Source organism: Nostoc sp. NMS7 (genome assembly GCF_017115085.1).
Taxonomy (GTDB): Bacteria; Cyanobacteriota; Cyanobacteriia; order Cyanobacteriales; family Nostocaceae; genus Nostoc.
The window spans coordinates 1-57,671 of sequence record NZ_JABXKJ010000245.1 but is presented as its reverse complement, the minus strand read 5'-3'; the positions used below and the strand labels follow the sequence as shown (position 1 = coordinate 57,671).

The 57,671-nt window shown below is 42.0% G+C and carries 55 protein-coding genes (1 of these 55 running past the window's edge); 18 read left to right on the top strand and 37 right to left on the bottom strand.

Annotation, left to right across the window (positions count from 1 at the left end; genetic code table 11):
- The 4 genes from HWQ38_RS33470 to HWQ38_RS33455 all read left to right on the top strand — a co-directional run.
- Positions 1 to 236: the 3' portion of a 2Fe-2S iron-sulfur cluster-binding protein gene (locus tag HWQ38_RS33470; RefSeq protein ID WP_292802520.1), read on the top strand. 1 nt of this gene lie to the left of the window's left edge; only the last 236 of its 237 coding nucleotides appear in the window; only part of the start codon is in view: it crosses the left edge, with 2 bases visible at positions 1 to 2; it ends in the stop codon at positions 234 to 236.
- A gap of 25 nt (positions 237 to 261) precedes the next feature.
- Positions 262 to 573, top strand: a complete 312-nt coding sequence (locus HWQ38_RS33465; RefSeq protein ID WP_292802517.1) for a HigA family addiction module antitoxin — start codon at positions 262 to 264, stop codon at positions 571 to 573.
- 90 nt (positions 574 to 663) lie between these two features.
- Complete coding sequence (locus HWQ38_RS33460; protein WP_292802514.1) at positions 664 to 876, top strand: type II toxin-antitoxin system HicA family toxin; 213 nt, start codon at positions 664 to 666, stop codon at positions 874 to 876.
- Entirely contained in the window at positions 869 to 1,087 is a 219-nt protein-coding gene (locus tag HWQ38_RS33455; RefSeq protein ID WP_292802511.1) for a type II toxin-antitoxin system HicB family antitoxin, read from the top strand. The genes HWQ38_RS33460 and HWQ38_RS33455 overlap by 8 nt, the downstream gene beginning before the upstream one ends.
- Positions 1,088 to 1,230: 143 nt before the next feature.
- On the opposite strand, the gene HWQ38_RS33450 is transcribed toward HWQ38_RS33455, so the two are convergent.
- The 3 genes from HWQ38_RS33450 to HWQ38_RS33440 all read right to left on the bottom strand — a co-directional run bounded on the left by HWQ38_RS33450 (position 1,231) and on the right by HWQ38_RS33440 (position 3,653).
- Positions 1,231 to 1,674: an SRPBCC family protein gene (locus HWQ38_RS33450; RefSeq protein WP_292802550.1), complete on the bottom strand. Its 444-nt coding sequence runs from the start codon at positions 1,672 to 1,674 to the stop codon at positions 1,231 to 1,233.
- 86 nt (positions 1,675 to 1,760) lie between these two features.
- Positions 1,761 to 3,200 (bottom strand): 9,9'-di-cis-zeta-carotene desaturase, encoded by a 1,440-nt coding sequence (gene zds / locus HWQ38_RS33445; protein ID WP_292802508.1) that lies wholly within the window; start codon positions 3,198 to 3,200, stop codon positions 1,761 to 1,763.
- Between the two features lie 276 nt (positions 3,201 to 3,476).
- Positions 3,477 to 3,653, bottom strand: coding sequence for a CopG family transcriptional regulator (locus HWQ38_RS33440; protein ID WP_292802505.1), 177 nt, complete (start codon positions 3,651 to 3,653; stop codon positions 3,477 to 3,479).
- Positions 3,654 to 5,110: 1,457 nt separating this feature from the next.
- Here HWQ38_RS33440 and HWQ38_RS33435 point away from each other — a divergent pair.
- Positions 5,111 to 5,329 (top strand): hypothetical protein, encoded by a 219-nt coding sequence (locus HWQ38_RS33435; RefSeq protein WP_292802502.1) that lies wholly within the window; start codon positions 5,111 to 5,113, stop codon positions 5,327 to 5,329.
- Between the two features lie 137 nt (positions 5,330 to 5,466).
- Here HWQ38_RS33435 and HWQ38_RS33430 read toward each other — a convergent pair whose 3' ends face one another.
- Positions 5,467 to 7,074, bottom strand: coding sequence for a hypothetical protein (locus HWQ38_RS33430; protein ID WP_292802499.1), 1,608 nt, complete (start codon positions 7,072 to 7,074; stop codon positions 5,467 to 5,469).
- Between the two features lie 308 nt (positions 7,075 to 7,382).
- On the opposite strand from HWQ38_RS33430, the gene HWQ38_RS33425 reads away from it, so the two are divergent.
- The 4 genes from HWQ38_RS33425 to HWQ38_RS33410 all read left to right on the top strand — a co-directional run bounded on the left by HWQ38_RS33425 (position 7,383) and on the right by HWQ38_RS33410 (position 9,738).
- Positions 7,383 to 7,739: an iron-sulfur cluster assembly accessory protein gene (locus HWQ38_RS33425; protein ID WP_292802497.1), complete on the top strand. Its 357-nt coding sequence runs from the start codon at positions 7,383 to 7,385 to the stop codon at positions 7,737 to 7,739.
- A gap of 141 nt (positions 7,740 to 7,880) precedes the next feature.
- Positions 7,881 to 8,303 carry a hypothetical protein gene (locus HWQ38_RS33420; protein WP_292802494.1) on the top strand — a complete coding sequence of 141 codons (423 nt, stop codon included), beginning with the start codon at positions 7,881 to 7,883 and terminating at the stop codon, positions 8,301 to 8,303.
- A 132-nt stretch (positions 8,304 to 8,435) separates the two neighbouring features.
- Positions 8,436 to 8,681: a hypothetical protein gene (locus tag HWQ38_RS33415; RefSeq protein ID WP_292802492.1), complete on the top strand. Its 246-nt coding sequence runs from the start codon at positions 8,436 to 8,438 to the stop codon at positions 8,679 to 8,681.
- Between the two features lie 343 nt (positions 8,682 to 9,024).
- Positions 9,025 to 9,738, top strand: a complete 714-nt coding sequence (locus tag HWQ38_RS33410; protein WP_292802489.1) for a tetratricopeptide repeat protein — start codon at positions 9,025 to 9,027, stop codon at positions 9,736 to 9,738.
- Positions 9,739 to 10,081: 343 nt separating this feature from the next.
- Here the strand turns inward: HWQ38_RS33410 and HWQ38_RS33405 are convergent, their stop codons facing one another.
- Entirely contained in the window at positions 10,082 to 11,002 is a 921-nt protein-coding gene (locus HWQ38_RS33405) for a TIGR01777 family oxidoreductase (protein ID WP_292802487.1), read from the bottom strand.
- Positions 11,003 to 11,205: 203 nt separating this feature from the next.
- Here HWQ38_RS33405 and HWQ38_RS33400 point away from each other — a divergent pair, with 203 nt between their 5' ends.
- Complete coding sequence (locus HWQ38_RS33400; protein ID WP_292802484.1) at positions 11,206 to 11,553, top strand: hypothetical protein; 348 nt, start codon at positions 11,206 to 11,208, stop codon at positions 11,551 to 11,553.
- Positions 11,554 to 11,867: 314 nt separating this feature from the next.
- Here the strand turns inward: HWQ38_RS33400 and HWQ38_RS33395 are convergent, their stop codons facing one another.
- The 4 genes from HWQ38_RS33395 to HWQ38_RS33380 all read right to left on the bottom strand — a co-directional run bounded on the left by HWQ38_RS33395 (position 11,868) and on the right by HWQ38_RS33380 (position 18,065).
- Positions 11,868 to 12,308 (bottom strand): FHA domain-containing protein, encoded by a 441-nt coding sequence (locus tag HWQ38_RS33395; RefSeq protein WP_292802481.1) that lies wholly within the window; start codon positions 12,306 to 12,308, stop codon positions 11,868 to 11,870.
- A gap of 282 nt (positions 12,309 to 12,590) precedes the next feature.
- Complete coding sequence (locus HWQ38_RS33390) at positions 12,591 to 15,146, bottom strand: cation-translocating P-type ATPase (RefSeq protein WP_292802478.1); 2,556 nt, start codon at positions 15,144 to 15,146, stop codon at positions 12,591 to 12,593.
- Positions 15,147 to 15,575: 429 nt separating this feature from the next.
- Positions 15,576 to 15,851, bottom strand: coding sequence for an NINE protein (locus HWQ38_RS33385; RefSeq protein WP_292802475.1), 276 nt, complete (start codon positions 15,849 to 15,851; stop codon positions 15,576 to 15,578).
- A gap of 642 nt (positions 15,852 to 16,493) precedes the next feature.
- Complete coding sequence (locus HWQ38_RS33380; protein ID WP_292802472.1) at positions 16,494 to 18,065, bottom strand: CPBP family glutamic-type intramembrane protease; 1,572 nt, start codon at positions 18,063 to 18,065, stop codon at positions 16,494 to 16,496.
- Positions 18,066 to 18,257: 192 nt separating this feature from the next.
- Here HWQ38_RS33380 and HWQ38_RS33375 point away from each other — a divergent pair, with 192 nt between their 5' ends.
- Positions 18,258 to 18,956 (top strand): Uma2 family endonuclease, encoded by a 699-nt coding sequence (locus HWQ38_RS33375; protein ID WP_292802469.1) that lies wholly within the window; start codon positions 18,258 to 18,260, stop codon positions 18,954 to 18,956.
- Between the two features lie 103 nt (positions 18,957 to 19,059).
- Here the strand turns inward: HWQ38_RS33375 and HWQ38_RS33370 are convergent, their stop codons facing one another.
- The 9 genes from HWQ38_RS33370 to sufB all read right to left on the bottom strand — a co-directional run bounded on the left by HWQ38_RS33370 (position 19,060) and on the right by sufB (position 26,833).
- Complete coding sequence (locus HWQ38_RS33370; protein WP_292802466.1) at positions 19,060 to 19,314, bottom strand: hypothetical protein; 255 nt, start codon at positions 19,312 to 19,314, stop codon at positions 19,060 to 19,062.
- Positions 19,315 to 19,362: 48 nt separating this feature from the next.
- Entirely contained in the window at positions 19,363 to 19,533 is a 171-nt protein-coding gene (locus HWQ38_RS40665; protein ID WP_366933370.1) for a KilA-N domain-containing protein, read from the bottom strand.
- Positions 19,534 to 19,674: 141 nt separating this feature from the next.
- Positions 19,675 to 20,307, bottom strand: a complete 633-nt coding sequence (locus tag HWQ38_RS33365; RefSeq protein ID WP_292802463.1) for a Uma2 family endonuclease — start codon at positions 20,305 to 20,307, stop codon at positions 19,675 to 19,677.
- 58 nt (positions 20,308 to 20,365) lie between these two features.
- The gene (locus HWQ38_RS33360; protein WP_292802460.1) at positions 20,366 to 20,998 is read right to left on the bottom strand and encodes a Uma2 family endonuclease; all 633 of its coding nucleotides are present in this window, start codon (positions 20,996 to 20,998) and stop codon (positions 20,366 to 20,368) included.
- 1 nt (position 20,999) lies between these two features.
- Positions 21,000 to 21,608, bottom strand: coding sequence for a hypothetical protein (locus HWQ38_RS33355; RefSeq protein WP_292802456.1), 609 nt, complete (start codon positions 21,606 to 21,608; stop codon positions 21,000 to 21,002).
- 103 nt (positions 21,609 to 21,711) lie between these two features.
- Positions 21,712 to 22,974 carry a cysteine desulfurase gene (locus HWQ38_RS33350; RefSeq protein ID WP_292802453.1) on the bottom strand — a complete coding sequence of 421 codons (1,263 nt, stop codon included), beginning with the start codon at positions 22,972 to 22,974 and terminating at the stop codon, positions 21,712 to 21,714.
- Positions 22,975 to 23,094: 120 nt separating this feature from the next.
- Positions 23,095 to 24,468, bottom strand: a complete 1,374-nt coding sequence (gene sufD / locus HWQ38_RS33345) for a Fe-S cluster assembly protein SufD (protein WP_292802451.1) — start codon at positions 24,466 to 24,468, stop codon at positions 23,095 to 23,097.
- Positions 24,468 to 25,256 (bottom strand): Fe-S cluster assembly ATPase SufC, encoded by a 789-nt coding sequence (gene sufC / locus HWQ38_RS33340; protein ID WP_292802448.1) that lies wholly within the window; start codon positions 25,254 to 25,256, stop codon positions 24,468 to 24,470. Before sufC ends, sufD begins: the two co-directional genes overlap by 1 nt.
- Positions 25,257 to 25,393: 137 nt before the next feature.
- Positions 25,394 to 26,833, bottom strand: coding sequence for a Fe-S cluster assembly protein SufB (gene sufB, locus HWQ38_RS33335; RefSeq protein WP_292802445.1), 1,440 nt, complete (start codon positions 26,831 to 26,833; stop codon positions 25,394 to 25,396).
- Positions 26,834 to 27,079: 246 nt separating this feature from the next.
- On the opposite strand from sufB, the gene sufR reads away from it, so the two are divergent.
- The gene (gene sufR, locus HWQ38_RS33330) at positions 27,080 to 27,763 is read left to right on the top strand and encodes an iron-sulfur cluster biosynthesis transcriptional regulator SufR (RefSeq protein ID WP_292802442.1); all 684 of its coding nucleotides are present in this window, start codon (positions 27,080 to 27,082) and stop codon (positions 27,761 to 27,763) included.
- Positions 27,764 to 27,954: 191 nt separating this feature from the next.
- Entirely contained in the window at positions 27,955 to 28,215 is a 261-nt protein-coding gene (locus tag HWQ38_RS33325; RefSeq protein ID WP_292802439.1) for a hypothetical protein, read from the top strand.
- Between the two features lie 202 nt (positions 28,216 to 28,417).
- Here the strand turns inward: HWQ38_RS33325 and HWQ38_RS33320 are convergent, their stop codons facing one another.
- Entirely contained in the window at positions 28,418 to 29,050 is a 633-nt protein-coding gene (locus HWQ38_RS33320) for a hypothetical protein (RefSeq protein WP_292802436.1), read from the bottom strand.
- A gap of 336 nt (positions 29,051 to 29,386) precedes the next feature.
- On the bottom strand, positions 29,387 to 29,713 hold the full coding sequence (locus HWQ38_RS33315) for a YbjQ family protein (protein WP_292802432.1): 327 nt from the start codon (positions 29,711 to 29,713) through the stop codon (positions 29,387 to 29,389).
- Between the two features lie 477 nt (positions 29,714 to 30,190).
- On the opposite strand from HWQ38_RS33315, the gene HWQ38_RS33310 reads away from it, so the two are divergent.
- A complete protein-coding gene (locus HWQ38_RS33310) occupies positions 30,191 to 30,871 on the top strand; it encodes a tetratricopeptide repeat protein (RefSeq protein WP_292802429.1) in 681 nt (226 codons plus the stop codon).
- 158 nt (positions 30,872 to 31,029) lie between these two features.
- Here HWQ38_RS33310 and HWQ38_RS33305 read toward each other — a convergent pair whose 3' ends face one another.
- The 4 genes from HWQ38_RS33305 to HWQ38_RS33290 form a co-directional block, all read right to left on the bottom strand.
- On the bottom strand, positions 31,030 to 31,281 hold the full coding sequence (locus tag HWQ38_RS33305) for a hypothetical protein (protein ID WP_292802426.1): 252 nt from the start codon (positions 31,279 to 31,281) through the stop codon (positions 31,030 to 31,032).
- 2 nt (positions 31,282 to 31,283) lie between these two features.
- Positions 31,284 to 32,216: a hypothetical protein gene (locus HWQ38_RS33300; RefSeq protein WP_292802423.1), complete on the bottom strand. Its 933-nt coding sequence runs from the start codon at positions 32,214 to 32,216 to the stop codon at positions 31,284 to 31,286.
- Positions 32,217 to 32,381: 165 nt separating this feature from the next.
- Positions 32,382 to 33,158 (bottom strand): RNA polymerase sigma factor SigF, encoded by a 777-nt coding sequence (locus HWQ38_RS33295; protein ID WP_292802547.1) that lies wholly within the window; start codon positions 33,156 to 33,158, stop codon positions 32,382 to 32,384.
- 813 nt (positions 33,159 to 33,971) lie between these two features.
- Complete coding sequence (locus tag HWQ38_RS33290; RefSeq protein ID WP_292802420.1) at positions 33,972 to 34,808, bottom strand: photosystem II manganese-stabilizing polypeptide; 837 nt, start codon at positions 34,806 to 34,808, stop codon at positions 33,972 to 33,974.
- A gap of 808 nt (positions 34,809 to 35,616) precedes the next feature.
- Here HWQ38_RS33290 and HWQ38_RS33285 point away from each other — a divergent pair.
- Entirely contained in the window at positions 35,617 to 35,964 is a 348-nt protein-coding gene (locus HWQ38_RS33285; protein WP_292802417.1) for a hypothetical protein, read from the top strand.
- Between the two features lie 212 nt (positions 35,965 to 36,176).
- Here the strand turns inward: HWQ38_RS33285 and HWQ38_RS33280 are convergent, their stop codons facing one another.
- Positions 36,177 to 41,231: a hypothetical protein gene (locus HWQ38_RS33280; RefSeq protein ID WP_292802414.1), complete on the bottom strand. Its 5,055-nt coding sequence runs from the start codon at positions 41,229 to 41,231 to the stop codon at positions 36,177 to 36,179.
- 95 nt (positions 41,232 to 41,326) lie between these two features.
- Positions 41,327 to 42,658, bottom strand: a complete 1,332-nt coding sequence (locus HWQ38_RS33275) for a P-loop NTPase fold protein (protein WP_292802412.1) — start codon at positions 42,656 to 42,658, stop codon at positions 41,327 to 41,329.
- A 935-nt stretch (positions 42,659 to 43,593) separates the two neighbouring features.
- Here HWQ38_RS33275 and HWQ38_RS33270 point away from each other — a divergent pair.
- The 3 genes from HWQ38_RS33270 to ftsZ all read left to right on the top strand — a co-directional run bounded on the left by HWQ38_RS33270 (position 43,594) and on the right by ftsZ (position 46,303).
- Complete coding sequence (locus tag HWQ38_RS33270; protein WP_292802409.1) at positions 43,594 to 44,427, top strand: FtsQ-type POTRA domain-containing protein; 834 nt, start codon at positions 43,594 to 43,596, stop codon at positions 44,425 to 44,427.
- Positions 44,428 to 44,698: 271 nt separating this feature from the next.
- Positions 44,699 to 44,932, top strand: a complete 234-nt coding sequence (locus tag HWQ38_RS33265) for a hypothetical protein (protein WP_292802406.1) — start codon at positions 44,699 to 44,701, stop codon at positions 44,930 to 44,932.
- Positions 44,933 to 44,992: 60 nt separating this feature from the next.
- Positions 44,993 to 46,303 (top strand): cell division protein FtsZ, encoded by a 1,311-nt coding sequence (gene ftsZ, locus HWQ38_RS33260; RefSeq protein ID WP_292802403.1) that lies wholly within the window; start codon positions 44,993 to 44,995, stop codon positions 46,301 to 46,303.
- A gap of 735 nt (positions 46,304 to 47,038) precedes the next feature.
- On the opposite strand, the gene HWQ38_RS33255 is transcribed toward ftsZ, so the two are convergent.
- The 11 genes from HWQ38_RS33255 to HWQ38_RS33205 all read right to left on the bottom strand — a co-directional run bounded on the left by HWQ38_RS33255 (position 47,039) and on the right by HWQ38_RS33205 (position 57,506).
- Positions 47,039 to 47,683 (bottom strand): PEP-CTERM sorting domain-containing protein, encoded by a 645-nt coding sequence (locus HWQ38_RS33255; RefSeq protein ID WP_292802401.1) that lies wholly within the window; start codon positions 47,681 to 47,683, stop codon positions 47,039 to 47,041.
- A 59-nt stretch (positions 47,684 to 47,742) separates the two neighbouring features.
- Positions 47,743 to 48,735, bottom strand: coding sequence for a glutathione synthase (gene gshB, locus HWQ38_RS33250; RefSeq protein ID WP_292802399.1), 993 nt, complete (start codon positions 48,733 to 48,735; stop codon positions 47,743 to 47,745).
- Positions 48,736 to 48,972: 237 nt separating this feature from the next.
- Complete coding sequence (gene grxC, locus HWQ38_RS33245; RefSeq protein WP_292802391.1) at positions 48,973 to 49,245, bottom strand: glutaredoxin 3; 273 nt, start codon at positions 49,243 to 49,245, stop codon at positions 48,973 to 48,975.
- A 276-nt stretch (positions 49,246 to 49,521) separates the two neighbouring features.
- Positions 49,522 to 49,866 (bottom strand): hypothetical protein, encoded by a 345-nt coding sequence (locus HWQ38_RS33240; protein ID WP_292802397.1) that lies wholly within the window; start codon positions 49,864 to 49,866, stop codon positions 49,522 to 49,524.
- A 96-nt stretch (positions 49,867 to 49,962) separates the two neighbouring features.
- On the bottom strand, positions 49,963 to 50,484 hold the full coding sequence (locus HWQ38_RS33235; protein ID WP_292802394.1) for a general stress protein: 522 nt from the start codon (positions 50,482 to 50,484) through the stop codon (positions 49,963 to 49,965).
- Between the two features lie 785 nt (positions 50,485 to 51,269).
- Entirely contained in the window at positions 51,270 to 51,542 is a 273-nt protein-coding gene (gene grxC, locus HWQ38_RS33230; protein WP_292802391.1) for a glutaredoxin 3, read from the bottom strand.
- Between the two features lie 583 nt (positions 51,543 to 52,125).
- Positions 52,126 to 53,895 carry a GTPase HflX gene (gene hflX / locus HWQ38_RS33225; RefSeq protein ID WP_292802544.1) on the bottom strand — a complete coding sequence of 590 codons (1,770 nt, stop codon included), beginning with the start codon at positions 53,893 to 53,895 and terminating at the stop codon, positions 52,126 to 52,128.
- Between the two features lie 323 nt (positions 53,896 to 54,218).
- The gene (locus tag HWQ38_RS33220; RefSeq protein ID WP_292802541.1) at positions 54,219 to 54,473 is read right to left on the bottom strand and encodes a UPF0175 family protein; all 255 of its coding nucleotides are present in this window, start codon (positions 54,471 to 54,473) and stop codon (positions 54,219 to 54,221) included.
- 27 nt (positions 54,474 to 54,500) lie between these two features.
- Positions 54,501 to 54,779 (bottom strand): hypothetical protein, encoded by a 279-nt coding sequence (locus HWQ38_RS33215; protein WP_292802388.1) that lies wholly within the window; start codon positions 54,777 to 54,779, stop codon positions 54,501 to 54,503.
- Between the two features lie 109 nt (positions 54,780 to 54,888).
- The gene (locus HWQ38_RS33210) at positions 54,889 to 56,280 is read right to left on the bottom strand and encodes a tetratricopeptide repeat protein (protein WP_292802385.1); all 1,392 of its coding nucleotides are present in this window, start codon (positions 56,278 to 56,280) and stop codon (positions 54,889 to 54,891) included.
- On the bottom strand, positions 56,277 to 57,506 hold the full coding sequence (locus tag HWQ38_RS33205; RefSeq protein WP_292802382.1) for an AAA family ATPase: 1,230 nt from the start codon (positions 57,504 to 57,506) through the stop codon (positions 56,277 to 56,279). Before HWQ38_RS33205 ends, HWQ38_RS33210 begins: the two co-directional genes overlap by 4 nt.
- Positions 57,507 to 57,671: the final 165 nt, after the last annotated feature.

Genomic DNA, 57,671 nt, shown 5'->3' with positions numbered 1-57,671 from the left:
TGATTGTTCGTGTCCGCTTTTTACCAGATGATGTCACAGTAAATGCCGAAGTGGGAGAAGCCCTCTTAGATGTAGCAGACCGGGCGGGGGTATTTATTCCCACCGGTTGTCTTATGGGGTCTTGTCACGCTTGCACCGTCGAATTAGACGATGGAGAAATCATCCGCGCTTGTATCACCGCAGTACCGCCACGCGAAGAATTGACGATTAATTTGTTTAGCGACCCAACTTGGTAACGTCGCCCCTGTTAAGGAGAACAATATGTCACGTCCACCCATCCATCTTGGAAAAATTCTTGCTGATGAGCTTGATGAATTGCAGATGAGCGCAAGTGAGTTAGCACGTATCCTTCATGTCCCAACAAATCGGATTACTGAAATAATTAATGGTGAACGGGCAATTACTGCTGACACGGCATTACGGTTAGGGCAATGGTTTGGTACTGGTGCCGAGTTGTGGATGAATTTACAAAAGAATTATGAGCTTAGACTAGCTGAAGAAAAAATGGGTGAAGAAATTCAGGCAACTATTTCACCCCGGATATTACCTGAGTTAAAACAAGTCAAGGCATAAAAAAATCGAAGATTCGATTTTTCTGAATAGATAGCCAGAAAGTTTGACACATTGTTTTTATTGTGCTGATCGCATTTTTTCAGAAAATTAATGCCAAAGAAAATCCGGGAACTGAAGCAAATGCTTTCCCAAGCAGGTTTTACAGAACTCCTAGGAAAAGGCAGTCATACTAACTGGGTGCATCCCTTCTATAGCGGAAAAATCACGGTTTCAGGCAAAGATGGAGCAGATGCTAAACGCTACCAAGAGAAAGAAGTAAAACAGGCAATTGAGGAAGTAGAAGGGAAAAAAGAAGATGAATAAACTCAAGTACCAAATGCTTATCCAATGGTCTGAGGAAGATGATTGCTTCTTAGTAGGATTCCCTGATTTTCCCGGACAACGCTGGCGGACTCATGGGGATACTTACGAGTTGGCTGTGGTAAATGGAATTGAAGCCTTAGAGTCTCTAATTATTGCTTACGAATCTGTAGGTGATCCACTTCCAGAACCAACAGTAAATAGGGTTCATTAATGCAATTGAGTAGGTGGTAACTAATGCTGAACAATCTGTGCGATCGTTAGGTTATTTTCGTTTAAAGCTTAAAATCTTAGTTTTTTTCAGGTAGTAAGAATATTTTATACCTTATTTCCTACTGCCTGTTTTTGCTATCTATATCAATTAGCTTTAATATTCAGCGCGTATTCTTTAAACCTTTCCAAATCAGCTTGAATCGTCGATTCGACTACCCGTCCCAAAAATAAGTTATCCATAATTTTGCCAAGAATGCCGGGGATGGCGTAGGAAATGGTCATTTTGACAACGCTACTACCGTTGCGATCGTAAAAGCGAATCGCTCCCTGATTCGGCAAACCATCAATCGATTCCCATTGGATAATTTGGTTGGGAATAACTTTGAGAATTCGAGATTTCCAAGTAAATTCTAAACTGCCCGTCTTCAGTTTCCAAATAGATATATCTGGATTATCTGGCGGAACTTTCACCGAATCAATCCACTTCATCCACCGGGGCATTTGCTCCAAATCAGACCAGAGGCTCCATACTAAATCTATGGGAGCGTCTACTTCTACCTGCACAGTATGCTCTAACCAATCTGACATTCTCTCTTCCTTCTCTACGAGACGCTTTGCGATCGCATTCTTTGCGCCCTTTGCAGTAGCCTGCGGCAAGCCACTGCATGTCTACGTTATCTCTTCAAACTCTCCAATATCACTTTAGCCGCACGTCGTCCAGAAATAGTAGCACCTTCCATGCTATCAATGTAGTCTTGCTGAGTATAACTCCCTGCAAGGAAGAAATTATCTACTGGTGTTTTTTGGCTGGGACGGTACGCATCCATTCCTGGCGCTTCTCGGTAGAGAGACTGAGCAAGTTTTACTACACTGTACCAAGTCATATTTAGCTCCCGTGACGAGGGAAACAGTTCATGGACTTGCTTGAGGACATGCTGGGCGATCGCTTCATTAGTTTGGGCAATAAACGGATCTCCCGGTGTCAGCACTAGCTGTAACAAAGATCCCTGTCCTGGGCGATAATAATCAGCAGGGCTAGTCAACGCCAAATCCGCAAAACAAGAAAAGTCAGCATCAGCTGTGTAAAGTAAATTATCGATTCCCGCCGCATGATTTAGCTGTTTACGTTGCTCTCCATCATTCAGTTCCGTTACCCAACCATCGAAGCGTAACTGCACTGTAGCCACTGGCACTGTATCCAGTTTGTAAATATTGTCAAATTCTGACCACTTACGCCACTCATGGGGGAGGATGCGTTGAATTCCTGGAACATCACAGGCAAAGACGTAAGCATCAGCAGTGATAGTTTCTACGCTATCACCTTGGGCAACTACTATACCAGTGACGCGCGTTTGTTCGTCTGACTCAGTAAACTGAATTTCTCGCACTTGCCGACGCGTGTAAACTTTTGTGCCTCTAACTTCCAGATATTCCAGAATGGGCTTGTGTAAATACTCAGAGGGAGAACCTTCCAGCATTCGCAAAACTGAAGCTTCAGTTCTGACTGCAAATAACTGGAATATTGTTAACATACAACGGGCAGACATATTTTCGCAATCAATAAATCCCAATGCGTAGGCGATGGGGTTCCACAGGCGCTTGATGCTGCCATTACTCCCACCGTGACTGCGGAACCAGTCGGCAAAGCTAATTTTATCTAATTTACGGATGGTTTTCATCGCCCCCTTAAAGTCTACCAATCCGCGAACTATCGGACTAGTACCCAAAGCGATCGCATTTTGCAATTTATCCTGCAATGATAGTTGAGAAGTAGTAAAAAATGCCTTTAACCCATTGAAAGGCGCACCTGTAAGGAAGCGAAAATCTAAAGCACCAGTGCGCCCTCCTTTGTTAATAAAAGTGTGGGTATGTTCCTTAAGGCGTAAGTTTTCTAACACCCCGACTTTCTTCATCAAGTCAAATAGTTCGTAGTAGCACCCGAAAAATACATGCAACCCCATTTCTAGATGGTTGCCATCGCCATCAACCCAACTACTAACTTTACCACCCACAAACGGACGAGACTCAAAAATCTCTACTTCACAACCAGCATCAGCTAGATATACTGCCGTTGCTAGCCCAGCTAGTCCCGCACCTACGATTGCAACGCGCATTCCGTCGTCCCTTTTCAGCTTCTTTACAGATTGTAACTGCCTTGGTGTCGGAATTTGCTACTTCATATCAACTCCACCAGCATATTAAGCCATAGGAATGTCAATATTAAAACTTCTTTGATCACTTTTTTCGTCCCGGCAAATGATCAGACGCGAGAAAAACGCGTCTGTATCAGTTAGACAAACTTTTGTCCATTGCGGCGGACTCAAAAAAGTCTCATAGCTATTTTTTTGGTCGTAAAGCAGTTATCTGGATAAGTTGTGAAAGCATCTATCTTACCTATTTACATCTTTGCTGTCGTCGGAGACAGGCAAACTTCTAATCAATTCACGAATCACATCGGTTGCAGGTCTACCTGTTAGTTCGCAATATTTTTCTAGTTTTTCCGCTTCCTGTGTTGCGAGATTCACTGTTATACGTTTAACTGCCCATTTTTTATTGGTCATTGTCATGCTATTTGCTGTATATTTTAGATCATTGAAAGAATCTAACTAAATAGGAGGCCGATTACATTATCATGAGTTTGTCTCAGGAAACAAGTAATATTATTAAGATTAAAAATGTTCGTTTGGTCTAAGGATTCATCATTTTCTAAAAAAATCAAAAAATTATACTTTATTTGTTACTATTGTGACAGCCAAAATAGTACAGACTTGCTTATGAAGCTCATAACCCCGCTAACAGCATGAATCAAGGCTGAGAATGAAATTTGAGAAATTAATTTTAGACACCTACTGTTGACTCAATCAAGATTTATAAAATTATTCTCCATTGAAAGCATTTGACCTTCTCTCTTAACTAAGTTCGCCAAACCCGCTTGGAGAGAACATCTGGGACAACACCAGAGAATAAAGCTTCTAAATGATGATCATGCTGAAATGCTGACTTACAGGCGGGTTAGAGTAGTGTGTATAGCTCGTGAATAATCACTTAAAAAGTAGGTAAATAAGCGATCGCTCTCGAACAAACACTCATCTGCATCCATTACAGATATGATGTTAGTTGGCTGTTGCCGATGATCATATTTTAATTTGGTTTGATGCTTTTACATGAACTTTGCCTAAAGATACGATGAAATTTTATATATTTTTTGATCCCCACTCTAGCGATATAGTTTGCTTTTAACTCAGGGTTTTTTCGCCTTTGTTCGTATTCATCTATTTTGAGGCTATATAAATCGTTTTTAGCCATTTATATGGTGCTAAAAATCGGACAGGAAACCTGATGGTCAGATTTAAACTCAGAGATAAAATACTGGCAATAAACTTCTGAATTACAACTATTTATTATTTGTTAAATCTACCCATAAAAATAATTGTAGGTTTCAATCTTTTTCGGTAGTCTGTTCATTATAGCCATTATTTACGGACTTTAAATAATCTTCATTTAGACACTAAATAAGCTCATTTTGATTCTTTATAAAAAAATTACAGAGAAAAAGATATCACCTGAGCTTTTGCTTAATGATATCGATACATAACAAGATGCTGAACTCAAAAACTTGTTAAAAAAAAGATTCCAATATCTAATTGGTCAGCTAGGTTTGATTAAACCGAACCTTGTAGATAAATTTTTAGCGGATTGTAGTTATTTATACTGACAAATATCCAAATGAAATGACTGGAAAAATATGAGAATACAGGTACTTCATGAAATTGAGATAAAGTTAACTTCTAATCAGTCGTCGCCTATTAGTAAGCTGTTGCGTTTGAGGAACGTAGCTTTCCTCCCGCAGGCTAACCCAACATTATCAACCATTTTTTGGGTTTCGCTATTGCTCTACCCAACAAAGCTATTTTTCTTAACCCAAGCGTATTGATACATGAATATGCATTACAAAGTGCCACGCTCTGAGAGGTACGCAGATGAAGAGTACTGACTGAAAAGACCGCCTAGAAGGGGGTGGGGCATGTACAAATGCAAAAATAAAAATCCTGAGTACTTTTTACTTGACTCAGCACGGGCTAAACCCTGGCTATCCGCTAACAGTAATAAATCCAGTCAATATGCGAATCAAATACGCGATCGCCAGAATTCATGTAACTATTCCAATTTAAGCTGGGGCATCAGTTGGAGAGTGCCAATACCTAAATCTTTAGGTGAAAGCGATGCCTACGGTGGTCACTGAGCCAAGTCGAAGTGTGGTCACTGAGCCAAGTCGAAGTGTGGTCACTGAGCCAAGTCGAAGTGTGGTCACTGAGCCAAGTCGAAGTGTGGTCACTGAGCCAAGTCGAAGTGTGGTCACTGAGCCAAGTCGAAGTGTGGTCACTGAGCCAAGTCGAAGTGTGGACTTTGCCTACGCCCTTCAAACAAAGCCATCATATCTCCTAACTGAGGATTGCCACGGGAGGCTCCCGTTAGTCCTTTGGCAATGATTAAGCCACAGTAGCCCTTAGTATTTTTACATCGCTGATTCCATTTTTTTCGGGCTTCTATATGAATCGGATCTTCATCTAAAAATTCACCGAATAGGAACAATTCGCCATTTTGAGTTTGTAATAAACCCAGGTCGTAGCGATCGCCATCCAAGGAATCGGCACCTGGATTAAAGCAAATTGCTCTGAGTCCGCCTGCTGCTTCAATTCTTTCAATTACAATCTTAGCCTTGGGCCGGGAAGTTTGAATTAAAATCACCGGCAAACCGTCACCCACTTGCTTGATTTCACCAGCCTGATAGTTACTGGCCCTCTTCGGCAGGTATTCCAACATTTCCCAGGACACCACACCTAAGCTGAGGAAGGAATCTTCTGGGATCAAGTCATCTTGCAATGCTTGGAAAGACGGTGAATCAGCGTTGTCAATCTCCTGATCATCGACATCAAAGCCTGCAATTTCCTCTAATTCATCTGCTAACTGCGGCATGGTAGAGACTGTCACAGCCAAAGATTTAGTTGATTCTTCCGACTGCGGCAGAGAAATGCGATAGCGACGGCTAAGGGTAGGGAGGATGTCTTCATGAAGCTGGCGACGGTGATCGCGAATAAAGCGGCTCAAGCTTTCGATCGCAACGAACATTACCAGTGCTTCTTCCTCATACAAAACAGACCGTAGTCCTTCTAAGGGGTGGATATTGCCGAAGGTAGGGTCAATTTCTGATAATGGCAGATCCGCCAAATCATCTGCTTCATCCTCATCTTCATCGGTTTGATCAGCACTCTCAAAAGTGAGAAACAGGCAATCTTGCTTTAGGAACGCTTCTTCTAAATGCTCCGTTGATTCTTCATCTATTAAAACTGCGGCGCGAAACTGTTTTAAAGACTCTTCTGAGCGATAAAACAAAATCCCATACTCCATTCCCAGCATTCCCATGACTGAGGCGTAGAGTGTGCCAACATCCCAGTGATTAATCTCAATTGACAAAATTTGCTGTTCTTCCAAAAATTCCCAAGGTGCTGCTTGCCAAATTGCAAATGCTTTCTCTCGCAATATTTGGGCATATTGTGGGGGTAAGTCGGGGGTTTCACTATCGAGGAGGTCGGCAAATCCCCGAAAGAGTTCGTCAATCAAAGGTAGTTCTGGTGCGTAGTCAATGGCGATATCCAAATCTTGCAGCACTCCCCGCAGGTAAAATTGGATCTCGCGGTCTTTGACTACAATTCTTTGCGGTCTTGCGGGTCTTGCCGGACTCTGGGGATGCTCCATTGCTTGCATTAAGGTGCGAACTATTGCTTCTGGGCCGATATCTGAAGCTACGACGTCCATTCCTCGGACAACACCTTGAGAGTAATCTACCCAAAGAATGCATTCTCCCTTTGCCTCTGAGTCTGAGTGCTGGTTTGGTGATGACAACGGACGGCGATCGCCCTCCCATACAGAAGGAATTTGAGTTAATTTCTTCAACCGACGACTGGTAGAGCGATTAAAACTTGTCATAGAATAAGTTAATCAAAAGAAGCAATTTGGAAGTAGACTTTGAGGGATAGCTAGCCTCGGATTAAGTTTTGATAGCTGCACCTGAAGGGTAGTTGCTTCTCAGGCTGCCGCAAGGCTTGAACTTCAAAAAATACCGAATGTATAAATACACTAAGTCTCTCAATTCTAGAATAAAAATCTTTGGCTGCTTTTGACAGACTGTTTAGAATTATGGCATCTAGCGATATCTAAGCCGCTAGAATGAATATAAAAATACTCAATGACAATATAAAGTAACACTTAGACTAATTAAGGAGTTGAAAAAGCAGATGACACAAGCAATTCAGGCTCAAGAACGCGGAATTCTGTTGAGCGAAGCCGCATTGCACCAAGTAAAATCTCTCCGGGACAGGCAAGGCACAGACTTCTGCTTACGGGTAGGAGTACGTCAGGGTGGCTGTTCTGGGATGTCTTACATGATGGACTTTGAAGACAGTAGCAAGATCACCCCGCAGGATGAAGTTTTTGACTATGATGGCTTCAAAATTGTCAGCGATCGCAAGAGTCTATTATATCTCTACGGTTTAATGCTCGATTATAGCGATGCCATGATTGGCGGTGGCTTTCAATTCACCAACCCCAATGCCAACCAAACTTGCGGTTGCGGCAAGTCATTTGGGGTGTAATATAGTCTTTTGTCATTTGTCCCTTGTCATTGGACGAAAGACAAATGACTAATGACCCTTCGGGTTCACCAGTTGCTCATGGGGGAAACCCCCAAGACCGCACTGGCTCACCAATGACTAATGACCAATGACCAATGACCAATGACTAATACAGTTGACTCCCTATTTGATACAGGTTTAGAACGCTATAAAGCCGGAGAAACAGTAGATTCTTTAATACCTGTGTTTAAAGAAGTGTGCGATCGCTCTCCAAAAACTAGTGCTGCTTGGGTTTGTTTAGCGTGGTTATATCTACTCGATAACAAATCTAACTTGGCTTACAAAGCTGCACAGAAAGCAGTCAAATTAAACCCACAAGATCCCCAGGCGAGAGTCAATCTCGCCTTAGCAATGCTGGAAACAGGTCAAAAAGGTTTGCGGGAACACATTGACATAGCACAACAGTTAATTTATGTGAATGAAGAATGGAGTGATGAAATAAAAAATAGTATTGAAGACGGTTTAAGTAGAAAACCAGATTGGCAGAGTTTGACAAAAGTCAAAAATTGGCTATTTGAAGAATGAGGATGGGGAGAGACGCGATTAATCGCGTCTGTACAAGTTAGGAGTTAAATTTAAGCCTGCAATCCTCACTTCTAACTTACCCATCACTCGGTTACTAGTCCTAAAATTTTGTGCGATTAGATCAAACGATAGATGAAAGAGAAATTGTTAAATTGGCTAAACATGGTTTTAGTCGCAGATGTTTTTTTAGTTTTGTTTGGCTTTGGCTGGTTAGCTGTTGCTGCGATCGGAGATGCTGCGGGAGTAAACCTGGGTTTGGATTTATGGCATAAACTGTGGCAACCCTTGTTTAACCCAGCGATCGGCATCCTCATGGGCGGTGCCATTCTGAGTGGTATTATCAGTTGGGTTTCCAGAAAATTTCCCTCTAGTCAATAGCGCAGCAGAAGAGCAATAATTTGTACCGCTCTTTCTAGAGCAGAAAGTGATTGCTCATGTTGAGATTCTACACGTAACAAAGCATACACAAGTTTACTTATCAGAATTCTGCTGATGAGAATTGCAGTTCTGATAAGTAGTGTGGGAATAGGCAATGGAACACGGGAGATGCGGTGACAGCCGCCGTCGTTAAGCCAGCTACACGCCCACCACGCTCACAAGGTAAACAGCATTTGCAGTGTAGAGACTGCGGTAAAAACTGGCTAAATTAAAAATCACGACGCTGTTAGATACATTCTCACTATGGGTACTCTATGTTTAAGTAGACATAAGAGAGCCACTTATGCGAGAAATATTTGATTTAATTTTGGGGGCTGCATCTGCAAAACAAGGGGATCGCAAATTGCATCGGGATGATTTTGCAGCAGCAATTCAGGCGTATAACCAAGCTTTATCTATAAATCCAAATGATGCTATATCTTATGGGCATAGAGGTGCAGCATTTGCTGGTCTAGGAGATCATAAGAGAGCAGTAGAAGACTATAATCAGGCTCTGCGCTTATCTCCAGATAAAGCCTCATTACACAGCAACAGAGGTATTTCCCGTGAGGCTATTGGAGACATAAAAGGTGCTGTTGAAGATTATAAAAGAGTCGTAATTCTAGATTCTTCAGTACCTCAAGGTCACTTTCAGCTTGGTCTTGTATATATAAAAATAAATAATTATCAATATGCAGTCAAAGTTTTAAATCGCGCAATCTTACATAATCCTAATTATATTTCGGCTTATGCTTTCAGAGGTTTTGCCTATACAAATTTGAAAAAGTATGAGGAAGCACTTAAAGATTATAATCAAGCAATTAATCTCTATCCAGATTATGCAAATGCTTATAAATTCCGAGGGCTGATGCATCTGGAAACGGGAAACAAATTAGGTGCTATAGAAGATTTGCATAAAGCTGCTGGGCTTTTCTACAATCAAGGGCAACTTCTAGAACATAAAGAAATATTAGCTTTAATTCAACAAAATCCTACTGAAATAAACAACCCCAGATAACGAAGTGATATTCATTTTCTGGGGTGTCATGTGTTGTAGGCGATTATGGCGGGGTAGGGGGTGCGTAGCTTGCCGCCTTTAGCATCGCCTCCTTCCCTCATACCCTTGTCCCCAAAACCTTTTTTTATTTTGGGAGCGCGGCAGGAACCCAATTAGATGAGGTGATTTTATTCGCGGTCAGAAATTGAAATTCAAAAAGTTACGCCAATTTTCCTAATATTAAAACTGGAGTTGGTGAGTTGCTGAGTTGGTGGGATCGCACTTGCAGATAAAATTTAAAGAGAGTAACAAACTACTCTTGTTATTTTGTGCTGGAATCATTTCCCCGACTCCCCACTCCCTTTTAATTAAGAATTTGCGTTAACGCTGATTTTAAATTAGGATATTTGTACTCAAAGCCTGTTTCCACGGTGCGTTTTGGGATGACTTGCTGACCTTCTAAAACTACTATAGCCCCGTCTCCTAAAAGAGCTTCGATCGCAAAACCAGGAACGGGCAACCAAGAAGGGCGATTCATCACTCCTCCTAAAGTTTGGCTTAAATCTGCCATTCGGACTGGGTTAGGGGCAGTGGCATTATATACACCTTCTATTTCCGGTTCAGTTAAAGCTTGCAGAATCAAGTTAACTAAATCGTCTACGTGAATCCATGAGAACCACTGGCGACCACTGCCAATAGGACCACCAGCGAAGAGTTTGAAAGCCGGAATCATTTTACCTAAGGCACCACCATTACCTAGAACAATCCCAAAACGCAGAATTACCAATCGGACACCAGCATCTTTTACCTTTTTCGCTTCTGCTTCCCAGGCTTGGCAGACTTGGGCGAGAAAATCGTTACCAGATAGACTTGCTTCATCAAAGCTAGTCGTTTCACTGGTGCCGTAGTAGCCAATAGCCGAAGCGTTAATTAATACGCTAGGCTTGGGGTTAGCGTTGGCTATTGCTTCAACTATTTTTTGTGTACCTAACTTTCGGCTATTGAGGATTTCTTGTTTGCGTTCTGGTGTCCAGCGTCCTTCACCAATTGGTTCTCCTGCCAAATTAACTACGCCATCACAACTAGCAATGAGACTTTGCCAAGAACCAGATGTATTTGGTGTATAGGCAACAATTTCTAGATTAGAGAAAGCCTCAGATGGAAAAACCTTTTGAGCAAAGGCGGTGTTCCGAGTTAATACTACTATTTTATGACCTTCACCGTGGAGTCGTTGTACTAAAATACTACCGACAAATCCTGTTGCTCCAGTAATTGCGACTTTCATTTCTTACCTCAGCCAAAGCTTTATTGTAAAGTTTTTGATCAAACTTTCAGCTTACGGCAATTTCCTTATGGATAGAACAGATGTGACTGTATATTTTGGTAATGCTTGATCTCAAAAGTCAAAACTTTGCTTTTTTAATGACTTTCCATTTATATACTTCGGTATTATAGGATGGACGGAGTGTTGCAAGGCTTGGGGCTATTATGGCTCGCTATACCTGTTCATTTATTGTTTCTGTTCCTAGTGACCATCTCCAGCCGTTACTTGTAGAACTTCTACAGGACTCTCAGTTGGATATTCAATACCATACGGGTGAGTATATTATCGCTCGTGAGGTTCCTGGCAATGTTCCTTTTCCTAAGTTGGTAACAATAGAAGTACTGATTGATAAATCAAAATCTACTGAAACAGAAACCCGGATGAGTATTGTGATTAAAAATGAAGAACTACCACTTAAACTAGATAATTACTGCCGACAAATGTTTGAATTTATCAAGCAGGCTATTGAAAGTAGCCGTCATTGGCATTTGATTGAAAGTCTTGCAGGATAATAGCTTTAATGAGTGATTTAATTGACAATCCCACAGTTTCATCTGGTGGAATTCTCTGGGTGTTGTCGTAAATTAAAGGGTTTAAGAACCCTACGTTTACACGTAGTATCAGTTTCTAGTTGGGGTTTAAATGGACGGCTTTAAGTTTTGTGGCAGGGTCTAAATCCCCGTGTTTCGACTTCGCTCAACACAAGTTACAAAACTGTACCCAACTCTTAGAGACGCTGCGCGTAGCTTGCTTCCACGAAGTGGTACGGCGTAGCTCAGGGCATCGCTTCCGACTTGCGACTTTCGACTTCCGACTTCTTTAAAATTCAGTCACCTATATCCTCTAAATCCTCGGTCATACCGGGGTTTATTAGTGTAATGTCGTATTCGCTGGAATCCGTTTGTCCCAAACGCTGAGTATCTCTTAAAAGGTAATAAATGGCACGTACTTGAGGACCAAAAACAATCTCGTCTTCATTTCTGAGATCGTGGGCTGGTATCTTACGTCCATTAATCATCAAACCATTAGAACTAGGCTTACCTTTAGCATCGCCATCTACAATCCGGTAATAGTAGCTATGACTATTATGCCCTCGTGCCAATCTCACTAATGTGGCATGGCGGCGTGAGACAAACTGCGACATCAAACGGATATCACAATCGCGGTCTCTACCAATAGAGTAGACGGGCTGATCCAGAGAAAATTCTTTGCGACCTTGATCGTCTTCAATAATCAGTAGATGGTTTTCATTGGGTTCTGCTGCCATTGACAAATCGGTGCAACTGTGATAAATCAAGATTTGTTTAGTATTGTATCCTGCGATTCTGGCGCACCATAAGTCTGTGGTGCTGATCTAAATAAGCTTTAAAGTTGCATAATACCTTGAAAGAGTAGAACATGGCCGTTCTACTCCAGTAGCTATGAGAGCTTTGGTAGGTGTTTCAAGAGGTTTTGTGGGCTGCGTAAAAACTGACGGGGTGACTCAGTTCAACTTTATATGGGAATAACCAAGATTTGTGCTGGGAAATTTTACATGCAAAACAGCATTTTACGGGTGATGAGCTAATCGCCGTAATAATATTGAGTTTGTGACGACGCTAACAGAGCTAAAAGCCATTAATGCAGCAGCACCAGATGGGTTAAGGACAAAACCTAGACTAGGGAACAAAACACCAGCTGCTAAAGGAATGCCAATTGTATTATATGCAAAAGCCCAGAATAAATTTTGGCGGATTTTGTTGAAGGTGGCGCGGCTAAGCTGAATAGATTCGACAACATCGGTTAAGCGATCGCGCATTAGGATAATTTCAGCCGTTTCCATCGCTACATCTGTCCCGGAGTGTAAAGCAATTCCGACATCTGCTTGGGATAAAGCTGGAGCATCGTTGATTCCATCTCCTACCATTGCAACTACTGAGTGGGGAGTGGGCTTGCCGTGAGCGTAGCCGAATGGGAGTGCTGAGTTAACAGTTTTCTTTGTCGCCTTGCCTCCTTGTCCTCCTTGTCGCCTTGTTCCTTCTAACTGGAGGGCTTGTATTGCCGCCGCTTTTTTCGCTGGGGGGACACCTGCGATTACATCAGCGCTATCTAATCCTAGTTGTTTGGCGATCGCGCTAGCTGCTTCTGGGCGATCGCCACTGAGCAACATTACCCGTAAGCCCATCTGACGCAACTTGTCTACAGTGGATTGGGCATCTGGTCTGAGGGTATCAGAAACAGCAATCAGTCCGGCTAAAGTTCCCCCAACTGCTACGCAAACGACTGTTTTACCATCTGTTGCTAAATCTTGTGCTATTTGTTGTGCAGTTTCACTAATGGCAATGCCGTGCCAATTCAACCAGTCCCAGTTACCTAACAATACAACTGTCCCCTCTACCACAGCAGATACTCCTAGTCCTGGTTTGGTGTGAAAGTCCACAGCCTCTGGAATAGATAACTCCTGCCGTTGTGCTTCTTGCAGAATCGCTCTTGCTAGGGGGTGATGAGTACCGCTTTCTACAGCTGCTGCTAGTTGTATTAGGGAGTAGGGAGTAGTGAGTGGTGAGTGGGGTTCTCTACTCCCTACTCCCCACTCACCACTCCCCATTTCCTCAATTAACAGACAGTCTGTAACTATGGGATTACCTGTGGTCAAAGTACCTGTTTTATCAAAAACTACGGTGTCTAACTGGTGTACTTTTTCTAAAACGTCGCCGCCTTTGATTAACAGACCCCGTTCTGCACCCATCGCAGTGCCGACAAGAATCGCTGTTGGTGTGGCAAGTCCTAAAGCACAGGGACAGGCGACTACCATAACTGCGATCGCTAGTTTTAAGCTGATTAATAGGGGGGAGTGGGGAGTGGGTACAGACGCGATTAATCGCGTCTGTACGGAGTGGTCAACGTGGCTGATCATTTCCATACCACCAGACATGGTGATATCAGTCCAGATGTGAGTGCCGAAAAAGTACCAAAAGACAAATGTTAATACAGATGCTGTTAGCACCCCGTATGTAAAGTAACCAGCAACTGTATCTGCTAATTTCTGTACTGGGGCTTTCCGAGTTTGGGCGGCTTCTACTAAAGCGACGATTTGAGCTAGAGTTGTATCACTTCCAATACGGGTTGCCTGAATAGCGATCGCTCCTGACTGGTTTAGCGTCCCCCCTGTCACCATATCTCCTGGTTGCTTGATTACTGGCACGGCTTCCCCAGTCAGCATTGACTCATCCACCGTTGTCTGACCAACTACCACTTCACCATCGACAGGGATTTTATCACCTGGCAGCACTTGTAACCATTCACCAACACGCACCTGTTCAGCAGGAATCTCTACACTAGAAGATCCCACTCCTGCTTTCTCTGGGTTGGCAATCAATCGCGCTAAGAGTGGCTGGAGTGCTAGCAATTTCCTAAATGCGGCGGCGGCGCGACCTCTAGCTTGTTGCTCTAATGTCCTTCCCAAAAGAATAAAGCCCAGCATCATTACTGGTTCATCAAAGAAGCACTCCCAACCCATTTGGGGAAAAAGCAGCGCTACTAAACTAGCAATGTAAGCTGTCAGGGTTCCCAATCCCACTAGGGTGTTCATATTGGGCGCATTTCGCCGCCAGCCTAGCCAGCCATCTACTAAAATGGGACGACCGGGAATTAATAACGCCACTGTCGCCAATCCACAGTGAAACCAGATGTTATTTAGCACTGGCAGCACTGAGCTACCAAGATTACCAAAATGTCCACTTCCTGACAATACCAGCAACATCGCAGCGATCGCTAACTGCCTCAGTGAAGAGCGCATTTCTCGGCGTTGTCGTTCTGCTGGGTCTGGTAAGGTAGATATCTCGCCTGCGACTGTGCCACTAGCTTTTCTCTGTTGAGTCGGGAATCCAACGGCTGTTAATCGCTCTGCCAGTGCATCTGCATCTACTGCACCAGTTTCTGACTCTACAACTGCTACCTCTGTGGCCAGGTTCACACAGGCACTCTTGACTCCTGGATGTTGGGTTAGCTGTCGCTCTACTGCGTTCACACACCCAGCGCACTTCATGCCCCCAACATCTAGAATAATTTTCTCTAGGATTGGGTCAAGTTCTGGGGCTAGCTTAGTTTTTGGGAGAAGTTGCATGGCAAGTGTTTAGATTCGCTACAGAAATTCAACGCCTGACTAAAAGCGTCTCTAATTTGAGCGTAGGCGAAATATCGGACTACGACTCAATGTCAACCATATTAAAATTATTAATTTATCGTACTTCCTTGAGTGTCAACGTCGGCTCCAGCGTAGGTAAGTTACATAAATAATAGCTACCACCTGCATTGGCATGATCACAATGAAGCTTTTTAAGAAGTAGTTGATTTCCAAATGAGACATAACACTGAAATATCCTATGCCCAGCAAGAAGAACATCACCCAGTTAAGCTGTTTAGATTTAATAATGAGCATATCAATAGAAATAAATATAATAATCTGTCAAGTTGAAATTTATGGGTAATCAAGGGTTTGTAGTAAGCACTTTAGGGCTTACTACAAACCCTTGATTACTAGCTTGACAAAGTTTTAGAACCAACCCTGCTTATTCACAAAGTAGGTATTTACAAATCCTTCAGGAGACTTATTCAAATAGATCATGCCTTCAATTAAACCTACAAGTTGCATAATTAACAAGGAAATGCCATAGGTGAAAGAACCCCCAACTACAGAAATTACCAACATAATAAAGCCTTCGGAAGAGTATCCTAGAATAAACTTATGAACCCCAAATGCTCCAAGGATAATGCCACAGTAACCAGCTAGAAGTTGTTTGGTAGGGTGACTAGGGTTAAAATTTGCCATCTGAGTGCTGCTCCTTAATAATTGAGTATAAAAATAAAGTCTTTATGGGAATTAAATTAAGTAAATATATTTACTTAATTAAGAGATTTTTAATTTTTTCAGTATGAGTCAGCCCGAAGACGAATAACCAAAATCAGCGTGCTTCTTTTCCAGATGGAACGCTAAGATGTCTTGCAGCATAGCCGGAAAATTTGGCATTCCTTAATGAACTTTGGTAGATTTGATGATTGCAAACCCTGGTGTGGCAGTTTTGCAGATTTTTAGGTAAGACATTTTTCCTGAGAAGAATGAACCTCAATAATCAGCAAAAGCTGCTACATACACCACTTTTTACAAGTCCATCAGTATTATTTCCGGATTTTTTTGCGTAAGCTTCCATCGGACGTGAAACGCGATCGCACCAATTACCAGACCAGTTGTGTGGCTAGTGGGAATTAGAAGCGCAAGATAAATCTTCTAATATCTCGAAAATGGCTAAAATCAAGATAGTTTTAACAGCATTCTTTGATTTGCTTTTGCCATTATCTTAATTTGGTTTTCAGCGAGTATTTATGCTTACAAGCAATTATCACTAGTAAATTGTTCCTACTTATGGAGATAAAATCAGATATTTTTGTTTTTGGCAACAGTAGTCTTTTAGTTTTAATTGCTACCTAAGGTGAACAAACTTAATAATGTACCACTATTCCAGAGGCTGTGGAGAAGCATCGGAGCGAGGAGGTTACGCGATCGTGTGTAAACTGCCCCTAAGACAATCCCTAATGCAGTCAGTGGGAGAATTTCCGACAAGCTGAGGTGAGCGATCGCAAACAACAAACTACTGACAAGAATCGATCCCCACACGGGTAAGTAGCGAGTTAGAGAGGGTAACAAAAAGCCGCGAAACAGAATTTCTTCAAAAAATGGCGCAGCGATCGCAGCTGTAAAGAAAAATATCCCAAGTGCTACACCATCTTGGCTTTCTAGGGCTAGTTGCAACAGAGGGTTACTACCACCCTGTCCTTGCCATAGCTGTTGATTAATCAAAGATACTACCACAACTATTGGTAAAGCTGTACAATAGCCTCCCAGTCCCCACAAAAACCATTTATCTTGAAAACGGAAGCGAAACCAAAATTCTGGTAGGGGAAAAAAACGCTTGAGAGAGAAATACAGCACTAATAACGCACCCGATGCTACCAGTAAGTAACTAACCAAGACAGAAAACGCTTGAAGTCTCACATCAGTCACGGGACGCTGTATGGGTAGCAGCAATATCAGAAAAGGCACAAAAATTTGCCCCATGAAGAAAAAGCCGACGACAAAAACCTGCAAAACCGTTTCACCATCCCAAGGCGTTGACCAAGGGACATCAGCATTTTGAGCTAGTAATGAGGCTTTTCCTTTCAACAAGCGTTGAGCAAATAACAAAATTAGCAGTATTAGACCAATTAAAGCTGCCAAGGTGGGAATAGTGCCAATAAGCGCTAATTTGATCACTGCTTGAGTAGCAGCTTCTTGTTGTGTAGCCTTAACTGCTGATAAAGCGTCTTGTCGTTGCTGGAGTTGGTATAGCTGAACCAAAGCAGTAGAGCGAAACCAACCTTCTAAATTCTTTTGAATCGGTTCTTGGGCATTTGGGAGGAGACGGGGAGGATTACTCCACAGTCCACTCAATACAGCAGCAGTTTGCCCAAATTCTGGATTAATATCTGAGCGTTGTTGTAATTCCCTCCAAGTCTTAAGGGCTGTATCCTTCTGTCCTTGCTGTGCTTGTAAAATTCCCAGGCGCAAGTCTAATTCAGCGAGTAATTTTTCTAATTGCTTGAGGGACTGCTGTAAGGGTTGCTGTCCTCCTCTAGAGGTTTTAATAGTGGGAGCAACCTCCGGCAGAGGTTTTGGAGGTGTGATTGTTTCAGGTTGAGAACGTAATTGTGCAAGTTTGTTGTTAACTTTGTCTAAATTAGCTTGAACTGATTGACGCGCCTCCTGATACTGCTTTGTGGCGCTTTCCAGGGGTTGCTCACCAAGTATAGCTTCCCGAATCGCCTGGAGATTGTCATCGTTGCTATCTTCTGATTGCCAAGCTTGGGCTTGTAGAGCAATATTGGTTTGATACAGTTCTAGGCGACTTTGGAACTGAGGTTCTTGCCAACTACCGAATAAAGCCGAAACTGCCAACAGAACTGCTATAGGCGTCAGTATAAAAATTAAAATCAACCGCTTGAGTGTCATCTATGCCTCTTTTACTAACCAGTGGGGAGCGCGTCCCCCTTGCGAATTATCGCAAGAAAAAGTCACGTCGCTTCGCTTCGAATTCAAAATTCAAAATTCAAAATTCAAAATTAATAATCTCATAAATAAATTTCGGGGCTTGTCAGAGGTGGATAGATATCATCAATATTATAAGTTTGCGTCGCACCCACCATGTTAAATTACAACCCATTGCACTGCTTACCCGGAGCCGAGGATCTGCCCGATTCTGACGATAAACCTGTGGATAATCAACTACAACATTTGATTCCTGGCTTGCTAGAAGCCATCTTAGCTTGGCTGTGGACAAGCCGGATGGATTGGTTTTTTGGCGTTGATATGGGGATATATTACGATCCCGAATTACCCCCAATTGTGCCTGATGGGTTTTTAAGTTTAGGAGTTGAGCGAGTTTTTGATGAGAACTTGCGTTTAAGTTATGTGTTGTGGGAAGAAAAGGTGATGCCGATTATGGCGCTTGAGGTGGTTTCTCACAGACGGCGTGGGGAATACACCAGCAAAAAGAAACTTTATGCGGATATGGAGATTTTGTTTTATGTTGTCTACAATCCCCAACGCCGAAGAAAACCACCTTTAGAAGTTTATCGGTTTGTAAATGGTGAATATGTATTGCAGCCAGGAAATCTAATTTGGTTATCAGAGATAGGTTTAGCAATTGGTTATGAACGGGGAACCTATCAGGGAATTACGCGGGATTGGTTGTATTGGTATGACAAACAAGGAGTCAAATATTTAACACCAGAAGAACGGGCGATCGCTGCCGAAGAACGCGCTACCACTGCGGAAGAACGCGCTCAAAGGTTGGCACAAGAATTGCGAAGGTTGGGGATAGATCCAGATTCTTTGAGTTGATTTTGTGGGGTGCGATTGCTTTGATCATACTGTTACTAATGACTTATTTAAGAACAGAAATCATAGATCGTTCAGGTGATTCTATGCGATATCATAAAAGCGTTTAAATATTCCTGCTCTGCCATTGTTTAGGATTATGTTTGACGTTAGGGTAGTGTTGACCATGAACTATCAATTGACCTACTCCGTGAATCCAATTTTTAACACTCTTGACTTCTATAATCTCCTTTTCAGTTAGAAGATCAATTGCTCCTGTGTTTGTTGGAACTTCTATTTCTCCACCAAGCTCTTTTTGTAGTCGCGTTTTAATCTCTTCTTCTCTTTGAAGCTTTCTTTCTTTTTTACACCATTCTGTCAAATGATGTCCTATTCTAGGATGACCAAAATAATAAGATTGTCCAGAAAATTATTCCTTTTTTAAAATAATTAATTCTTCTATAAGAATATTTGTTTCACTAGAAACGTTTTTCAAAAAGTCATTTGTTTGTTTATTCTCTTTATAATGATATATGTATTTTTTGTGCCTTTCACATATTTCAGTTAAGTTAATATATTCAACTTCGCTGCGACTTCTCATTTGCATGACCCTGTTTTAAGTAGTGCTAACATTATTTATTATGAATGATATCGCTTTTAAAAAGCTATTAATATATCATAATTCGTAGTAATTTATACTCTTATCTTAGTTAATTATCTAGAGTACAATTTACCTGATTAACTACCCTAACTTATCCCGCACCCAAGCACGAAAGGATTTCAGCAAGGCAATTTCCCCGCTTGTTTTACTCTGCTCAATAAATCTGCTTATCTCGCGCAGTGAAACTATAGGAAAGGCAATACTAAATTTACACTCGACATATTGCCCTTCTATCAACTGATAAAATTTTAAATTTTGTCCATCATATCTCCAAAGTTCAGTTACACCCAACGCTGAATAAATCCCCAATTTATTAACTGAACTGCTGGTAATGTCAATCTCTATTGCTAAGTCAGGCGGCGGATCATTTTCTAAATCTAAAGTTTCCTTACCTCTAATAGCTAGTTCATTCTGGATATAGTAGCAAGTATCTGGTTCTATTCCCCGCCTTGATATTTTCCGCTTTAATGTTGTTGAACCAGCACTTCTCACTTCAATTCCTAATTCTTCAGCTAAAGCAATAATAAAATTCCCAAAATTACTTTTGGGGTTTTCATGTTCAAAAAGTGGGGTCATAATTTCTAAAACACCGCAGTCATAAGCAAAGCGAGAACCTCTATCTTCACCTGTATCTCTCAGCAAGGCTTCAAAGGTTTCCCAGCTAACGTTGTGTAGGACTGTTCTTTGTTCAGCAGGCGTTGACTTAACAAGCATATTAAAATAATTCGTAATTCGTAATTCGTAATTCGTAATTCGTAATTAATTCCTGATTTTAAGCTATCTTTCCACGCACCCAAGCGCTGAAGGATTGCACCAAATCAATTTCATCCATAGTTTTACTTTTCTGGATAAATCTATTCATTTCACTAACAGAAATTAAAGGGAAAGCGATACTCGACTTAATTTCAATATATTCGCTTGCTACTAGTTGATAAAATTTTAAAACTTCACCGTTATATCTCCATAATTCTCCTACACCTAAAGCCGCATATATATTAAATTTATTAACAGAACTGCTAGTAATATCAATTTCAACTGCTAAATCCGGTGCTGGGTCTGTTCTTAAATCTAATTCTTGTTTACCTCTAATTAGTGGCTCATTTTGAATATAATAGCAACTATCGGGTTCTATTCCCCTTGTTATTGGTTGACGCTTTAATGTTGTAGAACCAGCACTTCTAATTTTAATTTTTAATTCCACTGCCAAAGCGAATATAAGTCGGTCAAACTGAATTTTAGGATTTTCGTGTTCAAAAAGTGGGGTCATAATTTCTAAAATACCGCAGTCGTAAGCAAACCGAGAACCTCTATGCTCACCTGTATCTCTCAGTAAGGCTTCAAAGGTTTCCCAGCTAACGTTGTGTAGGACTGTTCTTTGTTCAGCAGGCGTTGACTTGACAAGCATATTACAATACTTTTTCTGTCAGGATGTTAGATAAAATCCCGATAATTTTACCTATGTTATTAATATAATACTCGCTCAAGTCAATTTCAATCACTTGCCCAATAAGTTTCAAAAACTTCCAGTTAGTTCCCGTGGTAACAGTTCCATAAATTGTCTGAATGTTATTGCCCTCACGTTCATTAAACAATTTAGCTGCTAACATCTCTGCTACACACTGACCTAATCCGGCATTGATATTTTCTTTTTTAGCTTCTACAATTGTCACAACTGGTGCGCTCAGAATTAGTAACTCTGGTGAACGGCTAATAATAAAATCGCAATTTCCATTTAAACCTTGTGTTGAGTCAACGGTAAAATCGATACCAGAAAATAAACTTATTTGATTATTTAAATATTTCCTTACAGCAATTAAAATAGGTGCGATAATCATTTCTGAGCGAGATTTTTCCGTATTACTAGCAAGAGCTAAAGGTACATTTTCCCGCAAGACTTCTGCAAGCAATGGTGGACACTCTACTTCATGTACAGATGCAAATATATCAATTTTATCAGAAATAGTTAGACCAAAGGTTTTTCTAACTCTATCTAAAGTAAAATCACTGTATAGCACTTTAGTTTCTCTTGTAAATAATCAAGATAATTAAATTGTGCCAACTATTAGCAAGATATGTTGCTGATATTTGGCACAATCAGTATCTAAATATTTTCTAACTTTAAGCAAGGAAACCTGCAAAGAAGTCGAGAGTTTCTTTCAGTGCTTTGATGAAAATATCAATTTCCTCACGAGTGTTGTAGAAAGATAGACTTGCTCGTGCGGTTGCAGCAAGACCTAAATAACGGTGTAATGGTTGAGTGCAGTGGTGTCCAGAACGGATCGCAACGCCTTCTTGATCTAATAATGTAGATAAGTCGTTAGCATGGACTTCTCCGGCTGTGAATGACGCAAGAGCGGCTCTACCTTCACCTTTAGCATTCGGTTTGGGGCCGTAAATTCTAATTTGGGGAATTTGCTCTAATTGTTGGAACAAATAAGCTGTTAATTCTGCTTCGTAGGCGTGAATTTTATCCATGCCGATACTGCTAAGATAATCGATCGCAGCACCAAGTGCGATCGCTTCCCCAATTGCAGGCGTACCAGCTTCAAATTTATGCGGTAATTCTGCATAGGTAGAATGGTCTAAATGTACCTCTGCAATCATCTCACCACCACCAAAAAATGGCGGCATTGATTCTAACAATTCTAACTTGCCATAAAGAAATCCTATCCCAGTTGGGGCACACATTTTATGACCAGATGCTACCAACCAATCACAATCTATCTGCTGTACATCTATCGGGAAGTGTGGGACACTTTGACAAGCATCCATTAAAAATTTAGCACCATATTTGTGAGCGATCGCACCAATTTCTGTAACTGGATTAATACAACCCAAAGCATTAGAAATATGCACCACTGACACTAATTTAGTTTTGTCAGAAATCAGCTTTTTAAACTGTGATAAATCAAAAGTTTCTTCTGGTGTCAGTTCCACAAATTTCAGTACCGCACCCGTTTTTTGCGCCACGAATTGCCAAGGTACAATATTACTGTGGTGTTCCATCACCGACAGAATAATCTCATCTCCCGGCTGCAAATTGTTCATACCCCAACTGTAGGCTACTAGGTTAATTGCCTCAGTTGCGTTCCGGGTGTAGACTATTTCTTGACGCGATGCAGCATTGATGAATTTGGCAACTTTATCTCTAGCACCTTCATAAGCATCGGTAGCTTTAGCACTGAGGATATGGGCACCGCGATGCACGTTAGCATTATATTGCTCGTAATAATCCCGTAGGGTATTTAATACGAGCAAAGGCTTTTGTGATGTCGCAGCATTATCGAGATAAACCAGGGGTTTATCGTTGACTTCCTGATGTAAAATTGGGAAGTCAGCGCGAACTTGATCAGCAAGGCTTTTGGTAGTGATGAAAGTCATTGGTAGATTAGTTATTAGTCATTAGTCACTTGTACTGAGCGAACGCGAACAGCGTCTCGGAGAGAAGCCGTTGGCGTGGTCACTGAGCCTTGCCGAAGTGCAGCCTCTCGTAGAGAAGTATTAGTCATTAGTCAAAGACTTAAGATTATTGACTGTGTTTAAAAGGATTTCTCGCAGAGAGGTAACTGGTATTTGGTTGATAACTTCAGCAGCGAAGGCGTTAATTAACAACTTCCGAGCATCGTTTTCATCAATTCCCCGACTTTGGAGATAGAATATTTCATCATCTTCCAATTGGCTAACGGTAGCACCGTGAGCGCATTTTACGTTATCGGCAGTAATTTCTAATTGGGGTTTAGTATCAACCCTAGCTTTCGATGATAACAGCAAATTCCGATTCAACTGGACTGCATCTGTCAACTGCGCCGCTTTGGGAACCAAAACTTTACCATTGAACACTGCATGAGCGCGATCGCCTACAATACACTTATGCAATTGCTTACTCGTACTGTGAGGATAGTTAAGTGCGATCGCGCTGTGAGTATCCCCCAACTGCTTACCAGAAATTATCGTCAAACCATTGAGATTAGTTTCCGTCTGCTCACCAGTTTGCAAAATTTCTAAATTGTGCCGTGACAGCTTTGCACCTAAACTTATGGCATGACAAGTATATCGACTATCACGAGATTGTGCGATCGCAGTCTTCCCAATATGAAAAGCCTCTGCACCTTCCCGCTCAATCCTAGTGTGACTCACTTGGGCATTGTCACCCACCCAAACTTCCGTAACCGCATTAGTAAGATAAACTCCCCCTTCTTGTGGGGTAGGCATCTTGCCTGCCACATACTCCTCAACCAACATCACCTGCGAACCACTTTCCGCCACCACCAAACAACGCGGCTGTGAAATCGTCGCCGTCTCACCCGCAACCGAAATAAACACCAGATGAATTGGCGTTTCAACTACCACATTCTTCTTCACCCACACCACAGCTGCATCAGTTATCCCAGCCGTGTTGAGAGCCGTAAAAACTTCCTGCGCTCCCTCAGTTTGAGCTAAATATTGCTGTACACCCTCAAGCTCAACCACAGATAAGCCAGCCAAATTACTCACCACAATTCCAGGTGGTAAATCTGTAACTGCCGATAATTGCGGTGCAAAAACGCCATTAACAAATACTAAACGACTATTAGCCGCTTCTGGCAAAATATCAAATTCTAAAGACGCAAAATTTCCCGTCTCTACATTAAATTGCACCTTTTGCAGAGACGACAAATCAGTAAATCGCCATTCTTCCTCACGGGTGGTGGGGATAGTCGAGTGGCGTACCCAACTAGCGGCATCTTCACGTAAATCCTGCAACCACCCTTCTGTTTTTGGTGGGATTACCAGATTCAATAATTCAGTTAGATAGCTATCTTTCTCTAACAGAGTCGATGTCAAACTGACTACATTTGAGTTAGGAATTGGACTAGGAGATACTTGAATACTCATTACACAACCACCTCAGCTGCAAATTCTTCTAGCACCCAGTCATAACCACGAGACTCTAATTTTAGTGCCAGTTCCTTACCACCACTCGTAATAATCTGCCCTTGTGCCATCACATGCACAAAATCAGGCACAATATAATCAAGCAATCGTTGATAGTGAGTAATCAAAATTGTGGCATTTTCAGGACTTGCCAGTTGATTTACCCCATTCGCCACAATTCGGAGCGCGTCAATATCCAAACCCGAATCTGTCTCATCCAAAATTCCCAACTTTGGTTCCAGCAGTGCCATTTGCAGAATTTCATTCCGCTTTTTCTCACCACCAGAAAACCCTTCATTCAAACTCCGACTGAGAAAACTGGGATTCATCTTTACCACATCCAGCTTTTCCTCAATCAAATCGTCAAAATCAAAGGCGTCTATTTCCTCTAAACCTTGTGCCTTACGACGAGAATTGTACGCCACCCGCAAGAAATCTAAATTGCTCACACCCGGAATTTCTAACGGATACTGAAACGCCAAAAACACACCACTTCTGGCGCGTTCTTCCGGTTCCAATTCCAGTAAATTTTGCCCTTGAAAAATCACCTCACCCCCAGTCACCTGATATGCTGGATGCCCAGCCAACACCTTAGAAAAAGTACTCTTACCAGAACCATTCGGTCCCATAATCGCATGAATTTCACCCGATCGCACCTCAATATTTACACCCTTAAGAATCGGTGTCCCATCAACATTAGCCGTCAGATTCCTTACCGACAGCACAACTTCACTATTTTCAATAATCATCTTCTCTCTTCTCTCTCTTCTTTCTTAGTTCGTAGTAAGTGCTTTAGCGCTTTCCTCCAGCGCTAAAGCACTTACTACAAGCGTTCATTTTTTCGGTTCCTAGCGATTTCACACCACTAAACTGCTGACTACAAGCCCTATCCAACACTGCCTTCCAACTTCAAACTCAACAACTTATCAGCTTCCACAGCAAACTCCATCGGTAGCTGATTGAAAACATCCTTACAGAAGCCGCTAATCATCATCGAAATCGCATCTTCTGAAGAAATACCCCGTTGAGCGAAGTAAAATAACTGATCTTCCCCAATCTTAGAAGTAGAAGCTTCATGCTCCACTTTCGCAGCATTATTTTGCACCTGAATGTAGGGGAAAGTATTCGCATGGGCATTATCCCCAATCAGCATCGAGTCGCACTGAGAATAATTTCTCGCGCCAATAGCCGTCGGGTTAACTTTCACCAAACCCCGGTAGCTATTGCTAGATTTACCTGCGGAGATTCCTTTAGAAATAATTGTACTGCGGGTATTCTTACCGACGTGAATCATCTTACTGCCGGTATCAGCTTGCTGCATATGATTTGTCAGCGCCACCGAGTAAAACTCACCCACAGAGTTATCACCCACCAACACACAGCTAGGATATTTCCAAGTAATTGCCGAACCTGTTTCTACTTGAGTCCAGGAAATCTTGGAATTTACACCCTGACACAAACCGCGCTTGGTGACAAAGTTGTAAATACCACCTTTACCGTTGGCATCTCCAGCGTACCAATTTTGCACTGTGGAGTATTTAATTTCGGCATTGTCGAGGGCGACGAGTTCCACAACGGCGGCGTGCAGCTGGTTGCTGTCATACATCGGTGCCGTACAACCTTCGAGGTAAGAAACATAACTACCTTCTTCGGCGACAATCAAAGTCCGCTCAAATTGTCCCGTGTCACCAGAGTTGATGCGGAAGTAGGTAGATAGCTCCATTGGGCATTTTACGCCTTTAGGAATGTATACAAAGGAACCATCGCTAAATACGGCGGCGTTCAAGGCGGCAAAATAGTTGTCAGCTATGGGAACGACGCTACCCAGGTATTTTTTGATCAGTTCTGGGTGTTCTTGCAATGCTTCGGAAAACGAACAGAAAATAACCCCATCTTCCGCTAGCTTTTCTTTAAATGTAGTGGCGACAGAGACGCTATCGAAAATCGCATCGACGGCGACATTTGCCAGTCGTTTCTGTTCAGATAGAGAAATGCCCAACTTCTCGAAGGTTTCTAAAAGGGTTGGATCAACTTCATCCAAGCTGTTTAGTTTTTCTTTCTTGCGTTTCGGCGCTGAGTAGTAAATGATATCCTGATAATTAATTGGCGGATACTTGACATTCGGCCAAGTTGGTTCCGTCATTTTTTGCCACTGGCGATAAGCCCTGAGGCGAAAGTCCAACATGAACTGCGGCTCGTTCTTCTTAGAGGAGATCAAGCGAACAACGTCCTCATCTAGTCCACGCGGTATAGTGTCGGACTCAATATCGGTAATAAAGCCGTACTTGTAGGGTTGGTTGACTAAGGTTTTGACAGTGGCACTCATCAGTAATAATCTCTCGTGTTCAGAACTTGAATCTCTTTAAGGATGGGAGATGGACTTTTCTTTAGCCGATTCCCATATCACGTTACGGAATGGTTACACGGCTGCTAGAATAGTGGTGGAGAGTAAAACAACAGCTATGTTGTTTAAGTTATCTTCATTTTACGCTAAATTAACAACAACAATGTTGTTAAAGTCAAATTTTCAAAGAAATTTTTGGGACGTTCGTTGAGCGTCTGGCACCAGAAGATGGCGACTACTCACCAGTCCTCAACCAAGCAAGATATCCTAGAGTATCTGCACAAACATGAAAAAGCAACGGCTTTGGAGCTAGCTGAAGTTTTAGACGTTACCCCCCAAGCGATTCGTCGCCATCTCAAGGATTTGGAGACGGGGGAGCTAGTTTTGTATTCGTCAACAGTACAGGCGGCGGGAATGGGGCGTCCGCAGCACATTTATCAACTGAGTCGTCAGGGACGCGATCGCTTGCATCGAACAATGAGTGATCGCTTTGGTGATGGGCATGGTCATTTTGCAGTTTCGCTGCTAGACACCTTAGCCGAAACGATGGGACACGACCAATTTAAATCTATTTTAGAGAAACAGTGGCAGCGCAAAGCACTAGAATACCGCGATCGTGTGGGTAGCGGTTCACTGCGGGAACGTGTAGCTAACTTAGTAGAGTTCAGAAAAGCGGAAGGCTTCATGGCGGAATATCACCCGGTTGATGTGAATGACTGCTTTGAGAGCGATCGCTTTATCTTAATGGAGCATAACTGCGCTATTTCTAACGTTGCCGAGTCTTTCCCCAGCATTTGTGGTCACGAATTAGAAATGTTTGCTGCCGTCTTACCTGATTGTACCGTAGAACGCACCCACTGGATTATCAACGGCGAACATCGTTGTGGCTATTTAGTACAAGTTCGCAAGTAAAAGTTTCATAAATAAACTCGGTTTTACATCTAGGTTCGGTAATGGATAATAGTTGAATAGTAGATTCCTGCTCCCTCTCCGAACTCACGAAGAGGGCTGGGGTGAGGTTTTAAAGAGCTTTCTCCGAAAGTGAGATGCTCTCTTTAGCAACTACAGATTATCAATAATTAACTAAGTTTGAGATAGCGTTTATGGACGTACCAACACAGCAACCATCAGCACAATTTTTAACTCTGGAAGAGTCAGCAAAAGTAGATACGGCGTTGTTGTCTTCCCCAGAAAAATTTTTAACAAGATTGACAATTTCATCACTTAAGCTTTTGAAGCATATTGCCCAAGAGTACGGTGTTGCTATGGAAGATTTGACAGCGCAACAAGTAATTGCTTGGTTTGAAAAAGATAGTAAAATTCGACGTGAGCAGGGAATTGAAGGTTCATATCTGAAGTGGTGAACTAGGAATATAAGTAGCTGGATATAAACTAATATCCAGAACCCCGACTTCTAGTGAGAAGTCGGGGTTCTGTTTACTAAGCGTTTTATGACTATGGAAGAATTAATTCGATGCTACAAACGCCAACCTAAAATAATAAACAAAAAGCACCTGTAAAAAGGTGCTTTAAAAATTGATGACATTTCATTTGACCGACAATTTTTTAAGGATTGTAATTATTAGTCCGAACATTGCGAGCTCCAGTTACAGCCCCAACCATCGAGGCTATTAAACCCAATAAGGAACCAAGCACAAACCACCATAATCCCGAACGTATATTTGCTGCAATATCACGAGATTGTTGAGCGCTTACGTTTGTTCTCGGTACATTAATACCACCTTGCTGTTGTACCTGGTTTAAGACTTCCCCAGCGTTGGAAGCAGCAACACCAAAAGCACCCGATACTCCATTTGCCAATAGGAACGAACTAACTGCCAAAGTCGTAGCCCAAAGAATTGCGCCGTTAAGAAGAGCTGTATTGCGCTTCATCGGTCCACAAGCACGGGCTGTAATCCAACCACCAGTAAATAGAGAAATTAGTAAAGCAACAGTTGACCAAAGCCCCGCATTACCTGCAGCGTTAGGGGCAATTGATCTTGGTGCGCCTGAACTTTCAACTGCACCTGCTGCAAAAGCACCAATTATGGCGCTTAAAATTAATTGAGTCGCTAAAGAAACCAACAAACCAGAAATAATCGGTCCCCAGCGAACAAGGTCATGATATTCAGTTACTCGGCCTGCTACCACAGGCTCATTAGAAATAGCCTCATCACCTGCCCGATTTACGTATGACATTGCTTATCTTCTCCAGTGCTGTTTCAGCAAACTATATCTCAGTTATATTCATGTTTATTGTCATAATTAAACAACTAAATCATCTGTTTTACATCTATCAATATAAATATTTAATGAGTCTATCTTTAGTTATAAAAAACCAACGTCTTTAACAATTTTAACAATTTTTCATTAAATTCAATATTTATTGATTCTTTAATGATTATTTAGAACTTAAAATACAGTGATTAACTGCTATATATAATAATCCATCTGGAAAAAAAATTAGACTTAATCCAAAACTTTGTCAGCCTAATTATAAAATTTTCACAAAGTAATTAGACAGCTAAGAAAAGATCAACGCATCTTTACAGCAGTGCCTGTAGCAGTAATCAGCAAAAGAACTCCTGACTGGTCAAGATTGATTGTACCAGTATCAATTTCAATCCCGATCACAGCATTTGCTCCTAAACGTTGCGCCCGTTGTTCTAATTCTTCTAGTGCCTTGCGTTGACCCTGCTCAAATAGACGCTCATAACTAGCAGTGCGTCCACCGATAATATCTCGAATACTAGCCAAAAAGTCCCGCAAGAAATTGCTGCCGTAGACTACTTCTGCTGTGACAATACCTAAATATGACTCAATAACGGCTCCTTGAATTACATCAGTGGTAGTTATAATCATAAATTTGCCTCCAAAGTAGGATATATGTTGATATTTATTATTAAAATACTCGAAAAAATGTAAATTTATTTACCATATATAATTAGCCTGCGTTGAGATAACTTTTATAAACATATTCTCACACAATTTTAGATTGCGATCGCAGCCATCGGGTATTAAGTGCCATCGGCAGATCGCCTATTTAGGATTAAGTGAGATACCTGTTGGTTTTTGGGGAATTATAAGTATAATTACTGTCAAAGAAGAGTGTAAATCTGGTATTCTCCGAATTTATATGTAGAGTCAGCTCATTTGATTATTTATACCTTGCACTTCATCTTTTGTGTAAAAACTCTGTGATATTGCACTGATTGGAGAAGAAATCGAGAATGAACACATTAATATCTTAATCAATACGAAGAAATACAGTTTTCAAAACTCCATATTTTTGTTTTAATGTACAAGAAAAAAGTCCTCTAAAATTTCAGGAAATTTACTGTGTACAAGCCAACATCATTTGTGTTTGGTGTGATGTTACTAGGATGTTTTGCCTTCAGTATACCTTCAGTAGCTCAGGCTCAGGTATTAGTGGCACAAGGCAAAAACCCAGAGTTAAAGCAACTACTAGAAGAAGGACGGAGATTAGTTGATACCGGGGATTATGGTGGTGCGATCGCTGTTTATCAGCAAGCAGCTAGCTTAGATCCCAAGAATGCTAAAATTCACTCAGGTATTGGCTACTTATACGCTCAACAGGGAAATTACCAAGCGGCATTAACTGCTTATCGTCGGGCGATCGCTATCAACCCTAACAATAGTGATTTTTACTACGCCGTCGGTTACATCAAAGCGAATTTGGGCGACACACCTGGGGCAAAGGAAGGCTACCGTCGTGCCATCCAGCTGAACCGTAACAACGTTAACGCCTATTTAGGATTGGCTGTGACCCAATCTCGTATGGGAGACTATAGTGCAGCTACCTGGGCATACGGGCAAGCAATCAGCTTGGATAAGAACAATGCCCAGACTTATGAGTTGATGGGTTCGATGTATAAACAGCGACGACAAACTAAACAAGCGAACAGCTTGCTTCAGAAAGCCCGTGACTTGTACAAGCGGCGCAATGACTCAAATGGCGTAGAAAGGGTAGAAGCCATGCTGCGACAGTTAGGAGGATGAGGTTAATCTAACTGGCGTCCCGTTAATTCCACAAAAATATCTTCCATCGCCTAGTTTGGGGGTCTAGTTCGGCGTTGGTTCATCCAAATCATTCATGAACAACAAGATTGCCGACTTCTTTGGAAAATCGGGAATCTGAGGCTTCGATTTGAACGAAATCAAATAGGATTCATATAGCGATTTTGATAGTAAGCCAAAATTTGCTTAACTCGTTGCCGACTTTCTAAACCAGAGTTTGCTGTCCACGAGATAAACAAGCCACCAATTTGACTTTGATTATAATCAAACTCTGGGGATGACTGGGGAATTAAATCCACTTCTACCCCTTCGACTTGATGTAAATGAGCTGCTATCTCTCTATAGACTGCTAAAGGCAAACCAGCGAATTCAATTTTTTCCTTAGTCTCCATCTTTATGAAGCTCCAACATTAGAAGGATTTGAGGGGGGTGTTGTCACTGAAACAGGATTGCCGCTAGCAGGTGCAGCTGACGGCGTTGACTTGACAGCCCCTTCCCCTACCATTTTGGCAACTTCAATACCATATTGTTCCAGAATCACGATGGGGTTGTAGCCCTGATTCATTTCAATACGTTTAATCAGTACCCCATCTGCTAATCGCTGTCCCGCCTGCACATACCGACTCGTTGGCTCATCGGGTACTTTGATAATTGCCTGTGGTTCCTGACTAATTAGAACTACACCAGTCACAAGTACTGCCCTTGCTAACTCCGGTTGTGCTGGCAGTGGCAATACAGATACTAAAGTCGGGTTGGAGATAACTTGAGGCAAAACCTTAGGCAAGACTGAAGCCAAGGTAGGATTGACTTTTTTTGGTTTTGGTACAGAAGAAACGTTATTTTTCTTTGGATTTAAAGCTATGCTGCGTGTTGGAAGTTTTCGTGCTGGTAGTGATGCAGTCGGTAGCTTAGGCGACACGGGAACAGGTTTTAAAGCTATGCTACGTGTTGGAAGTTTTCGTGCTGGTAGTGATGCAGTCGGTAGCTTAGGCACCACAGGAACAGGTTTTCCAGAAGTTTGAGGCATTCCGGGAACCGTCTGTCCGAAAAGCTGTGCAAACGGGTCACTGCGATTTTTTGATAGCACAACTAGCCGTGACCGCTCTGTAGGATTAGTGGATTGAATCAAGTTAGCAGATGCGGGAGAAACTTGTAATTCCTGTTTGGCTATTACTGGATTGTTAAAGGATTGACCCGTCCCTGGCGACTTTGCTGCTATTTTGGGAATTGGAGCAGGATTGATGGCTTGTTGTGTATCTTCAGAAGCACATCCAGCGATCGCCAAAGTTAAAATAGCTGCAATTATAATTTTTGAATTTCTGCCCATGAGCTGTTCTCAAAAGCCATTAGAAAATTTAAAAGTGGAAATCAACCGGCCTAAAATTTGGATCAAAGGCAAAGTATCTTCCCTTTATAACCTAATTTTTGACATTTCAAGGTTATTTTTAGCACTGCCTACCCAGCATAACTGCAGGTTGGTGTTTATTTGCAGTCAATCTTCTGCTACACCCATAAGCTCTTTCATCGAATCCAGACCTTTCTTGACTCTACGGGAAACCGTTACTACACTGATCCCTAGATGTGCTGCAACTTGTTTTTGGGTCAAATCTTGCAAAAACACACATTCCAACACATCGCGGGTGCGTTTTTCTAGCTGAAGCAATGCTTGTTGTAAGCGAAGTTGGTCTTCTTGTGCTAGTTGAAAGCTGCGATAGTGAGGATCTGGAACCATTTCTCCCAAACAAGTAGAGCCTTCTTCTCCGTCTTGGATTGGCACATCGAGACTCAAGGGAGCGCGATTGATCCATGCTAATTTAATTTCTTGCCATTCATTTAGAGAAATTTCCAGTGCTGCTGCTAATTCCGAGTCGTTAGGTTGACGATGATGTTTTTCACGCCAAGTACGTGAAACTCCTATTGCTTGCTGTTGTAGGGCTAACCACTTCCGAGGAATTCGCACTGTCACACCTTTATCTCGGAGATAGTGTTGAATTTCACCCCGAATATAGGGAAGAGCATAGGAACTGAAGGCGTGTCCCTTGGAAAGTTCAAATTTTTCAATAGCTCTGATTAAACCCAAACATCCAACCTGGAGCAAATCATCGTAGGTTTCATGACATTGATTCGTCCAGTAGTGAGCTTCTTTTCTCAGAAGTCCAAAATTGAGTTCTACTAGTTGATTGCGGACTGTTTCTGACGGAGATTGCTGATATTCTCGCAACAACTGCCAAATTTCATGTTTTAGGTCGTTGGTGACTGTGGTAGGCATAGCACCCTGTTTATTGAGCAAAGAAAGATTTAATTGTTCGCTTTTAAATTCAGCTGCGATGGCGTACCCGCCCGCCGTAGGCATCGCACCACATCAAAGATAATATCGTGCTATATTTCCTAGCAAATACTATGGTAAATAACAAAGCTTTTCTATAAAAATCCTATAGGTCACTTCACAATCCAGCAAAATTTAAATGGGCAAAATCGGTATTTAGTTGGTTATTTATCTTTGGGATGACCTGGAGTTTTTTTAGAACTGGATATAAACAAAATATAAAATTAATTACTAAATATCAAACCGAGATTGTACTTAATTTGAATTAATTAATGATGAAGTTAATTTAGACAAACAAAACAAAATTACTCCGTATTTTGTGAGAGCCGCAAAAGTTGGATTTACAGTAAAATTACGTGTCTATTCAATTGGAATTTATCCAATCTTTAAAAATTACGAATAAAAATTAAAAAGTACTATGTATATTTATGCAAGCCAATAAAAAAGGGCGAGATGCCCTTTGTTATACTTACAGCGCTTTTCAAGTAATTTAACTACGCTACTTTTTACTTACCAATTCCCCATCTCAGTCGTCGTCTAAATCCCTGAAAACTGCTGTAAGTACATAGATAGTCTTTTAGTCAACCGCCCTACCCACTCTTGGGTTAGAGCTTGTATGTAACTTTTCCTTATCTTTGTAAAAAATTTATTTACCCTCGTGAAAAAAGAGGGTAAATAAGTTAACTTTTGTGATCAAGTCTGATACTTACAGAATTGTCGTTCTGAGTGCCAGTCAGTTGCGTTACTTCAGAGGATTTAGGCACGAGTTGGTTCAACCCGTCCATAAAATAGACCGCGAATCTTAACTTCTTTAGGTTCGCCAGCACCTAAATCTGTATCAGATGGCTGTTCGCTCTCGAAAGTACCAGCAATTTCACCACTAGAGTTATCTACTTTGGCGATTCGCAGAGAAATCTTGCCATTGAGATTTTCAGCACGCTTGACGTTAGTGCGGGTAAGTTCTTCATCATCTGCTTGGGCGGGGAGAGCCACGGCATTATCGTAGCCACTGACGACACCACGACCTTTGGGATCTAGGAAGGCAGCACCACGATAGGAAGGAACTTTGAAGGTGCCTTCAAAGTCCGTGGAGGTGTTAATACTGGTCAAACTAGGTTGACTTTGAGCAACCAAGTTTTTGATGGTGAACAGGAAAGGGACTCGCTCACCACCAGGAAGTTGCACAGTGATGGCTTGGAAGTCAAGACCATCAGTTTCCGCAAAGGTCAAGCTATTATCTGAGTTGATTTTTAGATTTCCTTGCACCTGGTCAATGGTGGAAGTGTATCTGGTCAACAATTTGCCAGCAACAAATTCTGCTTCTTGGCGTTTATTAGCAGGTTCTTCTTTGATGAAGAAGCTAGTTGGTTCCAAGCAAAGTTCTTTGATGGCATAAGACTGGCTAGAATCAATGGGAATGGAACCACGGCTTGTTTCTGTTAGTTGGGGACATTTGTTCGCCAAGCCAGTGCCGCGAATTTGATCGTAAGTGAGTACATCTCTACTGTTACTACTAGCAGGAGCATCACTACAAGCAGTTATTAGCCCCAGGCACAAAGCCAAGAATGCAACAATTAAAGCGCGATACCTCATGGTCAACCTCAATCTCAAAAATTAATAGATTTGTTGTAAAACTGCATCGAAGCTTTGATCTCTGATGAGAAGCCGCTACTCTGCGAAAAGCTATTTTTGATCGGACACGGCTTTGCTCTGATTAAGAGAGTTGAAGCAAGTGTCCGGGCGTCTAGGTTGTCAGCCGCAGCTCAAAATTTTCTGTTGCTAAACGTAATTAAACGTTTCGCTCTCTTGAGCTTGGGGTGTAAATCCCAGACGTAAGTAGCACACTGCATCCATTTTGGATGTGTGTCACTATGGAGCAAAAAACCAGCAGTTTGACTGGTGGTGGCATTTGTGAGAGTTGGGCGGGTAGATGAGTAAGCCCCACACTTTGAGGCATAAGTGTTTGCCTTAAAGAGCGCGAAGAGGGGTGTCTGCTTCGCACTTTGCTCTTGCATATAGCAAAAGCGGCGTTGCCCAAGTCTTTTTGTATTATGTATGTGATGCCACTACATACAGCCCATTGTTTGATGGGCAAATCAGCCAGATCATACGATTTTTTTTAACTCAAAATCAAAGTACTCTTAATCAAAAAAGTCTCGTCCTGATCACATCTAGCTGCTGTGGAGGCTATGTAAAGGTTACTACGCTCTTTTAGGAGGGATCGCAATTGCTTTTGATAAAGATACAAATCTAGTTATATTCACCCCTGGCTAGGGCTAATGAGGGAATGCGGGGACAGGGGGACAAGGCTGATTAGAGGAATTTAGACTGACAAGCTAGGGAAAATTAAAAATCTCCGGTAAATTTGAGTTGATCTCATTATTTATACGGAAAGGGTGGCATGAACAATAATAAAAATGTTGAATCAGGAAAGTTGTCTTGTAAAGAGCAAGCGATCGCCACTGTGGTGTATGATGCTGTTCAGGGTTGTGAAGGCGATACTGTAGCTCTTTTGGCTTTGCTGCGGCAATTGGAGCAGTTACACCGAGAGATCCGGGATGGAGTTTTTCAAGAGAGTTTGCCTGTTAACCGTCGGCAACTCTACTCACTACTGAAAGATATTGAGTCTGAGGGAGGTTGGCCTTACATTGAGCGGATGAGACTACAAAGATTTTTAGCGAATTTGTCACAAGAGGCTCCCGAAGAAAATAGCCATGAAGTGTTGGAGAGCGATCGCTCAGGCGGCTGATTATGTCGAAAATTATTTTCTAGCTCGAAATTAACAACTGTGCGTTCGCCTCATCAACCGCTAAACTAAGAGCGGTTGCTGATTCAGGCTTTAATATAATTCGTAATTCGTAATTCGTAATGACGCTCGTTCGCCCTTGGCGTCTCCCCTTGGGAGATGACTCGCTAACGCTTCTCTACCAGACGCTACGCGAACGCTAACGTAATTCATAGTTAAAAAGGGTTTGTACTGGTTATGCCTTCACAAAGAAGGCGATCGCCCTTCTCCAGATTGCGGTTGTGCTTGAGGTAATCGTCTACCCAGTCGCAACCACGAACAAGCAGATGATCAAGATTTAAATTCCACAGAATTATCGTCTTGTCATCACTAGCTGATGCTAATGTTTGACCATCTGGGCTAAAACTGATACTTAATACCGCAGCGCGATGCCCATTGAGACTTTTAATTAATTTGCCGTCACGACTCCAAAGTTTCACTGTACTATCCCAACTGGCGGCGGCGAGTAATTCACCGTTGGGGCTGAAAGTTACGGCATTGATGCTATCGCTGTACCCTTTTAATAAAGTTTTTAACAACGTCCCATCCCGTCGCCACAGTTTCACGGTGTTATCCCAACTAGCAGAAGCCAATAACTCGTCAGTGGGATTAAAGCTGACACCCATCACCCAGCTGTCATTGGGCGAAAAAGTTTTGAGCAAAGTACCATCCCGACGCCAAAGTTTAACAGTTCGGTCATCACTGGCAGAGGCTAAAACCTGACCATCATGGCTGAAGTTTACGCTATTTACCCAACCCTGATGCCCCACTAAGGTTTTGAGCAATATGCCCTGACGGTTCCAAAGTTTCACTGTTTTATCTTTGCTAGCTGATGCCAAAAGCTGACCATCAGGACTGAAATTCACGCTGGTCACACTATCGGTATGTCCGTAGAGAGTCATGATTAAAGTACCGTCCAGCCGCCAGAGTTTCACTGTTTTGTCAAAACTTCCTGAGGCCAATATTTCACCTTTTGGGTCAAAACTGATACTAGTAACTTGATTTGTATGCCCCACTAAAGTTTTGTAAAGTCGGGTTTTGACCTCGCCATTACTGGTGTATCGTTGCCAAAGTTTGATAGTGCGATCGCTACTACCAGAAGCTAGCATTTGACCGTCGGGACTCCAAGCAACGCTCAAAACTCGCTTGCGATGCCCTTGAAGAATAGACGGTGTTGGCGCATCTAAACTCCATAGTTTCACGCTTTTGTCAAAACTTCCTGAGGCCAGCAATTTATTATTTGGACTGAAAGCTACGCTGACAACAGCATCACTGTGTCCTTTGAAGGTTTTGAGTAAATTACCAGTGATACTCCAAAGGTTTATGGTTTTGTCTTCACTTGCGGAAGCTAACTTTTTACTATCGGAACTAAAGCTCAAACTCCACACTGTATTACTATGGTGTCGTAAAGTTTTGTAAGGACGAAAGTCAAAACCGTTTTTAGTGTTGTTACTTTCCCGCCGCCAAAGTTTCACTGTCTGATCTCTACCTGTTGAGGCCAAAAATTTACCGTCTGGGCTGAAAATAGCCACAGTTACACCCTGCTGATGTCCCTGTAAAGTTGTAACGAGGCTACCGTCCCGTCGCCAGATTTTCACTGTTTTGTCGTCGCTGGCTGAGGCGATGAATTGACCATCGGGACTGAAGTTTACCCAGTTAACCCACCCTCGATGTCCTCTGAGTATTTTTACTAAGCTGCCGTCTTTGCGCCAGAGTTTTACGGTTGTATCCTTACTACCAGTAGCTAACAACTCCCCATCAGGACTGAAATTAACGCTATAAACCCAATCCCCATCTCCTTTGAGGGTTTTATATGGCTTGGGGTCAAATTCACCTGTAACCGGGTTTTTATGCCAGATTTGCACTGTTTTGTCGAGGCTGGCGGAGGCTAGGGTTTGACCATCAGGGCTAAAACTTACACAGGTGACAGCATCAGTGTGACCTTTGAGGGTTTGGAGTAAGGTTCCGTCAGGACGCCAAAGTTTCACCGTCTGATCTCGGCTACCTGATGCTAGCAACCGACCATCTGGGCTGAAAGCTACTCCCCAGACAATATCCGTGTGCCCTTCCAGTCGGTTAACCTCTGTTACCCCATAAACTGCCTGTTGCAGGGCTGTCACCACTCGCATTCGGGTATCTGGTTCCACTCCATCTCCCTGTTTAAGTCCTCTCCAAGCCCGCAAACCTTCTAATAGGGCATCAAACTCTTTATTAGAGGCAAACAAAGCTTCGCTAGCAGCAGCGATCGCACTAATTTTAAAGTTGGTTTCACTGTGTTCAGCTCGTAGAGTTTGGCGAATTGCTGCTCTTTTTTGCAAGTCGGCTTGCCACCATAATGCTGCGATTGTTCCCCCCATGATTGCCAGGATTGCGCCTGCAATCCGTGCTTCCCGCAGTCGCCGTTGCAACACCAAATTGAGTTGGTGTTGACTAACTTTTTGGCCTACTTCAGCTCTATTTTTTTCAAGTTTGATTTTTTCTAATTCGGCGACCATACCATAATTGTTCTTTTGGCGAATTGGTTCAACTAAATAATCGTGAACCAACTGGTAGCGATCGCCTAACTTTTCTCTGGTTTGCAACACCAACCCTGAACCCACTAATATTTCTAAAATCAGTTCCCCAACGGTGTCAAAGCTTGATATTGTATCTATATGAGTATTATTAACTAATGCCGCCGCTAAATCAGCTTTAGTTTTTAACGGTCGCCTCCCCTTTTGATCAGTTAATTCAAATAATAATTTCCAACTTAACTCTTCGTTTTCCTGACCGCAGTCTTTAATAACTTCCCCAAGCCAGCGTTCCACCAATTTTGTCGAGCCACCGCAAAGTTTATACTGTGCGAGTGTGGTAATGTTTTCTGTTTGTAGTTGAGCACCGACTATTTGTAATTCAATTGGATGTACTTCGTCTTGTTCTCCTGTCAAATCCTGTACTAATCGGTTAATTAATTCCTCATTCAGTTTATAATGTGAACGTTGAGTGAGACTGTGAATTATGGCTTTAGCATCCTGGCTAGAGAAATTTCCTAAATAGTAGCGGATGTCCTTATCAAGAATATTTTTATTAATTATGCCTAAATCATATAATCTTGTACTATTTTTCTGGCTCAAACGTTCAAATTCTAATAAATAATGTAAATAATCTTCTCTTAATGAAATAATAATTTTGACAAATGAAATATTTAAACATTCACTAAAAAATTTGTAAAATTCTATTCTTTCTGTAGAAGGATTAGTAATGAAAAAAAATTCTTCAAACTGGTCTAATATAATAATTATTGTATAATTGCGCTCAGATGCTAACCGAATCTTTTCTAGCAGCATAGTAGCTGTAGAGCCAAGATTAACCGATATTCCTGTGTATACAAGCTCTTGATTTATACTGTTTATGAAGATTGTAATCCAATCAGTATAAACAGACAAAACAATAGGTATATGAGTGCGTTCACCGATAACTTTTCCCTTAAGTGCTGGAACTAAACCAGCTTTGAGAATTGAACTTTTACCTACACCTGATGGCCCATAAATTACTGTGAGTTTGTAGTCAGCCCGGGCAATTCTTTCAATTAAACGATTGACATCTTGTTGACGTCCAGAAGCAGATATTTCTTGGGCAATTTCTTCAGGAATAAACGGTGTTTTGTGAGATTCTAGTACTGGGTTAATTCTGGGGCGTTGCGGCTGCAATTGACTTGCCCCGATGAAGGCACGCAAGCCATACTGATGTTCTATTTTAATTTTTTCTTGCTTCAGCTTAAAGGCTTCTGTATAGTCATGACGCTCAAAAAAGTGAAGCGATCGCAGTTCCTCTAAAATCTCTAAGTAAAGTGATGGCTCATGTTGTAGCTCACAAACTACCCTCGCCCATTCCAGGTTATTGATAGCTTCCTCCCACTTACCCAGATGCTGCTGTGCACGTGCTAGCAAGAGAAGATACCAACTTTCTTGTCGTCGTTTTCGCCAAGCATCTCGCAGACAAACTTCTGTTGCTTCTTCAGAGATAGAAAGTGCTGTATTCGCTAATTCATGAGCCAGTACCCAATTCGACTCAGAAGCCGCCACATTTGCCAAAAAACCATAATCTTCAGCAATTTGTGCCGGAGTTCCATAAGTTTTATGTAGATGTAATGACTTTTGAGCTAATTCTTTTAAGTCACCCCAAGCTTGTAAACATTGCAGCATTTCACAAGCAGGTAAAATAAATTTAGCAACTAAGTCTTCTCTTTTTAGCTCTTCCAATAGCTCCAAGCATTGTTTAAACCACGAGAGAGCATTTTGGCAATAGCTACTATTAGTATTCTGATATAAGTGTGCCATTCGTTGATAACACAGCCCCAGGTGGAATACGACTATTGCTTTATTGAGTAAAGACGAGGAAGGGGTAGAATGAGGATATGAAAGGAGGAAAGAAGAATTATTCACCGACTCTGCTACTCTCCTTTCTTCCTGCTGCCATAACAGTAGGCTTCTTTGATAATTGGCTAAAGCGCCATTAATTTGATTCTTGGCGTATTTCTCTCGCCCTAACATAAATTCTAAACTAGCTTCTAATCTTAGTGTTAATTGAAGTCCGTACAGGCGCAGCAAATCATTACGGGCTGATTCTATTTCCTGGTAATGGTGTTGGGATTTGGGAACTAAATCTAGGAAAGTATTAGATAATAATGTTTCGGGATCTGCTTCTAAAACGTTGGCAAGTACAGATTCTGCCTTTTGACGGATCAAAGTAAATAAATCTGCTTTTGCCATTTCAAATTTAATAGTGGTTACAGCCCAGCTTTTGAAATCAGGGGCTAATCTTGAAAGTAATGATGCCACTTCATCTTCTAGCCAGAACACTACTGGAAATGGAAAAGTTGCGGCATAGATATCTCTTGCTTGGTTGATGCCTGTAATTAAGTTTTTCAGGTCAGTAGTTGACTCAATACCGAAAATCATCACAGCAGATGGCAAAGAGTCTGTAAGGACAGCAGGATTATCTAAAGATAGTTCTGATATTATTGTGCTGTGTAAAGAAGTAGTTGATGGCTTGAGAACGATTTCTCTGATATTAATGTCCTTGCTGATGGAGCGAATATTTTCTAACATTTGCTCACGTAATTGCCTATAGTTACATCGAATTAAAATCAGAGCAAACTGACCTTCAGAAAGCGCGATCGCTCTAATTAGTCTTTGCAAATTCTGCTGATTTTCTTTGGTATAGACACCTAGCTGCTTGTCATTCTTCATTGGTTATTGGGCATGGGGTATAGGGCATTAGGTATTGGGTATTGGTCATTCGGTTAATAACGAATGACTAATGACAATTGACTCACCCAGGACTGTTACTTGTTTTCTTGCCAAGTCAAAACTTTTCTTGTTTCTGCTAAGGCTGGACTGATGCCAAACCAACGCCCCAGAGAATCACGATATTCAAACAGATACATGCTTCTTAGTAAGCTCTGATAGTCAGACTCACCTTTAACTCTCTGCTGCTGCACTACTTCAAACAATAGTTCCCACTGCGATTCATCAATAGCTAATAGCAGATCGTCGCGGTAGTCCTTAATCACGGCTTCTAAGCACTCCTTAGAAAAAGGCGGATCTTGTCGTTGCAGGCAGCTATAGAGTAAACCCAATAAGTTACGAATGTGACCACCACTAACGCGACATAGACGATCCAAAGTTTGGGAATGATCGAATAATTCTGTAATTAATAAAAGCCTTTCATTCAAAGGAACTTCTGGAAAAGCTCTTGCTAGAACTAACTGGCGTACTAGTGACATCCCTGGTTCGTAGTCACTACCATCTCTTTGCCGCACTAATACCATCGGCAGTACTTTTGGCGCAATCCCTCCCCCCAGACGATTTTTCAGTGTCTCGTACTCATTGGAGAAAATTAACGTTAGGGGAATTGTGTAAACTAGGTGGCATTTGAGGCGGCGTAACTGTTCACCTCGGTCGATGAAAAGATATTCTGGTTGCGATCGCCCCGATGCTAAGGGACGCATATCCACTCGATCCAAATTATCTACAATCACTACCAGTCCTTTTTGACCCCGCAGCTTTAGCTGTTCAACAGCCTTTTCTAAAATTTCTTCGTTAATCGCTTGCAAAATACTATTGGTGCGTGGTTCCAGATATTGCCTCAGTTGATTACGCATCTGGGTGCTGTCTTTGGTTTTGGCAGTAATTTTGGCAATACCCAAGGATAACTCTGCTTGTCCAGAAAGCTCTATGGGGGTTTGCAAAAAATCGCCTACTTCTTTAAGCAAATTGGTAAAGTAACCAGCTTTGAGTTTGATGCTAATGCCTTCTAAACTGGCACTGACTTGACGCGCTACACTCAGCAAAATATCGCTGACATCAATATCCGCCATGTCTAAGTCTTGACTGGACTCAAAATAAACCACATGAAATCCTGCCACTTCCAGTTCTGTCTTCAGGCGCTGCAATTCCGTTGACTTACCGCAGCCAATATGGCCCGTAAATAACTGGCAGGTTGGCTCATCAGGAGAAATCCGAACAATAGTCCGTTGCAATTCTTCCACAATCTTGCAACCACGTACATCAGCAAAATCTATGTAATACTGCCGATCTAGGACGTTACTTGTATTTAGCGTGTAGCTGGGGTTACATGCTTTATAAAAACGTGATAAGTTTAATGTCGTTTTCATGTATTTAGATGTGTATGTAGATGCAGTTTAATTCGTATTTTTATACAACTAATCTCTGTCAGAGATGTAGGCATAGGATTAGCTTGCAAGTTGGTAGTGTCTTACAAAGGACAGCACCTGGCGCAGGATCACTGTCAGTAGTATCGTAGAGATTTAATTGAGCATAATAACGAATATCACTTACTTAAGCAAAAGTTGCTGCCCAGATCCCCGACTTCTTGAAGAAGTCGGGGATCTAAATCCAGCGATTTAGTAAGTGCCATTCAACTCTAATAGCCTTAAGCATATCTGTCCTGTTTTACACCTGATATTCAGGTTTTGACAATCTCTAGTTTTTGTTTGACCTGCCACAAACCTTTAAGCATTAGGAAATCAGTAAAAAAAGCTACAAGCTAACATGGTTCTCAGTTTGGATAACTGATGAGTAGGACTAGTATGAATTATAGCAAAGGACACAGAGATTTAGGAATGTTGGCATATCATCTTAGATTCTATTTGTCAAGAAAAGAAAATCCTAAACATCTAAATTAATATTTTGTAATCTTTAGAGAAAAAAGCTTCAAAAATAACTTGTCAAAAAGACTACAGTCAGTTAAAAATGGACACCGGAAACTTTAATCGGAACGATCGCTAGCGCCATAATGCTTGTGTAGTTAGTGTAAAGTGTTACTAAAAATAAAAAAGTCTTGAGGAGATCGGCTAACAGATGCCTACACGGTTTAGTGAAATTAACGAAAATCGGCGGGAATCTCATCCCAACATTCTTGGGTGTCTGGAATAGCCGCCCGCCTTTCCATTGTCATTAGTCATTAGTCATTGGTACTAATGACTAATGACTAATGACTTCGATTTACCCCCAGCTTGAAGCCGGGGGATGTGTTAATCATCATCTGATCGCGTCCAGGAATTTAGATTGCAACCAGAAAGGGGTTTGAATGGCTGGCATAATATCAGTTTCGCGCACGAATCTAGCCCAGCGTCGTCAGAAATTACGTCGTCGGCGGCGGATGAGAATTATTCAGGCTATTTGGCGAACCTTTGCGATTATTGGTTTGGCGAGTGGATTGCTATGGATAGTACTCCAGCCAGTGTGGATACTAAAAGCTCCTAAACAAATAGTGATGAAATCAGGCAATAAATTACTGTCGGATGAAACAGCTCAGTCGCTGCTGATGCTATCTTACCCTCAGTCTTTGTGGCGGATTGAACCGTCAGCGATCGCTAACTCTTTGAAGAAACAACCAACTATTGCCGAAGCGATCGTCAGACGCCGCCTGTTTCCTCCTGGGTTAACCATTGAAATCCAAGAACGAGTACCTGTAGCGGTAACTCAAACACTTAGCAACAAAAAAGTAATAATCGGCTTACTAGATGCAAGTGGGGTCTGGATGCCTTTAGAAAAATACACATTACTGAATCCCACGAGCAAATTACCTAATCTCAGAGTAATTGGATCGCCAAAACAATACTGCCTCTACTGGACTCAACTTCATCAAGCTGTCAGCCAAAGTCCGGTGGAAGTGATGGAAATTGATTGTCGAAATCCAACAAATTTAATTTTGAAAACAGAACTAGGAAATGTGCATCTCGGCGTTCCAAGCCCCCAGGTGTCGGAACAAATTAAGGTACTTGGCCAAATGCGCCATTTAGCAACAAAACTCGATTCCGGCCAAATAGAGTATATTGATCTGAAAAATCCCGAATTTCCTTTAGTACAAATGAACCAAAAAGACCAAAAATTAACTCCCAAAATCCCTAAAAACATCTAGTATGTTTAATGTATTGATAGCTCCTAGTAAATTAAGAAGCTTTATGCTGATAAATATATTTATTATTTTCAGTTTCCCGGTAAACTGCACGAAAATCGGCATTAACTTCTGAACAAGTTAATCAGGTATAGTCTGACAAGTAAATTATTGCTGAGTTTCAGCTTCAGGATAAGTAAGTAGAACGTAAGTTTTGTGTCTAAAGTTGCAATCATCCCCAATGGTGAAACCTATTAACAATATTATTATTGAGACAGAGAAGAGGCGCTATAGTATGTCTTTAGAAGTTATGCCCTCCGGCCAGAAGAATAAAGAGATTAATGTCTGGTTGAAGTTATACAGGTCACTTTTAGATAAATGTCGGTATACTTCTCTAGAATTGGCTGTGCGATCGGCTGTGTTAAAAGCTTATCCCATAGCAAATTTTCGCACTGCCAATTCTGTTAGGCTTGGCAGTAGTGAAAACAATAAAGAACAGTTCCATAGTATTGTGGCACTGTCAAACTAAAGTTGACTCTGAGGTGAATAACACCTGAAAAAGTCGTTTATCTACCCTTTCAGAAATCCAATGACACTTGATAATAACCAAGGACTTACCTATAAAAATTCCCAATCTGCGGGACAGCCGGGATTCTCTCTGGCAGTTAACTCGACTAATCCCTTTAATAACTCTGGGCTGAACTTCGGACAAAATCACGATAATAAGAAGATTTCTCCAGAAAATAGCCGAATTGGCGAGATTGTTCCTGGTCGGGTCGCCAACATCAAAGTGATTGGTGTCGGTGGTGGTGGTGGCAATGCTGTTAACCGGATGATCGATTCTGATGTCTCTGGGGTAGAGTTTTGGTCAATTAACACTGATGCCCAAGCTCTTACCTTAGCTGGCGCTCCAAGTCGATTGCAAATTGGACAGAAGCTAACGCGGGGTTTAGGAGCAGGTGGTAATCCTGCCATCGGTCAAAAGGCAGCTGAGGAATCACGGGATGAAATTGCTACAGCTTTAGAGGGTGCAGACCTAGTATTTATCACTGCTGGTATGGGCGGTGGTACTGGGACGGGTGCAGCCCCGATTGTGGCAGAAATAGCCAAAGAAATGGGCGCTCTTACTGTTGGTGTGGTCACACGTCCATTTGTATTTGAGGGACGCCGCCGCACCAGCCAAGCGGAACAAGGTATTGAAGGACTAAAAAGTAGGGTAGATACGCTGATCATTATCCCTAACAACAAACTGCTGGAAGTGATCCCCGAACAAACACCTGTACAAGAAGCTTTTCGCTATGCAGATGATGTGCTACGTCAAGGGGTGCAAGGTATTTCTGATATCATCACGATCCCCGGTTTGGTAAACGTTGACTTTGCTGATGTCCGAGCTGTGATGGCAGATGCGGGATCGGCGTTGATGGGAATTGGAGTGAGTTCTGGAAAATCTAGAGCCAGAGAAGCTGCGATCGCAGCTATTTCTTCACCATTACTAGAATCTTCTATTGAAGGTGCTAGAGGAGTTGTATTTAATATTACTGGTGGTACTGACCTCACTCTGCATGAAGTGAATGCTGCCGCAGAAGCAATCTATGAAGTAGTTGATCCCAATGCCAATATTATTTTTGGGGCCGTAATTGATGACAGGCTCCAAGGTGAGGTAAGAATTACTGTAATTGCCACTGGGTTTACAGGTGAAGCGCAAGCAGTAGTACAACAAAGCGTGGCTAACGTTCGGGTAGCACCTAATACTACAAAGCGACCAACAACACCGCAACCCGCAGTTAACTCCCCAACCCCAACTCCAACACCAACACCAACCCCAACTCCAGAACCAAAAGAAAAACCTGGATTGGATATACCTGATTTTCTGAAAAACCGACGTACACCAAGGAATTAAAAGATTTGAGATTTTAGATGAAATTAGGAGTCTCAGGTTAGGCTGAAGGCTGTATAAAATCTGTCAGTTCCACCAGGGTTTTACCAAAGGCAGGGGTAAGCAATGTGTTGCCATCCCCGATTTTGCTAATTGGTAAAAAATTCGTTAACGCTACTTTATAGAAGAAATTTGGGCAGGAGTCTGCTGGTTCGCATATCCAGCTATGCTTTTGTCACAAAAAAACAGGAAGACCTGCCCAATTACGATTGCTGTAACTACGCCCGTTGTAGATATCACTACATCTACCTTCGCTCAAAAACAGCGGAAATTTAGAAAAAACACCACTTGTATTCATTCCCAGTGTTGGTTAAGCTGTCTAACCAACACGACTTACGCACAAGTTAGAGAATAACGTAGACGCAAACGCGAGTGCGTCTCGTAGACAAGCGGCTTGCCGCAGGCTACCGCAGAGGACACAGAGAAATCAGAGTTTCAGAGATATTTTGCGTAAGTCCTAACAGTAAAAGGATAAATTAATCCTGACCGAAGATCGCCAGTTGAAATTTACAGCCCTGTTAAGACAGCATTGAGAAAATTAGTTTACGGCTTATGTGAGTTGGAGCCTGAAACAACACAGTCTCGTTCATAGGGCTAGAGCGGGTAATTAAAGGGAAAGCTAAAACCTTTGATATTGCTGGGTAATTTTTAACTCACATAAGACGTACTTTAGTAATGAAATACTGCTACGCTCAAAGATCAAACAGAAGTGGCTCTTTGTCCGTGTCGGCGCATCAACAGATAAACTCCCATCACACCTATACCCATTAGTGCTGTAACGGTTTTTGGTTCTGGAACTGTCTGGAATGAGCCATTTACCGTAAACCGACCTTTTAAGGCAACACCTACTTGTAAACTGAGTGGCTGGATTTGGGAAAAGGCTAATGTGCCAGTAGCACCCCTGAATATCCCCTCACCCCCAATAATATTGACAGTACCAGAAGACTTCACTGTAAGGGTTGCAAAGTCAATCAACCCAGTACCACTTGCGGCTCCAAATAACTTGTCACTGCTGCCGCTTCCTTGAAATGTGATATAGCCAGAAGGAAACCCCTGTAAGCCGAAAACTGTTGGTTCAGTATTGAAACTGTAGAAACCTGTAGCAAAATTAGTTTGGGAGTAGCTCAGGCTATTACTTTGGAGCAGTCCATATGGGGCATCAGTGCTTGAACCTGGAACAAATATCTGTTGTAAGTTTGGCGTGAGGTCTTTGGCGGTTGCCAATATATCGTAATTGGCGCTAAATGGATAAGTAGTTTGGGCTGTCGCTGGATCTGCACGCACCCCAAAAGCGGCTAACATCAAAGCGGCTGAAACCAGCCAGAAAGTGTGTAACTGAATCATACTCGGTATTCCTTTTCAAGTAGAATATATTGATTCTTACAAAAAGCAACTTACATGTCTCATGGATGATATTTTTTGTCAATGGGTAAGTAGTAGGTTTGTTCAATCCATTGAATAACTTGATGACCAAGGCGAGTACCATCTAGACGATCAATCTCACGAATTCCGGTAGGACTGGTGACGTTAACTTCAGTTAGGTAGCCACCGATAATGTCAATACCCACAAAAATTAAGCCGTCTTGACGTAAGCGTTCGCCCATTTGGGTACAGATTTCATACTCTCTTGGGGTAATTTCAGTTTGAGCAACTGTGCCGCCAGTTGCCATATTATTGCGAAAATCAGTTCCACTAGAGAGGCGATTGAGGGCACCAATCGGTTCGCCGTTGAGTAGGATAATTCGCTTATCTCCCTCTTTTGCCTGCTCTAAATAGGTTTGCACCATTACAGGCACTCGACCTTGGAGGGTACTGAGTTCGATAATAGAGTTAAAATTGCGATCGCCTGATTGCAAAAACAAAATTCCTTCCCCAGCTTTGTTACCCAGTGGTTTGAGAATCGCAGCTCCCTTTGCTTCGACAAATTGCCGGATAAACTGCTTATCAGCACTGACAATCGTTTCTGGAATCGCTTTGGTAAACTGGAGGGCGTACATTTTCTCATTTGCCCCTCGGATACCACTAGGACTGTTAATCACCAGGGTTTTATTTTGGTCAATGTAATCCAGAATGTAGGTGGCATAGAGATAGGAATCATTGACTGGTGGATCTGTCCGCATAAATACGGCGTCCATTGTCTCTAAAGAAGTTAAAGAGCGATCGCTCAACTTATACCAAGGATTCACCGCTACCCAGCGTCCCTCCACTAACTGCACTGGTACAAGTTCGACTTGCTGTAGGACAGCCCAAGCTTTGCTCTCCACCACACTCAGCAGATTTACCTGAGTTACCCAAATTTCGTGTCCTAAGCTTTGCGCTGCTTCGATCAGGGCAATGCTGGTATCATGACACGGGTCAAGCTGATGGATCGGATCAATGATAAAAGCTAGTTTCACCCTTTATACCTCAATCACCAAGAAATTAAATGGTTATTCGATTATTATCTCTTGATGCTCACCAATTGAGGTATATGTGTAGTGCTGAGTAGAACCTGGAGGGTAAAGTCTTGTGGAGAGATATCGCTTTTGTCGGATAAAAGCCCGTACACAAGGCAGCGCCTTGTTTTATCCATTGTAGCGACTGCCGTGTAATTTGCAGCGGCTTGTCGCTAGCGATCGCAAAACTTTCTGAACCTACACGCTATTGCTAGAAGTTAATAGCTCATCCAGCTTACCTTGACTATCTAAAGCGTGGATATCATCACAACCACCTATATGATGATCATTGATAAAAATTTGCGGTAAAGAGCGCCGTCCATTTGCCCTTTGAGCCATTTTATTTCTGGCTGCCTCATCTCCATCAATGCTGTATTCGATAAATTCAACTCCCTTGTTCTTCAGCAAACTTTTGGCACGAATGCAAAACGGGCAAGTCCTCCAAGTGTAAATTTCTACTTTTGCAGCCATAATTTCCTCAACTTGATTTAATACTTCTTAATTCTAGAACTTTGCCACTGCCTGTAGCGGCTCTATCTTGGCTAATAAATTACTCTACTTGATCAATACCTTCGCCAAAAATAGAGATAGTCTAGCTTTTGCCGAAATAGGCTAACACAATAGCCTGCAATACTCGTAAGCCAAAACTAAAACCCAAGTCCAGACGGACAGGACAGTATAAATTCCTGACACAAAATCCTCTATGGTTTGCTCTGACAAAATTGTTAAATTTTCCGGTACTCGTTTTCAGGAACGAATTAACATTGGATCATAAATTTGACACTCTTGAACCCCATAATTGCCCAGAATAGAGCTAACGTGATCAAGCTCATTGTCTGTGCCACTAACGATGAGTATGTAATTGCCTTGATCAATTTGCTCGTTGTAAAAGCGTGCCCACTCATCTGCTATTCCTAGCCTCATAGCGTCAAAGCGCTCACTTAAATTAACGCCTATTGACCCTTTGACTTGAGAAAAGTCTTTGCAAATTAAGGAAATCTGATTTACTGCAAAACCTGCGGCATACATATCGTTAATTGCCGCTTCAGCATTATCTATGTGATTAAAGTAACCAATAACATATTTAGGCAAAATCCCACTTTTATTAGGAATAGCAGTAGCAGAAGTTGTCGTGCTCAGATAATTTGTAGTTCTATACTCACTGTTGAAATGCTCGTAAATACCAAACTATTCAATACCCCAACGCTGTAGAATTGCTTCTACTTTAGCAATTTCAACAGATGTACAATCCACGATTATAAAATAGTGTCCATGCTCTACTCGCTCGTTATATGCTCTAGCTTGCTCTTCCGATATTCCCCAACCAACTAATGCACCAGCAAAAGTCCCAGTAGCAGCACCAATACTTGCCCCGACAAGTGTTGTAACTAAAGCAGTTGCGGCTGCGCCAGCCAGCATTATTGGCCCAACTCCAGGGATTGCTAAAGTACCAAGACCGACTAATAAACCAGTCAACCCACCAACAGCGCCCCCTGAAAGCCCTCCGACTGTTGCACCTTCGTCAGCTTTATCACCAGTGCGCTCTTTTATTTGCTCATCGGCAATCTGATGATTGCGGTCTGCATTCTGTACAACTACAGATACTTTCTCCATCGCCAAGCCAGAATCTTGCAACTCATGTAGTGCCTGTTCTGCATCTCGACGATGAGTAAATACGCCTACAGCACGTTGATATTGACTTAAAACCATTATTACTCCTTGGTTGTAGGGGAGAAATTAATTCCCCACAAATCTAGTTCTTCATTGCCTGTAATCTTAAATACAATTTTATTTAACCGAAAACCATCCTAAGCAATAAAATTCATTACAGACGGTGTAATCACTACCCCTCTAACTTACAAAAAGAGCGCCGAAGCACAAGGAAGGCACTTGGCTTGATTGCGTGGAGAAAGTGCCAACGGCGAACGCCAGTCGCTACAACGGATAGCGCCACAAAGAGCGAGTCAGACGCTACGCTTACGAGCGTCGGGAACCTCTGCAACGCGCTAGCTCATTTATTCGCTTTAAATATTATCCGTGATCCGGGCCTTTAATATATATTTTGATAACATCTGCTGAAACTTGTCCAGCAGTAGAGAGTACAGAGTTTGACTTCTTGCAGTCATGCTGGTCAGATGATCTTGCTTTACTAATTTAGGACTTACGCACTGTACAAATGCATCGTGATGTGAATTAACGATCTTGAGGAAGTTTTCAGGCTTTTCTTAATTATCCTGCGATGCCTACGGCGGTAAACTACGTAAATAGATCATGCTGTAGGGGCACAGCATTGCTGTGCCCTTACGAAAGATATGGTTTTTAACCTTGATTCATATTTGGTATTTCTTGTCAATGGGCTCGTCCTATAATTATTGAAATTAGGTCTTCTTAGATATCTAAAGAAGATAAATTGTAGTGCCAATTTATCATTTAACAGTGATTTAAGGTACTTAATATCTCCGTATTGATATCAGCGATCGCAAAACTTTCTGAACCTACACGCTATTGCTAGAAGTTAATAGCTCATCCAGCTTACCTTGACTATCTAAAGCGTGGATATCATCACAACCACCTATATGATGATCATTGATAAAAATTTGCGGTAAAGAGCGCCGTCCATTTGCCCTTTGAGCCATTTTATTTCTGGCTGCCTCATCTCCATCAATGCTGTATTCGATAAATTCAACTCCCTTGTTCTTCAGCAAACTTTTGGCACGAATGCAAAACGGGCAAGTCCTCCAAGTGTAAATTTCTACTTTTGCAGCCATAATTTCCTCAACTTGATTTAATACTTCTTAATTTTAGAACTTTGCCACTGACTCTAACTGCCTTATCCTGGTTTGTCTTCATCCTCAGAAGCCGCTAACTAGGTTTAATATCAAAAAAAATTAGCCAAGAGATAAAGTCTGGACTCTTGACTAAGGTATTATGTCTGTACCAATTTTCTTAAAAAACAGGATTGTGAGAATTGCTTATAATGCCTAACTCAATTGTCAGTTGGTACTCAAGTTCTCATTTAAGCTAAGATTAGAGACTTTTTCTTGGCAACTCTCAGCGCACCCACAGCAAATAAGCATTTTCAGTATTTACACTTAGAAAACTTGTTTGAGCTTCAATGATGTAGAATCACCCTGATTAAATAAGCTTCTATTTTTAAGTAATTTTCCTTAATCAATCAATTTGGATGAAAGATTGGTAATTCACTTCACGATAAAAGGTGATGGTTCTCCACACATACCATGAGATTTTATGAAGATGAAATCAAAACGGGAAGGCGATTTTGCCTTCCCTAAAGTTGAAAATTTAGGACACTAATATTAAGATGCTGACACTAAACTCGCTACTCAAGTTTTACCCGCAGTCAACTGCGTATTCAATTAGCTGGGCAAGGCGCTGACGTAGGGTTTCTAATCCCAAGCGCTGACTTGCAGAAATAAACACCGCTAAGGGAAACTCTTCCCTAGCTAAAGCCAGTGTCTCACTATCGGCTTGATCAATCTTGTTAAAAATAACCAGCGCCGGACCAGGAGTTATTGGCATTTGCGCCAGGATTTCTCTAACAGAGCGAATATGACGCAACCAAGCGGGGTGAGACAAATCCACCAAATGTAGTAGGGCATCGGCTTCTGTGACTTCCTCCAAGGTGGCGCGGAAGGCATCCATTAATGATGCAGGCAGTTCGTGTATAAACCCTACTGTATCTGTGATCAGAATTTCCTGATGTTCATCTGTTTGACCATGAGGAATCACCAGACGGCGCGTGGTGGGATCGAGAGTGGCAAATAGCTGGTCGGCTGTATAAACTTCTGCATTCGTGAGAGCATTCAGCAAAGTGGACTTGCCAGCGTTGGTATATCCAACCAAAGCGACTGAGGGAACTTCCCGATGCTGCCGTCGCTGCCGTAACCGCGAACGATGGGCTTGCAACTGGTTCACTTCTTTTTGCAGTCGGGATATGCGCTGCCCAATGGCACGGCGTTCAGTTTCCAGTTTGGTTTCACCAGGGCCACGAGTCCCAATACCACCACCCAATCGGGACATTGTGCGACCTCTACCAGCTAGTCGCGGTTGCATGTATTCTAACTGTGCTAGTTCTACTTGCAACTTACCAGCACGGGATTGAGCGCGTTGGGCAAAGATATCCAAAATAACTTCGGTGCGGTCAACCACCCGAATACCAATTTGCATTTCTAAGTTGCGGACTTGGGAGGGTGAGAGGTCGCGGTCAAAGACGACGAGATTGATTCCTAGTGTTTGGGCAGTTAGGGCAATTTCTTGCACCTTACCTTCGCCAACTACGGTTTGGGGATGAATGCGCGATCGCTTTTGTTGTATTGTTTGTAATACATCTCCCCCTGCGGTATCAACTAAACGTGCCAATTCCACTAAGGTATCTTGGAATTGTAGGGGAGTTATCTCACTGGTCATCAGTCCCACAATTAGCACGCGATCGTGGTCAGCATCTACTTCCTGGGCAATAAATTCGCGCTGGAATTCCGCTTCCAGATTTTCTACCAAGTCTATTAAATCCTGATCTGCCAGATCATCCAAGTCCAGAGGTGGCGATATATTCCAACTTGGGGATTGGATTTGTTTAGAGTGAGCGAAGCCGAATTGGCTTTCCTCTACTTTGACAGCAGCAGGACTAGGAATCAGGGTGCGAGAGTCTTGGGGTGTCAGATGAGCTAGATAAGCTTCTTTGACATACCCAGTCGCACCGCCTCCCCGTCGTGTAAATCCAGTTCCGGTAATGTTTAGCACAACTAGAGCATCTAAGCGTTGCAGTGCCATAGCCGTAAGTGCCGATTCATTGGGCGGTTCTGGCTTCAGATGTGTGGCAATACAACGAATACCACTGAGTCGTTCTGCACCGTAACGGGGCAATTCCAGTGGTGGTATTTGCGTTTGACGCGGTGTGCCTACGCCGACGCGAATCACTTGTCCGCGACGGTTGATGTAGGCGCACACAGGCTGATTGACTTCTGTGCTAATTGCTGCCAGACGCTGAGAAAAGTCAGGCGTGGTGATGCGATCGCCTGGTATGCGCTGGTGGTACAGTCGCTGTAGTTGCTTCAGCTGGCTGGACTTCAGACCTTGGAGATTTCCAAAAATAGTTTCTATAGGCGTTTATGACCAGTTAAATGGCCCCCCGAATCCTTATATATTTATTTTACAACAGGGTTTAGGCTCCTATCTCTCTCCTTTGAGGGATGCGTTGTCAATTAGTTCGCGGGGGGTATTTATTTAAGGCTATGGCGGTTCTTAGTTGAGTCCAATAGAGACCTAACCCCCAGCCCCTTCCCTACAAGGGAATGGGAGTAAGATTCAAATATATAGCTTTTGCTAATCAAATGAGGTACATCATAGCCCCCTCTCGAAGAGCGGGGAGGGGGTTGGGGGTGGGGTTCTTATACCTGACTCAACTGAGAACCGCTATATTATTTTCAAGCATTGGCTAAATCAGATATAAGTTCCTCTTCTGTTAAATCAATCATCGCTACACCATAACGGTGTAAATTAAGTAAAAAAGTTACCCTATCTATACCTGCTAATTGTGCAGCTAAACCAGAAGAAATAGGTTTCATTTCAAATAGTTTAACTGCGATCGCCATTTTTGCTTCTTGTTCAAACTGTTCTCGCGTTTGCTGTAAGGCATCTGGTAAAGTTTCTGGATAGTCAATTTTAAGTTGTGACATGATTTTTATCAGGATGCTCGCATTTAATTTTCAGTCGTCATAAAGTCCTTCGTCTTCTGGTGCGTAGCCGTTCAAAAAAGCGTCATGGTTGCGGGTGCTTTCGGGTTTTTCCACATGAATTATGTTGTCATTCTCAGTTTCCCAATCTTCACCATCTAAAACCGAGAATTCTGTTAATTCCGGGTCGTTCAAAAAATCTTCGGCTGTGGCGGCGATAAAAGGTTCTAGTATTTTGTAACGTTCTGCCAAAGATAGGCTAGCAACTTCTTGGAGAGATAGCTTTTTTTGCTCTTGGGCGTTTTCTGACATTTAATTTGTGTTCCTGAAGATAGGTTAACTTTCTAATTCGTTATTCATAGCTATCGCTTTTAATTGAAATTTTTATAAGTGAGATGGTAATGCGATCGCCACTCTTAAATCAACGCTTAAAACTAATCAGTTGCAGAAATCCTGTCACAGCCTGAGTTAATTTTTGCCATTTCAATTTTATGACGGTAATTTTCCTATTGTTCCAAGCTTGGTGGTCATCTGGTTTAATTTTCAGTGCTTGGTCGTAGGATGCGATCGCTTCTTCAAAGCGTCCTAATTTGCCTAGCGCAGTGCCCCGATTGTACCAAGCATCGTGGTCATCTGGTTTAATTTTCAGTGCTTGGTCGTAGGATGCGATCGTTTCTTCATTCCGTCCTAAATTAAATAGCGCATTGCCCCGATTGTACCAAGCATCGTGGTCATCTGGTTTAATTTTCAGTGCTTGGTCGTAGGATGCGATCGTTTCTTCATTCCGTCCTAAATTAAATAGCGCATTGCCCCGATTGTACCAAGCATCGTGGTCATCTGGTTTAATTTTCAGTGCTTGGTCGTAGGATGCGATCGTTTCTTCATTCCGTCCTAAATTAAATAGCGCATTGCCCCGATTGTACCAAGCATCGTGGTCATCTGGTTTAATTTTCAGTGCTTGGTCGTAGGATGCGATCGTTTCTTCATTCCGTCCTAATTTGCCTAGCGTATTGCCCCGATTGTTCCAAGCTTGGTGGTCATCTGATTTCAATTTCAGTGCTTGGTCGTAGGATGCGATTGCTCCTTCATCTTCCTTTGCAGCAAACAGTAAATTTCCCAGTTCAAATAGTAAACTTGCATAAAGATTCTCTGGCTGATGTTTTTCTATCAGCAAGTCTTGAATTTCTATAACTCTCTCAATTTTTTGTTCAGGAGTGAGTTTCAAATATTCCTCATAATCTCCCTCCAACAGCAGGCGAGTTGACTCTTGTTCTACTACTTTTGGCGTTGTCAGTAATTCAAAGACTCCAGAACGCCAATCAAAAAAATCTGGAGCGCGATTAATAAAATAGTTTATCAAAAATGAACGAAAGAGAAAAACAAAGATAATTGGAAAATCATCTCTAAAGCGTTCTCGCTGTTGGTTTAAGTGGCTTAAAATATGCGGAACATTAGTTAAACTGCTAAATTGAAATTTTCCTCCAGTAATTTCCCCCAAATTTCTTTTTTCATATTTATATAAAGTATATTCCAGACCTTTAATCAATAAAATATCAACTTGCTTGTCTTTAATAAACTCTGCCACTGGCTGATATAAATTATCAATCGCCTCAACCAAGCGCAAAACTGCAATCTTCTTCTGCGGAATCTCCTGGGGAAGTTTGATAATCAAATTGTCTGCTTCCCCAGGTGTACATTGTACAAAAAACAAACCAAATCCTGATTTTCGCTTCAGTGCGCGAAGCAAGTCTTGATAAGCTTCTTCTGGTTCTGGGGGTAAATCATCATCCCAATCACTTAAATTTGGGTTCATGAAAGTTTCGCTACGGCTTCTTTAAATTCTGGAATTCCTTGAATCAATGGATGAATATCATACCAACGCTGCATTTCTCCATCATCATCCAAATAGCGGTATTCTAAAAGACAACGGTTATACATCAAACTCCGATACAAGTCATCATTAATAATGCGCTTAGAACAAGACACTTCCGCTAACAGACACCATTGATGATTTTCCACAGCGCGGCGATAAGTATCTCTAGCTTGAGTAATTGCTCGTCGCACTGCCTTTTCTGAAACAGGTAATTCTTCAGTGCGTCCAATGGTATCTTGAGTTAACAATAGCAAATTCCTCACATGACCTCCACTCATCAAACAAAGTCTGTCTAAGGTTTGGGGACTATCAAAAATTTCTTTCTCTAGTGAGAGTTCGGGTGCAATTTGCCGGACTCGCTTGTTAATTACTTCCTTAACTTTCTTGAGTCCTGGCTGGTAAACTTCCCCCTGGAGAGTGTTTACCATAATCATCGGCAAAATTTGGGGGTCGCCGTAGATATCTCTGAGGTCAGTTGCCCTGGTAGAATAGACCATTGAAATAGGGACAGTGTAAATCAAATGGCAATCTAAAGCTTGGAGTTGTTCGCTACGGTCTAAAAAGACTTCCTCATAGTTAGTGCGGCCATCGCCGTCTTTAACTAACACCATCCGGTCTAAATTATCGACAATTACCGCCAGTTTATTGTCGCCATGAGGTAAGTTATGTTTTGCATCCACCAGAAACTCATTTAACACCTGAATTAAAGTGACGGTGTAAGGATCAATTTTCTGGCGAATCTTCTGGCGTAATTCAGGAACAGCTCTTAAATTTGCGGTCAACTTGGCGAATTGAGCAAGCTGCACTTCTATAGCCATCTTCTCAAACTCTATGGGAGTCAGCGCCAAATCTTTTAAATCTACCCAACGATCTTTCAACCAGTCGAGTATCGGACGAGGACTAGCAATTCCTTTTAAATCTTTGAGCAAACGGCGGGTACAGGCGAGGAGAATATCTGTATATTGGGCATCTTCAGAATCGATATCCTCTTCATCAGCCGCAAAATAGACCACATAAAATTTCCGATTTTCTAAATACTTCTTTAACCTGAGTAATTCTGTAGACTTCCCTGCACCCCGATGACCAGAATACAATTGACAAGTATTTGTATTTGCCAATTGCATCCGATTTCCCAACTCTTGCAAAATATCCGCATCTCCCCGCACATCCTGACAATCTACATATTTTGGATCACCTGCGGGTAAGGGTTCAAAAGGGTTAAAGGCGTTACAGAAATGTTGAATCCTAATACAAAACTTTACATATTTAATTACACTAACTCTAAAAAGCCTAAAATAGTCAACATGACATCATCTCCTCAAACCAATGAA

Excerpts from the sequence above, each read along its gene's own strand:
- ftsZ (WP_292802403.1), top strand. The coding sequence starts at position 44,993 with ATGACACTTGATAATAACCAAGGACTTACCTATAAAAATTCCCAATCT.
- HWQ38_RS33300 (WP_292802423.1), bottom strand. The coding sequence starts at position 32,216 with ATGGGCAGAAATTCAAAAATTATAATTGCAGCTATTTTAACTTTGGCG.
- HWQ38_RS33285 (WP_292802417.1), top strand. The coding sequence starts at position 35,617 with ATGAACAATAATAAAAATGTTGAATCAGGAAAGTTGTCTTGTAAAGAG.
- HWQ38_RS33405 (WP_292802487.1), bottom strand. The coding sequence starts at position 11,002 with ATGAAAGTCGCAATTACTGGAGCAACAGGATTTGTCGGTAGTATTTTA.
- HWQ38_RS33270 (WP_292802409.1), top strand. The coding sequence starts at position 43,594 with ATGGCTGGCATAATATCAGTTTCGCGCACGAATCTAGCCCAGCGTCGT.
- HWQ38_RS33455 (WP_292802511.1), top strand. The coding sequence starts at position 869 with ATGAATAAACTCAAGTACCAAATGCTTATCCAATGGTCTGAGGAAGAT.
- HWQ38_RS33415 (WP_292802492.1), top strand. The coding sequence starts at position 8,436 with ATGAAAGAGAAATTGTTAAATTGGCTAAACATGGTTTTAGTCGCAGAT.
- HWQ38_RS33315 (WP_292802432.1), bottom strand. The coding sequence starts at position 29,713 with ATGATTATAACTACCACTGATGTAATTCAAGGAGCCGTTATTGAGTCA.
- HWQ38_RS33275 (WP_292802412.1), bottom strand. The coding sequence starts at position 42,658 with ATGAAAACGACATTAAACTTATCACGTTTTTATAAAGCATGTAACCCC.
- HWQ38_RS33390 (WP_292802478.1), bottom strand. The coding sequence starts at position 15,146 with ATGCAACTTCTCCCAAAAACTAAGCTAGCCCCAGAACTTGACCCAATC.
- HWQ38_RS33410 (WP_292802489.1), top strand. The coding sequence starts at position 9,025 with ATGCGAGAAATATTTGATTTAATTTTGGGGGCTGCATCTGCAAAACAA.
- HWQ38_RS33430 (WP_292802499.1), bottom strand. The coding sequence starts at position 7,074 with ATGACAAGTTTTAATCGCTCTACCAGTCGTCGGTTGAAGAAATTAACT.
- sufR (WP_292802442.1), top strand. The coding sequence starts at position 27,080 with ATGGCGACTACTCACCAGTCCTCAACCAAGCAAGATATCCTAGAGTAT.
- HWQ38_RS33265 (WP_292802406.1), top strand. The coding sequence starts at position 44,699 with ATGTCTTTAGAAGTTATGCCCTCCGGCCAGAAGAATAAAGAGATTAAT.
- HWQ38_RS33385 (WP_292802475.1), bottom strand. The coding sequence starts at position 15,851 with ATGGCAAATTTTAACCCTAGTCACCCTACCAAACAACTTCTAGCTGGT.
- HWQ38_RS33325 (WP_292802439.1), top strand. The coding sequence starts at position 27,955 with ATGGACGTACCAACACAGCAACCATCAGCACAATTTTTAACTCTGGAA.
- grxC (WP_292802391.1), bottom strand. The coding sequence starts at position 51,542 with ATGGCTGCAAAAGTAGAAATTTACACTTGGAGGACTTGCCCGTTTTGC.
- HWQ38_RS33320 (WP_292802436.1), bottom strand. The coding sequence starts at position 29,050 with ATGTCATACGTAAATCGGGCAGGTGATGAGGCTATTTCTAATGAGCCT.
- sufD (WP_292802451.1), bottom strand. The coding sequence starts at position 24,468 with ATGAGTATTCAAGTATCTCCTAGTCCAATTCCTAACTCAAATGTAGTC.
- HWQ38_RS33280 (WP_292802414.1), bottom strand. The coding sequence starts at position 41,231 with ATGAAGAATGACAAGCAGCTAGGTGTCTATACCAAAGAAAATCAGCAG.
- HWQ38_RS33215 (WP_292802388.1), bottom strand. The coding sequence starts at position 54,779 with ATGTCAGAAAACGCCCAAGAGCAAAAAAAGCTATCTCTCCAAGAAGTT.
- HWQ38_RS33395 (WP_292802481.1), bottom strand. The coding sequence starts at position 12,308 with ATGGCAGCAGAACCCAATGAAAACCATCTACTGATTATTGAAGACGAT.
- HWQ38_RS33350 (WP_292802453.1), bottom strand. The coding sequence starts at position 22,974 with ATGACTTTCATCACTACCAAAAGCCTTGCTGATCAAGTTCGCGCTGAC.
- HWQ38_RS33465 (WP_292802517.1), top strand. The coding sequence starts at position 262 with ATGTCACGTCCACCCATCCATCTTGGAAAAATTCTTGCTGATGAGCTT.
- HWQ38_RS33400 (WP_292802484.1), top strand. The coding sequence starts at position 11,206 with ATGGCTCGCTATACCTGTTCATTTATTGTTTCTGTTCCTAGTGACCAT.
- HWQ38_RS33440 (WP_292802505.1), bottom strand. The coding sequence starts at position 3,653 with ATGACAATGACCAATAAAAAATGGGCAGTTAAACGTATAACAGTGAAT.
- HWQ38_RS33305 (WP_292802426.1), bottom strand. The coding sequence starts at position 31,281 with ATGGAGACTAAGGAAAAAATTGAATTCGCTGGTTTGCCTTTAGCAGTC.
- HWQ38_RS40665 (WP_366933370.1), bottom strand. The coding sequence starts at position 19,533 with ATGAGAAGTCGCAGCGAAGTTGAATATATTAACTTAACTGAAATATGT.
- grxC (WP_292802391.1), bottom strand. The coding sequence starts at position 49,245 with ATGGCTGCAAAAGTAGAAATTTACACTTGGAGGACTTGCCCGTTTTGC.
- HWQ38_RS33210 (WP_292802385.1), bottom strand. The coding sequence starts at position 56,280 with ATGAACCCAAATTTAAGTGATTGGGATGATGATTTACCCCCAGAACCA.
- HWQ38_RS33290 (WP_292802420.1), bottom strand. The coding sequence starts at position 34,808 with ATGAGGTATCGCGCTTTAATTGTTGCATTCTTGGCTTTGTGCCTGGGG.
- HWQ38_RS33380 (WP_292802472.1), bottom strand. The coding sequence starts at position 18,065 with ATGACACTCAAGCGGTTGATTTTAATTTTTATACTGACGCCTATAGCA.
- HWQ38_RS33425 (WP_292802497.1), top strand. The coding sequence starts at position 7,383 with ATGACACAAGCAATTCAGGCTCAAGAACGCGGAATTCTGTTGAGCGAA.
- HWQ38_RS33295 (WP_292802547.1), bottom strand. The coding sequence starts at position 33,158 with ATGCCTACCACAGTCACCAACGACCTAAAACATGAAATTTGGCAGTTG.
- HWQ38_RS33360 (WP_292802460.1), bottom strand. The coding sequence starts at position 20,998 with ATGCTTGTCAAGTCAACGCCTGCTGAACAAAGAACAGTCCTACACAAC.
- sufC (WP_292802448.1), bottom strand. The coding sequence starts at position 25,256 with ATGATTATTGAAAATAGTGAAGTTGTGCTGTCGGTAAGGAATCTGACG.
- HWQ38_RS33375 (WP_292802469.1), top strand. The coding sequence starts at position 18,258 with ATGTTAAATTACAACCCATTGCACTGCTTACCCGGAGCCGAGGATCTG.
- HWQ38_RS33460 (WP_292802514.1), top strand. The coding sequence starts at position 664 with ATGCCAAAGAAAATCCGGGAACTGAAGCAAATGCTTTCCCAAGCAGGT.
- HWQ38_RS33420 (WP_292802494.1), top strand. The coding sequence starts at position 7,881 with ATGACTAATACAGTTGACTCCCTATTTGATACAGGTTTAGAACGCTAT.
- HWQ38_RS33365 (WP_292802463.1), bottom strand. The coding sequence starts at position 20,307 with ATGCTTGTTAAGTCAACGCCTGCTGAACAAAGAACAGTCCTACACAAC.
- HWQ38_RS33235 (WP_292802394.1), bottom strand. The coding sequence starts at position 50,484 with ATGGTTTTAAGTCAATATCAACGTGCTGTAGGCGTATTTACTCATCGT.
- HWQ38_RS33435 (WP_292802502.1), top strand. The coding sequence starts at position 5,111 with ATGTACAAATGCAAAAATAAAAATCCTGAGTACTTTTTACTTGACTCA.
- zds (WP_292802508.1), bottom strand. The coding sequence starts at position 3,200 with ATGCGCGTTGCAATCGTAGGTGCGGGACTAGCTGGGCTAGCAACGGCA.
- HWQ38_RS33450 (WP_292802550.1), bottom strand. The coding sequence starts at position 1,674 with ATGTCAGATTGGTTAGAGCATACTGTGCAGGTAGAAGTAGACGCTCCC.
- sufB (WP_292802445.1), bottom strand. The coding sequence starts at position 26,833 with ATGAGTGCCACTGTCAAAACCTTAGTCAACCAACCCTACAAGTACGGC.
- HWQ38_RS33255 (WP_292802401.1), bottom strand. The coding sequence starts at position 47,683 with ATGATTCAGTTACACACTTTCTGGCTGGTTTCAGCCGCTTTGATGTTA.